A 55,247-nucleotide genomic window follows, 5' to 3' on the forward strand; every position below is an offset into this window, starting at 1 on the left:
CAGCAAGTACGGTACTGCCTTCCAGGTGGTTAACAGCGTGACGGTGGTCACAGCGGATGCGAAGCTGGTTGATTTGAAGACGGGCCAGCAGCTGTGGAAAGGATCTGCCTCTGCCTCCAGCGAAGAGGGGCAGAACAACCAGCAGCAGGGTGGTTTGGCGGGCTTGTTGATCGCGGCTATCGTCAAGCAGGTACTCGCAAGCACAACGGATCAGAGCCACAAGATTGCTGGAATGACAGCCAATCGCCTGATGTCGGCAGGGCAGAAGAATGGCCTGCTGTATGGTCCCCGCTCGCCGAACTACGGCAAGGACTGAGCGAGACCCGGCTCAACCGCCCGAGAAGTCACCCTTTAGCATCGCACTGCGCTGCGCAGGCGTGAACTTCTCGATCGCGTAGCGCAGGGTGGTGCGGGGCAGGGCGCTGTAGTGGGTTTGCAGGAATGCGAGCAGGCGCGCTTCGTCGCGCTTGCCGAGTTCGCGCAGCATCCAGCCGCAGGCCTTGTGCATGAGGTCGTGCGGGTCGTTCAGCAGCTGGGCGTAGAGCTTCAATGCGTCGTCCTGGTCGCCCGTGCGGATAAAGGCGAAGGTGGTCAGCACGGCGATGCGGCGGTCCCACAGTACGTCCGAGCGGGCCAGCTCCCATATCACGCTGCGGTCGCGTTGGAGCAGGTAGGGGCCGCTGATGTAGGGCGCGGAGCCGTCCACCAGGTTCCAGTTGTTGATGCGGTGGCGGTATGCCATGAAGCATTCGTACACGGCGGTCTGCACATCGGCCTTGCCCTTGGTGAAGCGCCGCACCAGGATGTCCAGCGCCAGCACCCGCACCTCGTTGTAGGGCGATTGCAGCAGGGCGGCGCAATCATCGAGGGTGAGGGTGTTGAACTGGCGCGCGGTCTCGCGGATGACCGGCACGCGGATGCCGAGAAACAGGTCACCCTCGCCGTACTGGCCGGGACCGCTCATGAAGTAGCGTGCTGCCGTCTTGGCTTTGCCGGCATCGGCCAGCGCGAACAAGGCATCTTCGGCCGCGCGGGCCTCGGGGCTTAGGCCTGGCGCGCGCTGCATCAGCGGCCGCGCAGGAAGAGCGCGTCCAGCTCTTTGAGCGTGAGCTGGCGCCAGGTGGGGCGGCCGTGGTTGCACTGGTCGCTGCGCTCGGTGGCTTCCATGTCGCGTAGCAGGGCGTTCATTTCTTCAATCGTGAGCTTGCGGTTGGCGCGCACGGCGCCGTGGCAGGCCATGGTGCCCAGAATTTCGTTTTGCGCGCGCTGGATGACGGTGCTGGCGTCGTGTTGCGCCAGTTCGGCCAGCACACTGCGCGCCAGTTCCACGGCGTCACCCTGTGCCAGCGTGGTGGGCACGGCGCGCACGGCCAGGGTTTTGGGCGAGAAGGGGCTGATTTCCAGGCCCAGGGTGTTGAGGGTGGCCACATGCGCCTCGGCCGTGGCCACTTCGTCGGGCGTGGCGGCGAAGGTGGCGGGGATGAGCAAGGGCTGGCTGGCCAGCGGGTGCACGCTGCCGTCGGGGGCGGTGAGGCTGATCTGCGTTTTGAGCCGTTCGTAGACGATGCGTTCGTGGGCGGCGTGCATGTCGACGATGACCAGGCCCTGGCTGTTTTCGGCCAGGATGTAAACGCCTTGCAGTTGGGCAATCGCTCGGCCCAGGGGCCACGCCTGCTCGTTGGCGTTCTGGGTGGCAAGGCGGGATGGCTGAGCGTTTTGCTCCGTGTCCTCCGCCCGCTGCGCGGGCTCCCCCTTTACCTGCGCAAAACGCTCAGCCATCCCGCCTTCTGGCGTGCTGGCATTGCGTTGCCACAGGAGGCTGATGTCGCTGACGCGGTGACCTACCACGCCTGTATCTGCTTCAAATTTGATAGCTGGTTGCGCACTATACATGGGGGCTACAGGTGCTTTGGGTGCATAAGCTCCCGGCGCAGGCAGAGCGTTGGTGTCGCCGCCAGTACCAAACAGGCTGGGCGCTTGCGCCTGGCCGGCCACTGCGCCGGTTGCCGTGGCGGCACGCGGTGCTGCCAGGGTGTCTTCTACCGCGTGGCGCACGGCCTGGTGGACTTCGCGGCTGTCGCGGAAGCGCACTTCGATCTTGGTGGGGTGCACGTTCACGTCCACGCGCGTGGGGTCCATCGCGACATACAGCGCGTAGACCGGCTGGCGGTTGCCGTGCAGAACGTCTTCATAGGCGCTGCGTGCGGCGTGGGTGACGACCTTGTCACGGACAAAACGGCCGTTGACGTAGCAGAACTGCTGGTCGGCGCGCGAGCGGGCGGCGTCAGGCACGCCAGCGCGGCCCCAGACGCGCAGGGCGGGCTGGCCGTATTCGTTGGCCTGGCTGCTGTGCCAGTCCACGCGCACGCTCTGCGCCAGAAACTCGGGGCCCAGCACGTCGCTCAGGCGCTGGTCCAGCGCGGCCAGCGGGTCGGCGTGCTCGCACCGGCGCCACTGTTCTACCAGCTTGCCTTCGTGCCAGATGGCAAAGCCCACATCAGGTCGGGCCAGCGCGTGGCGGCGCACGGCTTCTATGCAGTGGGCCAGCTCGGTGGCGTCGGTCTTGAGGAATTTGCGGCGTGCGGGGGTGCTGTAGAACAGCTCTTTTACCTCCACCGTGGTGCCCTGGCTGCGCGCCACGGGCTTGAGTTCACCCGTGCGGCCATCCAGCAGGTAGGCATCATTCAGGCCGCTAGCCCTCGACAAGATTGCGCAATCAGCTATGGAATTGATAGCGGCCAGCGCTTCACCGCGAAAGCCCATGGTGGCAACGCTCTCCAAGTCGTGCAGGTTGCCAATCTTGCTGGTGGCGTGGCGTTTGAAAGCGATGGGCAGTTCGTCGCGCAGGATGCCCTGGCCGTCGTCTTCCACACTGATGAGACGCACGCCGCCGGCCAGCAGCCGCACGGTGACCTGGCTGGCGCCCGCGTCCATGGCGTTGTCCACCAGCTCGCGCACCACGCTGGCCGGGCGTTCCACCACCTCACCGGCCGCAATCTGGCTGATGAGTTCGTCCGGGAGTTCGCGGATGGGGCGGCGAGGTGCTGCGGCGAGGGAGGGGGGCAGGGGGGCGTTCACCGGGCCATTTTATGGGGGTGGTGTTTCCCACGCCCAAGGGACGGAAAAACGGCGCTTTTCGGGCTTTATTTTGCGGCTGGCTGGTTTGCGCCCTTGCCACACTATGGCAACGCCCATCCTTTACGGGGCCCGTCATGCAAGTCAACCGCCTCAACCTCGTTTTCCCTCCCGGCAGTGCCAATCCCGCAGGCACGGCTGCAGCATCGTCCGATGCCTTGCAGGCCGATCCCGGAAAGGCGCAGGCTGCGGCAACCAGGGTTGCGGCCGCCAGCACCCCCGCACCGCTGGAGCCTGCGGCACCCGCCGCGCCTGTGGCCAGCGGCGTCAAGCTGGAACTGGGCAGCGCGCAAAAGGCGGCCGCCAGCGGCGTTTACACCCGCGATGGCACCTTAGCCGGACGCAGCGCTGCGACAGCAGACCAGACCCCGGCCGAGCATTTCGTGGCGTCGGCGGTCAACATCCTGCGGGATTTCGACGCCAGCACGATGGCGATAGGCGCCACGCCCGCCGCCGACAAGGCTTCACCCGCATTGCCCACCAGCCGCTTTGGCAGCCTGCGCCAGGCCATGGGCAAGCTCAACGTCTTCGCCTGATTTCCCCCTGAGTCTCTTCTGGCCCCCGCTGCCGGGCGGCCTGTGCATGGTTTTTTCGCCGCGCTCGCGAGGCCAATGCGCGTTCATCTGGCTCTGACCCCAATTTGGGCTTCTTTCTCATGGCATAGTAGAAGTCGCGCTTGGAAGCGCTTCCTATTCCCACCCTCGATTGCGGGCGATGTGTCCGTAGCTGATATCCAGAAGCATTAAAAAAACGTATGGCTGGAAAAGTTGTTGGACCGTTGTTGGAGCGTTTCACCACCTGGGTATTTCCAGCCGTGCTGGTGGCGCTGGTCGGTCTCACCCTGCTGTGGCAGCTGGGGCACATGGATGCGACCCGCGGGCGCCCGGTGGCCCTGCATGTGTGGGAAGAGACCGAGCCAGTGGACACCACCGTGTTGGCCCCCGTGCTGGAACGTCTGCAGGCTGCGCCGCCGCAGCTTTCGATCGAGACCCGGTTATCCCGCAACCCTTTTTGGTTCTACTTGCATGTACCCGGTGCCGTGGCAGCACCGGCGATGGACCTGGACTTCCCTTCGCGCCATGCGGCCTCGCTGGCCTGCTGGAATGCGCAGACCGGCCAGTCCCTGGGCGAAATCAACCGCGAAGGCAGCACCGGTGTGCTGCGCCCCAGCCGGGCCGGTTTCTCCCTGCCATTGCCTGCCGGCCTGATCGATACCACCCTGGTCTGTCGCGCAACCTACCGGGGCCCGGCCAAGATTGCCGTGGAACTGTGGGAGCCCAAGGCGCTGGCCCAGGCGCAGCTGATTCACCAAAAGACTGGCGTGATGCTGGAGGCGGGCATCGGCGTGCTGGCCATCTTCATGCTGCTCACCGCCATGGTCAACCGCAGCGCGCTGTACTGGACGTTTGCCGGCTGGCTGCTGCTCAACATGCGCATGGCGGGCCTCTCAGCCGGCACCGACACACTGCTGCTGGGTTATCCGATTGCGCCGGAATGGGTGCTTTGGGCCCGGCAATGGACGCTTTGCACCTACTACGCGATGACGATAGGCCTGTTCAGCGCCTTGTTCAAGCACGAGCTCCAGGAAGTGCGTGCAGGATGGCCGTTGACGCTGCACCAGCTCAGCGCGGTGGCCATCATCCTGGCCTGTCCCTTCCTTGCGTACGAGCGGACGCTGCCCATGCTGTGGGTGGCCACTTTCTCGGTGGTGGCACTCATGCTGTTCTACCTCACCAACATCCTGCGTCATACCCATTCGCGCGTGGCGGCCTGGTACGCCGCGTCCATCGGGATCACCCTGGTGGCCAGCATGAACGAAGTGGTGGCAGCGGCCACCGGGCAGCGTTTGCTGCTGGGCGGGCTTAACAGTGTGACGGCGGCCATCGCCTCGGCGCTGCTGGCGTCTGCTGCCGTGGCAGAGCATATGCGCTCGCACCGATTGCAGACCCAGCGCGCCCAGAAGATGCTGGAAGCCGCCTATCTGGACTCGCCCGTGGGCCTGTTCACGCTGGACCGCAGCCACCGCATCATCAAGGCCAACCCGGCCTTCCACACCATGGTGCGGCGCCCGGCCTCTGCGGAAGTGCTGGGTTTGCAAGAGCTGTTTGGTGACGAGGTGGTGCAGCAGGTGCAGGGCTTGCACAACGTGCGGCGCAGTACCTCGATCGACCTGCAGACCCAGACGCTGTTGCCGCGCTCCGGCGGGCCGAGCTGGTTCTCCATCAAGGCCTCCACGGTGGATGGCAGCGTGGTGGAGTGTTCGCTGCAGGACATTACCGAGCGCGTGCAGGCCACCCAGCGCCTGGAGTACCTGGCCAGCCACGATCCGCTTACCGGTTGCCTGAACCTGCGCGGCCTGGCCCACGAGACTGACAAGGCCGGCGTCCAACCCACGGCCCTGGCCTACTTTGACCTGGACCGATTCAAGCTCATCAACGACCTGTATGGCCACAACGCCGGCGACACCGTGCTCAAGCAGGTGGCCGAGCGCATGGGCAGCGTGCTGCAGCGCCAGGACATGCTGGCCCGCGTGGGCGGTGACGAGTTCGTGATCGTGTTCTCGCGCGCCAGCATGTTGGAGAGCGAAGCCTGCTGCAACAGCATTGCCATGCTGATTGGCTCCGCCCCTTTCCAGATCGAGAACCAGAGCTTCTCGCTGGACGTGTCGGGCGGGCTGGTCAGCATGGAGCAGTTTGGCCAGTCGCCGCTCAAGGACATCGTCTCCGCGGCCGACACGCTGTGCCGCATGGCCAAGAAGCGCAGCAATCAGCGCCTCATGGTGATGGAGTCCAACGACCGTTTCTTCCAGCAGCACCAGGACGAGCTGGACCTGATCAACTGCTTCGAGCGCGGCGAGACGCCGCAAGGCCTGTTTCTGGTGATGCAGCCCGAGCTGTCGCTGAGCCGGCCCTTTGACTCGCTGAATTTCGAAATTTTGGTGCGCCTGCGCAAGCCCGATGGCAGCGTCGTCGGCGCGGTCACCATCATCGAAGCCGCCGAAGCCCACGGAAAGACCGCCATCATCGACCGCTGGGTGGTCACCACCGCCATTGACTGGCTGGAACGCAATGCCCAGAGCCTGCGCAACACGCACTTTGTCGGCATCAACCTCTCGGGCGGCTCGCTCAACGACGAGTCCTTCACGGCCGAGCTGTTTGCCCTGTTCGAGCAGCACCCGCAGGCGCTCTCCAAGATCTGCATCGAGATCACCGAAACCGTGGCCATTACCGACATGCGCAACATGCAGCGCTTCATCGACCGCCTGCGCACCATGGGTGCCAAGGTGGGGCTGGACGACTTTGGCGCAGGCTACTCGTCCTTTGGCTACCTCAAGGACCTGTCGGTGGATGCGCTCAAGCTTGATGGCTCGCTGGTGCGCGACGCCGCGCGCAGCCAGTCCGGCATGGCCATCATCGCCGCCATTGGCGGGCTGGTGAACAGCCTGGGCATGAAATCAGTGGGGGAGTTTGCAGAAGACCTGCTCACCATCCGTGCGCTGGTGGATGCCGGTATCGACTATGCCCAGGGGTATGGCATCAGCAAGCCGGTGGACCCCTCACGCATTCTGGCGGCCCGCAGCGGGGCTGATTTCATCGAGGACCTGGAAATCCTGGAGTTTGTGAAGCAGCTGCAGGCCAATGCGGACGCCACCATGCCGCTGTTCCCGGAAGTCCCGCAAGGTCCTCTGCATTAGAGGGAACCTGCTGCGGGAAGGGTCATAGTGCCATAGCGGCAGACGGAGCCCAATGCACCTCGGGTGCGGGCAGGGGCAGGCCGTCCTCCTGTGCGCTCAATGGTGCCTCGGGTTCCGGGCACAGCCAGGGCTTGGAAATCGGCTTGGCGCGGCTGAGGTCAATGTCCGGGTGCTGTGTGGCGAAGAAGAAATCGTGCAGGTTGTGCCGCGCGGCGTGCCACAGCGGTTGCACGGCCTGGGGCGCCAGGTACATCACGCGGTGCGGCACGCCACCGGTGAAAGCCATGGGGTAGAACACGCCGGGGTCGCCCACGTCGGAGAAATACAGGCTGTCGTAAATGCGGTCCACCGGGCGGCGACCTGTGGCCAGCATCCAGTCCACATTCTGTTGCAGGCAATAGCTGTGCAGGGCCTTGAACAGGGCGCTTCGCACCAGCGAGGAGTTGGGGTTGCCCTTGACGCACAGGCGGGTGGTTTCCACCATGCGGCTGCCATGGAAGCGCTGGGGCAGTTTGAGCGAATGCTGCAGCGGAATCGGCTTGACGAAGTTGGCGTGCGTACGCAGCGTGCCCAGTACGGTGCCGTCGAGTTTGGAGGTGGCGACGAAGACTTCGCAGCCTGGCTCGAAGTCGGTAGGTTCGGCTTCGCGCAGCTTGGCGCCCAGGTCGGGGAGGTGCTTGCCATAGGATGCAGCGCGCAGCTGGATGACTCCGTCCATTTGCTCCATGGACGCGATCTCGACGCGGAAAGGCAATTGCTCGACGCGAGACACCGAACCCGGAATGCTAGCTGCTGGAACCATGACAACCTCCCTTCAAGTTACGTTGTTGAAAGATTCAGTCTAGGGTTAGTCCTAGGCGCTAGTGGTGGAATTAAGCGGTGTTTTCCCCGCCTTTTCATGCACCTGCCATCCCGCATTTCGCTAGTGCATCTCCCGGCCGCTCCAGGGGCAAATGGCCATGGGGATAATTGGCGCCCATGGAACTCATTACCCAGCTCATCGATTTCATCCTGCATGTGGACCGCTACCTGGAGCTGTTCGTGCAGCACTACGGCACCTGGGTCTATGCCCTGCTGTTCCTTATCGTGTTTGTGGAAACCGGCGTGGTGGTGATGCCCTTCCTGCCGGGCGACTCGTTGCTATTCGTGGTGGGCGCCATGTGCGGCGTGGGGCTCATGAGCTTTCCGCTGGCAGTGGGGGTGCTGCTGGTGGCTGCGGTGCTGGGTGACCAGTGCAACTACTCGATAGGTCGCTACTTCGGCCCCAAGGTGTTCCAGTGGGAGCAGTCGCGTTTCTTCAACAAGGCGGCCTTTGACAAGGCCCACACCTTCTACGAGACCTACGGCGGCTTCACCATCATCGCTGCGCGTTTCATGCCCTTCCTGCGCACCTTTGTGCCTTTTGTGGGTGGCGTTGCGCAGATGAACCGTGCCAAATTCACGCTCTTCAATGTGGTGGGCGCCGCGCTATGGGTGGTGGGTATTTGTACGGCTGGCTATTTCCTCGGTAGCTTCCCTTGGGTCAAGACCCATCTGGACAAGATCATCTGGGGAATGATCCTGGTGCCGGGCATGTTTGTGCTCTTCGGCGCCTGGAAGGCGCGCCGCGCCGGTAGCGTGGCGACCTAAGACGCTGCCGGGCAGATGCCCAGCGATTGCAGCAGGTGCAAACGTGTCTGTGCCTGTTGCGCGCGCCAAAGCCGGCCCTGCGCCAGGCTGAATTGCTGGCAGCGCATGCTGGCCGGTGCGGTGGCCTTGGCCAACTGTTCCTCGATGCCCTTGTGGGCCTGCGCGAGCAAGGCCTGATCTTTCAAAGCCTGCGCTACCAGGGCCTGGTCGATTTCCAGCGCCAGTGAACGGCTGACAGCCGTGTTGGCGTGGGCCGCCTGGTAGCGCCGCCACTCGTCACCCAGGGTGTCCGTGTCCTGCGCCAGCAAGGCGCTCCAGACCAGAACCTCGCGCAGCTGTTGTTCCGGGTAGAGCCAGCTCACTGTGGCAGGCTGGGGCAGGGGTGCGAGTGCCTGTAGCGCCAGGGCGCGGGCTTCGCGCGGACGGCTGTGGCCCAGCAGGTACCAGGCGTAGTCGGTTTGGTACTGGGTGCGTGCGAGGCGCTGGTGTAGCGCTCCGCGCGATTTGTCGTGCGCAGCGGGCACCGGTGCACCGTCGATGCGTTGCTGCAGTTGGGCCTGTGCTGCGTCGGGCTGCTGGTGTTGGTCCAGCGCCTGGGCCAGCACCAGGCGGGTGTAGGCCAGGTGTTCCTGCGCAAAGCTGTCTGTGCGGTCTGCAGTTCTAAGCTCCAGCGCGCGCTGCAGCAAGGCTACGCGGCCTGCAGGGTGGGCCTCACGGTAGGACAGCTGCTCCAGCGCGCGCGCCACGTAGGCAATTTCCATCCCTTGGGGGTGGGGCAGGTCCTGCACGATGCGCTGCAATGCGTCGGCGCTCTCGCGCTCGGAGTCGCTGCTGTCGGCCAAACCTTCCAGCACGGCAATGCGCGTGAGGTCGCGCGCGGGCAGGGGCTGGGCCAGTGCCCACGCGGCCTGGAAGTGCTTTTGGGCCGCCTCCAGGTTGTCTTCTTCCAATGCCTGTTGCCCCGCACCCAGCAGGGTCTGCAGGCGTGCCTGGGGCGTGAGCTCGGCGCTGCGCGCGAGCTGGGCCTGCCAGTCCACGGGCGGGGTGAGGTTGGCGCGTTGCGGTTCGGCGTCCACCACATCGTCGGGCAGGGCCTGGCGGATGTTCGATGCCACTTGCAAGGCGTTGCGCGGCACCAGCACCACACCCACCACCAGCGGCGCCAGCAGGCAGGCCAGGTAGATGCCCAGGCCCAGCGCGCTCTGGCGCAGGCCGGCCTTGCGGCTCTGCAGCTCGGGCAGCAGGGCAGTGGCGGCGGCCGCGCGCTGGCTGAAGGGCCAGTGGTGAAAGCGGGGCGCCTGCAGGGCCGTAAAAATCTGCGTCAGTGCTGCGGACGGGGCCAGTGCTGCATCGCCCGGCCGGGCCAGCGCGCGGCTGAGCTGCATGGTGCGCCACTGCGTGGGCAGGCCGATGGCGATGAGCACGCAGACGATTTGCAGAACGGTGTCCTGCAGCCAGATGGCGGCGGCCAGCAGAGCGGCAAAGCACAGCAGCGCAAAGCCAAAACGGGCTCGCGGCAGCCGCGCAAACAGAAAAATGTCCAGCACGCGCCCGCCATCGAGCGGCGTGAGCGGCAACAGGTTGAGGTAGTTGATGAACAGGGACAGCCAGACCCAGGTCATGGCCCAGCCCGGCAGGCTGGTGCCAAAGTGCTGGGCAAGCCCGTAGGCCGCCATGGCCGCCAGCAGGCCCGGCATGGGGCCAGCCAGATAGACCAAGAGCTTCTCCATGGGCGAGGCATCGGCTTTCTCTCCGGTGGCCAGGCCGCCCAGGCCGGGCAGGAAGTAGATGGCCAGTTGGCGGTGGCCCGTGAGCCGCATGGCGAGGTAGTGGCCGCCCTCGTGCACAGCCACGACCACCAGCAGCGCCAGCACAAAGTCCCAGGAGCCCCAGAGCAGGCCCACGCCCAGGAAAGCCAGCGCGGTCAGCAGCGTCCAGCGCCAGCGCTGCCAGGGCGTGGCGGCGTTGGCTTGTTTGAGTTGCTGTTGCTGGCGGTAAGCGTCCATTTCTGCCAGTGCCGTGCCAGTGGCCGCTGGCTGTGGTGCGGATGGGGCGGGCGCCGGCAGCCTGCCGGCGCGCCAGTTGCCCCGCAGCAGTGCCCAGGCCTGTATCAGCGCCCGGCTCCAGGGCAGTTGCAGACCGGCCGCGGTGCGCTGCAGCTGCCCGGTGTCGCAGAGGTCGTCGATGAAGGTGGCGTGGCTTTCCCGGGCCCTGCGGATCGCGTACTCCGGCGCGGTGCAGGTGGTCCGGCCTGCGGCGGCCACGCGCTGGGCATGGCGCAGGCCGGCGTCCTTCCAGTCGGGCAGGTAGTCGTCAAAGTAGTGCCAGTGGCTGGCACGCACCGGGAGTTGCTGTAGCTCGGCGTTGAGCGTGATCCACTGGCTGCCATCTTCCCAGAAGCTCATCCATCGCACGGCAAAAGGCGTGCGCGGCGAGGGGGTGCTGGAGCGCGTGACCGAGGCATAGCAGCTGCCGCTGCTGTGGCGGTACAGGTCGGAGTAGATGGGCTGTGGCTGGGGCGTGACCAAGGGCGGCTCGCTGCGCATGCTGCACAGGTAGCTGTAGCCCATGGCCTGCAGGTCGGCGGTCGCCAGGTCCAGCAGGGCGCGCGCTTCGGGCGGCATGGTCTCGCGCGGGAGTTGCGCGTAGTCGCTGGTCTTCCAGCGCAGGCGGCGCAGTTGCCGCGCCACCCCGAGGAGCATGAGTGCCAACAGGAGCAGCAGCCCTGCCAGCACCACTCCCAGGATGTTGAGCAGCAGCACGGGCTAGAGGCTGCGGTTGCGCGCCAGCGGCGGGTTCTTGGCGAAGTAGGCCAGGATGCCGCGCATCAGCGCGTCGGCCAGCTGGTTCTGGTAGTCCTCGCTGTTGAGCTTGGACTCTTCCTTGGGGTTGCTGATGAAGGCCGCCTCCACCAGCACGCTGGGGATGTCGGGCGCTTTGAGCACGGCAAACGATGCCTGCTCCACCTTGGGCTTGTGCAACTTGCCCACGCGCTTGATCTCGCCCAGCAGGTTGCTGCCCAGCTTGAGGCTGTCGTTGATCTGGGCGGTGGTGCTCATGTCCAGCAGCGCGCGCTGCACGGTGGCGTCCTTGGCCTTGACGTTCAGGCCCCCAATCAAATCCGCCTTGTTTTCCTTGGCCGCCATCCAGCGCGCGGCGCTGCTGGAGGCACCACCCTGGCTCAGCGCGAACACGCTGGCACCCTGTGGGTCGGGGGTGAAGAAGGCGTCGGCATGCAGGCTCACAAACAGGTCGGCCTGCACCCGGCGCGCCTTCTGCACGCGCGTGCCCAGGGGCACAAAGAAATCGGCATCGCGCGTGAGGTAGGCGCGCATGGCGCTGCCGTTCACCGTCGTGTTGTTGATGCGCTCACGCAGCAGGTGGGCCAGCTTGAGCACCACGTCTTTTTCCTTGGTGCCGGCCGGGCCGATGGCGCCGGGGTCCTCGCCACCATGGCCAGGGTCCAGCGCAATGATGATGAGGCGCTCGGTGGTGGGGGTTGCATCGGATGCTGCCGCAGGTTTATTGCCATTTTGGCCTGTAACCCCCGTGGAATCTGCGCGAGTAGCTCCTGTTTTAGGAGCGGCTGCATTTGCCGCGGCCGCCGGGGCGGAAGCCGGGCGCTGGGTATGCTGGGCAATCAGCGCATCCAGCGGATCAGCCGGGGCCTTGCTGGCGGCGGCTGCGGGCTTGGGCGCGGCGTCTTTCAGGCGCTCTGCAATCAGGCCTTCCAGCGGGTCCACCTCGTCCACCGGGTAAAGGTCGAACACCAGCCGGTGCTGGTAGGCCGCCACGGGCGCGAGTGAGAAGACCTGGGGGCGGATGGGGTGCTTGAGGTCCACCACCAGCCGCACCACCGTGGGCGTGAACTGGCCCACGCGGATGCCGGCGATGTTGGGGTCGTCGGCCTTGACCTTGGCCACCAGTTCCTTGAGCGCGGGGTTGAGCGCAATGCCCTCGATGTCCACCGCCAGGCGCGGCGGGCTGGGTACGAAGATCTGCTTGGCGGACAGGGCCGCGTCGGATTCGATGGTGACGCGCGAGTACTCGGCCGCGGGCCACACGCGCACCGTCATGATGGTGGCGCCGCGCGCCAGGTGGGCGGCGCCCAGCGTCAGCACCACGCTGCCGGCTTGCAGCAGGGAACGGCGCTTCACGCAGCTGTCTCCGGCAGGCCCCGCAGCAGGGCCTGGCCTGTGGCGGTGTGCGCGTGCAGGGTGACCTGGCGGCGGTTGTCGTCCAAGGTGCGGATGTGCAGGTCTACATCGGCCACCGGCAGCATGCTGGCCGCCTTTTCGGGCCACTCTGCCAGTTTGAGGCCGGGGCTGGCGAAGATGTCACGGAATCCTGCTTCCTCCCACTCGCGCGGGTCGTTGAAGCGGTAGAAGTCAAAGTGCCAGATGTTGAGCGCGTCCAGCTCGTAGGGTTCCACCACGGCGTAGGTGGGGCTCTTGATGCGGCCCGTCACGCCCAGTGCCTGCAGCAGGTGGCGTACCAGCGTGGTCTTGCCGGCGCCCAGGTCACCATGCAGGGCCACAAAGGTGTTGGCCAGCGCGGGCTGGCTGGCCCAGTGCCGGGCAAAGGTTTGGGTGGCGGCTTCGTCGGGCCAGACCAGGGTGGCGCTTTCTACAATGGGGTGGTGACGATCAACAGCGTGCAAGACAAGGCTCAATTCAGTGGCGACCAACTGGTGGCACAGGTGCGGGCCTGGGCCCGGGAACTTGGATTCTCCCAAATTGGCGTGGCCGGTGTCGATTTGTCGTCCGCCGAGGCCGGTTTATTGGCCTGGTTGTCGCACGGTTTCCACGGTGAGATGGCTTACATGGCCCAGCACGGCCTCAAACGCGCCCGCCCGGCCGAGCTGGTGCCCGGCACAGTGAGCGTGATCACCGCACGCATGGACTACCTGCCCCAGGCCACCGAAGCCGGCTGGCAGGACGCCGAACTGGCGCGTTTGCAGCGCCCCGGCGAGGGCATTGTGTCGGTCTACGCGCGGGGGCGGGACTACCACAAGGTCTTGCGCAACCGCCTGCAAAAGCTGGCGGATCGGCTGTCGGCGCACATGGGCCCCATGGGCTACCGCGTGTTCACCGATTCGGCCCCGGTGCTGGAGGCCGAGTTGGCTTCGCGCAGCGGCCAGGGCTGGCGCGGCAAGCACACGCTGTTGCTCAACCGCGAGGCCGGCTCCATGTTCTTTCTGGGCGAGATTTATGTGGACGTGTCCTTGCCTGCCAGCGCGCCTGTGGAGGCGCGCTGCGGAAGCTGCAGCGCCTGCATCAGCGCCTGCCCCACGCAGGCCATCATCGCGCCGTACCGGCTGGATGCGCGGCGCTGCATCTCCTACCTGACCATCGAACATGCGGGCCCCATTCCGCTGGAGATGCGCCCGCTGCTGGGCAACCGCATCTACGGCTGCGACGATTGCCAGCTGGTGTGCCCCTGGAACAAATTTGCCCAGCGCAGCAGCCTGCCGGACTTCGACGCCCGTGAAGGTCTGGCTGGCGAGCAACTGGCCACGCTGCTGGATTGGACCGAAGACACCTTCCTGAAGCACACCGAAGGCAGCCCGATCCGCCGCATTGGCCACGCGCGCTGGCTGCGCAATGTGGCGGTGGCCTTGGGCAACGCCCTGCAAGGGACGGGCTTGACTGCAGCCCAGCGCGTTACTGTGGTTCAGTCGCTGCAACGCCGTGCGGGCCACCCAGACCCGCAGGTGCAGGAGCACGTGCAATGGGCCTTGCAGCAGGCCAGGCCCGCGTCACCTACCTGAGCGGCGGCAGACCCGCAAACACATCCATGGGTTGCCATTCCAGCGGCAGCCGGAGATCCACCTTGTCCGCAGCGGCCTGCTTTTGCAGAAAGGCCATGGACGCCTCAAAGTCGTCCAGCGGCTTGGGCATGGGCTGCATGGGCAGGGTGGAGGGAATCCAGAAGTCGTCCCAGTGGATGGGGATGACACGCCGCGCGCCCACGGTGGCCACGGTCTCCTGCCAGTAGGTGGTCTTGTGCTCCAGACTGCGCGGTCCCATGGCACCGATGCCCAGCAGGACCACGTCTGCTTTCACGCCCTGCAGCGCGCCGGGCACGAAGCCCGCCGTGCTGGTGATGAGCAGGCTGCGCCCGTCGTGGGTGATGTGGGCCACATAGCTCTGGCCTTCCTTGTACTCCGTGGCGCGTACGGGCGGCTTTAGCGGTGCCGTGATCTCGCCGCCAGTAAAGCCGGTAGGCGTGTGCAATGCAGGGTACAGCGTGACGGTGAAGCGCCCGAAGGTGTAGGGCTTGCGCAGCTCGGCCGTACGGATCTGCGCCTCGGGCAGGCCCCAGCCGCGGCCCACCATGGCGGTGGAGCTGGAGCCCAGCAGCAGCGCCCCCGTGCGCTTGGCCACTTCGGGCGCGTCCATGGCGTGGTCGTAATGGGAATGCAGGGGAATCACGGAGGCCAGTTTGCCGGTGCGGGCCGGAATGCCAGCGCGCTGGAGTCCGGCCGCGATACCGGGTACATCGGGCTCCACCTGGCGCAGGAATGTGGTAATGCGGTCGGGTCGGGAAAAGAAGCCGTCCGTCAGCAGCGCGGTTTCACCATCGTCCAGCAGCACGGTGGCCACGCCCAGAAAGCTCACGCACAAGGGCGTCTGCGGGGCCGGCGGCGTGGGCCAGCGCAGGGCATCCAGGCCCTGCAGGCCCGGAGGATGGTGCAGCAGCCAGGCCAGCACGGCGGCTGCCAGTGCCAGCAAAAAAACCACCGCCAGGGCAGCGCGCTTGAGAAATCGCATGCGCCCAGTGTAGGGTCAGCGGCGGCGTTTGGGCGTGTGGCTGCGTTGCAGGGCCAGCAGCTCACCCACACCCTGAACCAGGGCCAGGGTTACGGCGAGCCAGGGCAGAAAGGGGCGGCGCTTGGGCATGGCGGGAGGGCGGTGCATCAGAGTTCGATGAGGGCGACTGGCTCCAGCCAGTTCTCTTCAAAGAGTTCATCGAGCAAACGTTGCAGTCCGAGCAGCTTGAGGATCATGGTGGTCTCCAGGCGGGTTGCAGATGCAGGGACTCTAGGTGCCGAATGTGACGCTTTGATGGCACTGTGGCGCCCCGGCATCAGGGGGCACAAAGACGCTGCGCCAACGGTGTCAGACCACTATGCTGGCGCCTGTTCTGGAGCCTGACCACCTTGTCCCAACGCGCACTTGATGCCCTGACCGAACTGGAGCGGATCCTGCAGCTGGCCGGCGACCGGGTGCAGACCCGCGTGGTGTGCCAGGTGGACTGCCGGGGCACCATGCTGCCGGTGTATGCCATTGCCCTGGGTAACCCAGACCCGCAGGTACCTGCGATCGGCTTCTTCGGCGGCGTGCACGGCCTGGAACGCATTGGCGCCGAGGTGGTGCTGGCCTACCTCAACAGCATCGTCATGCGCCTGAACTGGGACCACACCTTGCAACGCCAGCTCGAATCCCTGCGCATGGTGTTCATGCCGCTGGTGAACCCGGGCGGTATGTTGCTGGGCACGCGCGCCAATCCGCGGGGGGTAGACCTGATGCGCAATGCGCCGTTGGACGCGCTGGAGCCGGTGCCCGCCCTGGTTGGAGGCCAGCGCCTGAGCGCACGCCTTCCCTGGTACCGTGGCCGTGCTGATGAACCCATGGAGGAGGAAAGTCGCGCCGTGTGTGAGGTGGTGGCACAGGAGCTGCTGCCGCGTGCCTTCAGCATGTCGGTGGACTGCCATTCGGGCTTTGGCGTGCAGGACCGGTTGTGGTTTCCGTTTGCCCACACGCGGCAGGCCTTGCACCATCTGGCTGAGATGTATGCCCTGCAGCGCATCTTCCGCCAGACCTACAACCACCATCCCTATGTGTTCGAGCCGCAAAGCCTGCAGTACCTCACGCATGGCGATCTCTGGGACCATCTTTACCTGGAGTCGCGCGCCGTGTCCGGGCGTACGTTTCTGCCGCTGACGCTGGAAATGGGGTCCTGGCTGTGGATCAAGAAGAACCCGCGCCAGCTCTTCAGCCGCCATGGCATCTTTAACCCCCTGATCGGCCACCGGCAGGAGCGTGTGTTGCGCCGCCATCTGTGGATGCTGGACTTCCTCACGCGGGCTGCTTGCAGCGCCGTATCCTGGGTGCCGCAGGACAGCGAGCGCCATGCGCTGCACGCCGAGGCACTGCAGCATTGGTACTGAAACGGTGTTGGTCTACAGGTAGCGCAGCACACCCAGTGCAAAGGGCAGGCTGACCACGCCCAGCAGGGTGGAGAGGGTCACCAGTGCTGCGACGTAGGTTCCGTCATAGCCCATGCGGGCGGCCAGCACATAGCAGCTCGACGCCGTAGGCAAGGCCGAGAAGGCCAACAGCATCGTGGTCTGCGTGGGGTTGAGCCCGATGAGTAGCGCCACCCCCATTGCCGCCACGGGCGTCAACAGGTGGCGGATGGCCAGTACGGCCACTGCCAGCGTCTTGCCACGCGCCAGCGCGCCCAATTGCATGCCGGCGCCGGCCGACATCAGACCCAGTGCCAGAGACGCCGCGCCCAGGCGGGTGACCGTGGGCTCCGCCCAGACCGGGAGGCTGAAGCCCATGAGGTTTGCAACCAGCCCCGATGCGGTGGCGACGATCAGCGGGTTGCGGATCAGCTCACGCCCGAAGCCCCGTTGGGCGTGCCGGGCCATGGGCCAGACGGCAGCCACATTGAACAGGGGGACGCACACGCCGATCAGCACAGCGATGAGCTGCAGGCCCTGAGGGCCAGCCAGGCGGTCGGCAATGGCCAAGCCGATGAACGAGTTGAAGCGAAAGGCAATCTGGGCGCTGGAGGCATGGTCGCGCGCATCGATGTGGCGGCCCAGACAGGGCAGGCGGGGTAGGGCGTAGGCCATGGCAATAGCAATCAGGCCGGTGAGCCAGCCCGCGCCCATGAGGCTGGAGGCGGCGCCCAGATCCAGCGGGCTCTTCACAATGGAGTGGAACAGCAGTACCGGGAATAGAAAGTAGTACACCAGTGACTCGACCTGCTCCCAGACAGACCGGTTCAGCGCGGTGTAGCGGCAAACCAGGTAGCCAAGCAGAATCAGAGAAAAGTCGGGGAAAAGAAGTTGGGCGTAGTTCACCCAGGAAGGATAGCAGCCGCTCAGGCCAGCTCCGGGTTTCTACGGGGGAGGCTTGTAAGCCAGTGCGAGCCGTCGGGCGGGTACCATGCCGACAAACACACCACAGGAGATTGCTATGCACCGTCGCGTTTTGTTTGCATTGGGCTTGTTGGCTGCGTCCGGCGCAGCGCTGGCCCAGAGTTACCCCAACAAGCTCATCAAGCTGCAAGTGCCCTTCGCCCCCGGCGGCACGACGGACATCATTGCGCGCACGATTGCAGACCCCCTGGGCAAGGCCTTGGGACAGAGCGTGATTGTGGAAAACAAGGCAGGTGGCGGTGGCGTGGTGGGCGCCAATGAGACAGCCAAGGCCGTGCCCGATGGGTATTCGTTGGGTATCGCCACCGTTTCTACCGTGGCCGCCAATCCGGCCATCAATCCCAAGAACCCCTACAACCCGCTGACTGATTTCACACCCATCGTGAACATTGCAGCGACACCCAACGTGATTGCGGTGCATCCCAGTTTCCCGGCCAAGGACTACAAGGGCTTCATTGCTGAGCTCAAGAGCAAGCCCGGACGTTATTCCTACGCGTCCTCGGGCACGGGCGGCATTGGCCATATGCAGACCGAGCTTTTCAAGAACCTGGCGGGCGTGTTCATCACCCACATCCCCTACCGCGGTGCGGGCCCGGCCCTGAACGACACCGTGGGCGGCCAGGTTCCGCTGATTTTTGACAACCTGCCTTCCGCCCTGCCTTTCATCCAGAGCGGCAAGCTGGTGCCCATCGTGGTAGCGGCGCCCCAGCGTCTGGCGCAATTACCCAATGTGCCCACCTTCAAGGAAGTGGGGCTGGAGCCGGTGAATCGCATGGCCTTTTATGGCATCTACGGTCCCAAGGGCCTGCCCAAGGAAGTTGTGGACAAGGTGAATGTTGCGGTACGTAAGGTGCTGGAAGATCCGGCGGTGCGCAAGCGCATCGAGGAAACCGGTTCGCTGATTGAAGGCAATTCGCCTGAGCAGTTCACGGCCCAGATCAAGGCAGAGTACGAGGTTTACAAAAAAGTGGTGGATACCGCCAAACTCCGACTGGAATGAGCGCAGGCCTTACCGACACCCCATCCATTGATGCATTCATAGACGCCATCTGGTTGGAGGAAGGGCTGTCGCCCAACACCCTCCAGGCCTACCGGCGCGACCTGACCTTATTCGCCCAGTGGCTGGAATCCACGCCACTGGATTCCGCACAGGAAACGCATATCCAGGGCTACTTTGCAGCCCGCCACCACCAGACCAAGGCCACCACGGCCAACCGGCGCCTGACGGTGCTGCGCCGCTATTACCGTTGGGCTTTGCGCGAAGGCATGGTGCAGCAGGACCCGACACTGCGGCTGGATGCTGCCAAACAGGCTTTGCGGGTCCCCAAGACGCTAACCGAGGCTCAAGTGGAGGCCTTGCTGGCAGCGCCAGACACCAGTACGGCCCTGGGTGTGCGGGACCGCACCATGCTGGAGCTGATGTATGCCAGCGGCCTGCGCGTGAGCGAATTGGTCGATCTGCGTGTGTTGCACGTGGGCCTCAACGAAGGTGTGCTGCGCGTCATGGGCAAGGGCTCCAAGGAGCGGTTGGTGCCCTTTGGCGAGGTGGCGCGCGATTGGCTGCAACGCTATCTGGGGCAGGCTCGCCCGGAGTTGCTGGGCCCCAAGCAGACGCAGGACTTGTTTGTCACCGTGCGCGGCAGTACTGCTGGCAGTGCCATGACGCGGGTGATGTTCTGGTCACTGGTGAAGCGCTATGCGCAGCAGGCTGGCATTCGCGCTCCCTTGTCACCACACACCCTGCGGCATGCCTTCGCCACCCATTTGCTCAACCATGGTGCGGACTTGCGTTCGGTGCAGATGCTGTTGGGGCACGCCGATATTTCCACCACCACCATTTACACCCACGTAGCGCGTGAGAGGCTTGCGGCGCTGCATGCGCAGCACCACCCGCGCGGATAGGTGTCAGTCCAGCAGGGTTTCGGCCCAGGCCAGCGCCTGCAGGTGGGCCCAGTTGACCTGGTTGCTGCTCAGGCCGAGTGCCGCGGTGGTACGGGCAAAGCTTTCGTCGTCACCACTCTCACAGGCTTGTGCCAGCGCCAGATACGGGGCCAGTGGACCGGTACCGTAGAGCAGTGCGTTGGTGACGCTCTCTGGCAGGCTCAGTGTGGCCAGCGCGGCGGGAAGGGGCACACCCAGCAGGGTGTCCAGGAGCGAGAAGATGCCCACGACAAAGGCGTTGTCACGCTCGTCGGAATCCAGCGTGTCAGCAGCCAGCAGCTCCATGAGGCGGCCCCGCACCACGGCAGTGCTGCCCACGGCGGGCGGGACGCCACCAGCCTGCGAGGTGGTGAGCAACAGGGCGGCCCACTTGAACAACTTCTTCAGACCCAGCAGCATGACGGCGTGCTTGAAGGAGCTGACTTCCGAGCGCAGGCCGAAGCTGGCCGAGTTGATGAAGCGCAGCAGGTTGAAGGACAGCGTGGGGTCGCGCTTGAGCACTTCCTCGATCTCGTCGGTGCTGGCCTGCTGGCGCACCAGGTTGATGAGCTGCAGGATGGTGGCCTGGGCTGGGCGCACTGTCTGGCCTTCCATGAGCACGGGCTTGGCAAACCAGTAGCCCTGAAAGAGCGTCACACCCAGTTCCTGCAACTGCTTGTGCTGTACTTCGGTTTCCACTTTCTCGGCAATGAGCTGGGCCTTGCTCTGGGCTTGGGCCAGTTTCACAAACGAGGCCAGTGAAGCCGGCTTGAGCAGTGATGCGTCGAATTTGATGAAAGAGGCCAGCGGCAGCCACTTCTCATAGGAGCGCGTCAGCACCGAGTAGTCAAACGCCAGACGGAAGCCGCGCGCGTGCATGGCCTGCAACGTGGGCAGGCGGGTCTGAATCTGGTCCACCTCGGTCACCGGCAGGGGCGGGATTTCGAGCACGATGTGCTCGGGCGTGACCAGCTCCAGGTGACCACCGGCCAGACTGTCGTGGGTGCAATTGATGAACAGGGTCTTGCGCTCCATCAGCACCTGGCTATCGGCGGCTGAGAGCAGGTTGAACAGCAATTGGGCATCACTGGACGCCGTGTGCTGGGTGCCAGAGCGGTCAAACAGTTCGTAGCCGAACACGCTGCGGTCGCTGCCCAGAATGGCTTGGCGCGCGATGGCAAGTGTGGACTGCGGGTCGGCGGCTGGGGTGGGTGTGGCGGTGTCGGGCATGGTCCGGATTATTCTAGACCGATGCCTGCAAGTTGCTGTAACTCGGTGTCACTGAATCCGGCGCGCTTGCGTGCCTCCAGATTGAAGGGCGGTTTGGGCCGAGGGGCCGCATGCCGCATTGCCGCTTGTGCGTAGAAGGCGGCAGCGTCCAGCCCGTCACGTTGGCACAGCCAGTGGAACCAGTGGTTGCCCACGCTGACGTGGCCAACTTCCTCGCGCAGGATGGTGTCGAGCAGGCCGCAGACCTCCAGCGCCTCGGGCGTGCCGACCTTGCGCAGCTTGGCCTGAATGATGGGCGTGGCGTCCAGGCCGCGTGCCTCCAGTGTGCGTGGCACCAGGGCCATGCGCGCCACTACGTCGTGGCGCGTGTGCTCGCACATGGTCCACAGTCCGTCGTGCGCGGGAAAACTGCCATAAGGGTAGCCGCAACGGTGCAAATGGGCTTCGAGCATGGCGAAGTGCTGCGACTCTTCGAGCGCGACCTGCATCCAGTCGCGGTAGTAGCGCTCGGGCAGGCCGGGGAAGCGCCAGACCGCGTCCAGCGCGAGGTTGATCGCGTTGAACTCGATATGGGCGATGGAGTGCACCAAGGCTGCATGGCCTTCGGCCGTGAAGGGCGAGCGGCGCGGCACTTCCTTGGGTTGCACCAGCTGGGGCTGGGCCGGACGGCCGGGTTGTTCGGGCCAGTCAAAGTGGGCCTGCGGGTCCACGGGCAGCGTGGCGAGTTTGTCGGCCAGCGCCTGCATGGCCTCCGCCTTGGCCAGCGGAGCACAGATTTCAAAGGCTTGCAGCGCCAGGTGTCGGAGTTCCATCTCTACAATTCTAGTTTTTGGGCAGTCTGGAGCAGCACATGGCCATTTACGAACTTGACCAGATTGCGCCGCGTATCGCGGCCTCGGCCTGGGTGGCTGATAGCGCCCAGGTCATGGGCGACGTGACCCTGGCCGAAGACGCCAGCGTCTGGTTTGGCGCCGTGGTGCGGGGCGATACGGCCACCATCACCATCGGCAAGGGATCGAACATCCAGGACGCCAGCGTGCTGCACGCGGACGTGGGCAAGCCGCTGACGATTGGCGAGAACGTGACCGTGGGTCACCAGGTGATGCTGCACGGCTGCACCGTGGGCGATGGCTCGCTCATCGGCATAGGCGCCATCGTGCTCAACGGAGCGCGTATCGGCAAGGGCTGCATTGTGGGCGCTGGTTCGCTCGTAACCGAGGGCAAGGAATTTCCCGACGGCTCCATGATTCTGGGCAGTCCGGCCAAGGTGGTGCGCGAACTGACGCCCGAACAGCAGGCAGGCTTGCGCCTGAATGCGCTGCACTACATAGAGAACGCCCGCCGCTTCAAGGCGGGTTTGAAGAAGATTGCGTAAGCCAATGGATGAAGGAGTGGTGCATGTCTGAATTGCACAAGTTTTTGTTTGATGGCCTGCCGGTGCGCGGTGCCATCGTCCGCCTGACGGACGCTTGGGTGGAGGTGCTGCGCCGGCGTGCGTCCAATAACGTGACGGGCGCCTACCCCGAGCCGGTGCGTGCGCTGCTGGGCGAGATGACGGCGGCGGCGGTGCTGATGCAGTCCAATATCAAATTCGACGGTGCGCTGGTATTGCAGATATTTGGCGACGGTCCCGTGCAGGTGGCGGTGGCCGAGGTGCAGTCCGACTTCGCGCTGCGCGCCACGGCCAAGGTGACGGGTACTGTGGTGCAAGAGCAGAGCTTGAGCCAGATGGTCAATCAGCACAACCAGGGCCGTTGCGCCATCACGCTGGACCCCAGGACCAAGTTCCCGGGTCAGCAGCCCTACCAGGGTGTGGTGCCGCTGTTTGACGACCGTGGCCGCCCGCTGGAACGGTTCAGCTCTGTGCTGGAGCACTACATGCTGCAAAGCGAGCAGCTCGACACCACGCTGGTGCTGGCTGCCAACGATCAGGTGGCTGCGGGCTTGCTGATTCAGCGTTTGCCCATGCAGGGCGAGGGGAATCTCTCGGGCAGCCTGGTTTCCAAGGAGAACGAGGATGCCATCGGCCGCAACGAGGACTACAACCGCATCGCCACCTTGGCCGCCAGCCTCAAGCAGGAAGAGCTGCTGACGCTGGATGTGGACACCATTCTGCGGCGCCTGTTCTGGGAGGAGCAGCTCACGCGCTTTGCGCCCCAGGAGGGCGAGCGCGCACCGCGTTTTGCCTGCAGCTGCAGCCGCGAACGCGTGGCCAAGATGATTGTGAGTTTGGGCCGCGACGAAGTGGAAAGCATTCTCTCGGAACGCGACGACATCGAGGTCTCCTGCGAGTTCTGCGGCAACCAGGAACGCTTCGACCCGGTCGACGCGGCCCAGCTGTTTACCGATCCGCTGCAGCGGGTGCAGGGCGGTTCAGCCCCTCACTGAGTCCGCAGCCGGCTGAACAGCCGGTGCTCGCATTCTGCATCCGAACAGCTGTCGCAGGCCCAGACCCACGGCGGGCTGGCGTTGCGCTTGGCGCTACCCAGGCCCTCCAGTTGGTCCAGGGCCTGCAGTGCTGCTTGCAGGCGCTGTGCTCCTTGACCGTAGATGGTGACAAAGGGGACTTGTGCCTCCAGCAAGACTTCGCGCAAGCGCGTGTCGATGCGCTGCTGCACGGCTACGCCATCCCGCTGGATGCCATCTGCCACCCAAGGCAGATCCAGGCCGGCGAGCAGGGTGAGGCTGAGGCTGCGCTGGAAGTCCAGTGCGGCGGGGTAGAGGCTGGGGTCGTGGAACAGCACGTCGCTGTAGACGGCGGTGACCAAGGGTGTTGTGTCGGCCACCACGTGGGGTGCATCCCATATGCGTTGCTGCTGTACTTGGGCCACATGGGCCTGCTCTGGCGCGCGGGGAGGGCGGCCATGGGCTTCACTCCATTCACGCAGGTATTCGCTGACCAGTGCAATGCCTGGGTAGCGGGTGTGCAGTGCGCTGTGCAGCGCGGTGGACAGGGTGGACTTGCCGCAGCATTCCGCCCCCACGATGCCTATCTTCACGGCCGCCGGTGCTTAGCGGGCGATCTGCACGTAGATCTCGTTGGACTTGACCATGCCGAGCTCCGAGCGCGCTTTTTCTTCAACGATTTCCAAGCCTTCGCGCAGGTCGTTGATTTCGGCCACCAGCCGCTCATTGGCCTGGGCCGCCTGGGTGTTTTGCTGCTTCTGGGCCTCCAGCTGGCTTGCCAGCTTGGAGACATTGGGCACGCTGCCCCGACCAAACCACAGTTGGCCGTGCAAGATCAGCAGCAATGCGATCAGGGCAGCGGGGACCAGGCGGTTTGCCATGCTGTGGTTCAGTCGGGTTGCGCCGCCGGGCCGCCCCAAGGCGTAACGTGGCCCCCTTGGGGGGCAGCGAACGACACGCAGTGCGCGAGCGTGGGGGCCATACCTTCTTACTTGAGGTTGTAGAAAGCAGCGCGGCCGGGGTACACAGCCACATCACCCAGATCCTCTTCGATGCGCAGCAGCTGGTTGTACTTGGCCATGCGGTCGGAGCGGCTCAGGGAGCCGGTCTTGATCTGGCCCGCGTTGGTACCCACGGCGATGTCGGAAATGGTGGAGTCTTCGGTCTCCCCCGAGCGGTGGCTCACCACGGCAGTGTAGCCGGCGCGCTTGGCCATTTCGATGGCTGCGAAGGTTTCGGACAGCGTGCCGATCTGGTTGATCTTGATCAGGATGGAGTTGGCGATGCCCTTGTCAATGCCTTCTTTCAGGATCTTGGTGTTGGTCACAAAGAGGTCGTCGCCCACGATCTGCACCTTGGCACCCAAACGGTCGGTCAGGGTCTTCCAGCCGTCCCAGTCGCCTTCGGCCATGCCGTCTTCGATGCTGATGATGGGGTACTTGTCGACCCAGGTGGCCAGCATGTCGGTCCACTCTTGCGCGGTCAGGCTAAGGCCTTCGCCTTCGAGCTCGTACTTGCCGTTTTTGTAGAACTCGGAGGCGGCGCAGTCCAGGCCCAGGGCGATCTGCTCACCGGCCACGTAACCTGCCTTGTCGATGGCTTCCAGAATCATCTGGATGGCCGCTTCGTGGTTGGCCACGTTGGGGGCAAAGCCGCCTTCGTCGCCCACGGCGGTGCTGATGCCTTTGTCGTGCAGAATTTTCTTGAGGGCATGGAACACCTCGGCACCGTAGCGCAGTGCTTCGCGGAAGCTGGGCGCGCCCACGGGGATGATCATGAGCTCTTGCAGGTCGAGGTTGTTGTTGGCGTGCTCGCCGCCGTTCATGACGTTCATCATGGGCACGGGCATTTGCACGCTGCCCATGCCGCCGAAGTAGCGGTACAGGGGCAGGCCTGCTTCTTCGGCTGCGGCGCGGGCCACTGCCATAGAGACAGCCAGCATGGCGTTGGCGCCCAAGCGGCTCTTGTTCTCGGTGCCGTCCAGGTCGATCAGAGTCTTGTCCAGGAAGGCTTGCTCGGAAGCGTCCAGGCCCAGCACGGCTTCGGAGATTTCGGTGTTGATGTGCTCGACGGCTTTGAGCACGCCCTTGCCGAGGTAACGCTTCTTGTCGCCGTCGCGCAGCTCGATGGCTTCACGCGAACCGGTGGAGGCACCGGAGGGAACGGCCGCACGGCCCATGACGCCGGATTCCAGCAACACATCGCATTCGACCGTGGGGTTGCCACGGGAATCCAAGATTTCACGACCGACGATATCAACAATTGCGCTCATTGGGTTCTTTCAGGTTCAAAAACAGACAAAACGGCAGAGGGAATCATGCCCGCCCTCACTGGAAATCGTTCTCCAGCAAGGCGGTTTTTTTGGTTACGGAATCCAGCGCCACCAAGGTTTCCAGTAGCGCTTTCATGTGCTTGAGAGGCACGGCATTCGGGCCGTCTGACCATGCTTCGGCAGGACGGGGGTGGGTCTCCATGAAAAGCCCCGCCACTCCGGCAGCCACACCGGCACGCGCCAGCACGGGCACCATCTCGCGTGCGCCACCGCTGGTACCGCCCAGGCCGCCGGGCTTTTGCACCGAGTGGGTCACATCGAACACGACGGGTGCGCCTGATTTGCGCATCTCGGCCAGGCTGGTCATGTCAGCCACCAGATTGTTGTAGCCAAAACTCACACCGCGTTCGCAGGCCAGGAATCTGTCGGGCGAGAGCCCCACTTCTTCGGCAGCGGCGCGGGCCTTGTCCACCACGTTCTTCATGTCCCAAGGGGCAAGGAACTGGCCTTTCTTGATATTCACCGGCTTGCCGCTTTGGGCCACAGCGCGGATGAAGTCGGTCTGGCGGCAGAGGAATGCGGGTGTCTGCAGCACGTCTACGACGCTGGCAACTTCAGCTACATGGGATTCGTCGTGCACATCGGTGAGGATGGGCAACTGCAGCTGGCGACGCACTTCGTCCAGGATTTTCAGGCCAGCCTCCAGGCCGACACCGCGTTTGCTGGTGCCCGACGACCGGTTGGCCTTGTCAAAGGAGCCCTTGTAGATCAGGGGGATGCCCAAGGGGGCGCAGGCCTCCTTGAGCCGGCCAGCCACTTCGAGAGACATCTCCATGCCTTCGATGGAACAGGTGCCCGCGATCAGGAAAAAGCGATGCTCCAGGCCAACGTCAAATCCGCACAGCTGCATATTAGGCCACCGCCTTCAGGCCCTTGCCGCCGGACTGGTGGTCCACGGCCGCCTTGATGAAGGCGTTGAACAGGGGATGTCCATTCCAGGGTGTGGACTTGAACTCGGGGTGGAACTGCACACCGACAAACCAAGGGTGCACACTTTGCGGCAACTCCACGATTTCGGTGAGCTGCTCGCGCTGGGTCAGCGCCGAAATGACCAGTCCGGCCTGACGCAGTTGGTCCAGGTAGTTGACGTTGGCTTCGTAGCGGTGGCGGTGGCGTTCGGTCACCACATTGCCGTAAATCTTGTGGGCCAGCGTGCCCTTGGAGACATCAGAGCTTTGAGCACCCAGTCGCATGGTGCCGCCCAGATCGGAGTTGGCGTCGCGCGTCTTGATGGTGCCATCTGCGTCTTTCCACTCGGTGATCAGCGCAATCACCGGGTGCGGGCTGGCCGGTTCAAACTCGGTGCTGTTGGCGTCGGCGAGGCCGGCCACATGGCGTGCGAATTCGATGGTGGCAACCTGCATGCCCAGGCAGATGCCGAGGTAGGGCACTTTGTTTTCGCGGGCGAAACGGGCCGTGTTGATCTTGCCTTCGATGCCGCGTTTGCCGAAGCCGCCGGGGACCAGAATGGCGTCGTACTTGGCCAGTTGCTTGATGCTGCCGCTGTCGATGGTTTCAGAGTCCACGTGCTCGATCTTCACGCGCACATGGTTCTTCATGCCGGCGTGGCGCAGGGCTTCGTTGACGGACTTGTAGCTGTCGGTCAGGTCTACATACTTGCCCACCATGGCGATGGTGACTTCGCCTTTGGGGTGTTCGGTTTCAAAGACCAGATCATCCCAGCGCTTGAGGTTGGCGGGCGGCGTGTTCAGGCGCAACTTGTCGCAGATCAGGCCGTCCAGGCCCTGCTCGTGCAGCATGCGCGGCACCTTGTAGATGGTGTCCACGTCCCACATGGAGATGACACCCCACTCTGGCACGTTGGAGAACAGCGAGATCTTGGCGCGCTCTTCGTCAGGGATGGGGCGGTCGGCGCGGCACAGCAGCGCGTCGGCCTGGATTCCGATTTCGCGCAGCTGCTTGGCGGTGTGCTGGGTGGGCTTGGTCTTGAGCTCGCCGGCCGCTGCAATCCAGGGCAGGTAGCTCAGGTGGACAAAGGCACTGTTGTTGGGGCCGAGCTTGAGGCTCATCTGGCGCACGGCTTCCAGGAATGGCAGGGACTCGATGTCGCCCACAGTGCCGCCGATTTCGACGATGGCCACATCCACTGCATCGGGTTCTCCAAAACGCGCACCGCGCTTGACGAATTCCTGGATCTCATTGGTCACATGGGGGATGACCTGCACGGTTTTGCCCAGGTAGTCACCACGGCGTTCCTTGTCGAGCACGCTCTTGTAGATCTGGCCCGTGGTGAAGTTGTTGGACTTGCGCATGCGCGTTTCGATGAAACGCTCGTAGTGGCCGAGGTCCAGATCAGTTTCTGCACCGTCGTCGGTCACAAATACTTCGCCATGCTGCAGGGGCGACATGGTGCCGGGATCGACGTTGAGGTAGGGGTCTAGCTTGATGAGGGTGACTGTCAGGCCCCGCGATTCCAGAATCGCAGCAAGGGAGGCGGAGGCGATTCCCTTGCCCAGGGAAGACACCACACCACCGGTGACGAAGACGAATTTGGTCATGTCTGTGGCGAACGCATGCGCGTTCGTTGAGCTGGTAAAGCGAGATTATAGGCGTGCGCGTTCTGGGGGCCTGTGCAGCGCCATGGCCCCTTCGGATTGCAGCAGAGGTATCAATGCCAGGAGTCGGGCCTTGGGGCCTCTGCTACATTGCGGCCCACAGCTCAACAGGCGTCGTATGGATCTATCAGGCAAACATATTGTTCTCGGACTCACGGGCGGCATTGCCTGCTACAAGGCGGCCGAACTGTGCCGTGCGCTCATCAAGCAAGGTGCCACTGTTCAGGTTGTCATGACCGAGGCGGCGGCCCAGTTCATCACGCCCGTGACCATGCAGGCACTGAGCAATCGCACGGTGTACGACTCGCAGTGGGATGCGCGGGAGCGCAACAACATGCCCCACATCAATCTGAGCCGTGAGGCCGACGCCATCCTGGTCGCTCCCTGCAGCGCGGATTTCATGGCCAAGCTGCTCCATGGCCGGGCCGACGACTTGTTGAGCCTGATGTGCCTGGCGCGCCCCATCGAGTCCGTGCCCCTGCTGATTGCCCCCGCCATGAACCGCGAGATGTGGGCCCACCCCGCGACCCAGCGCAACCTGGCGCAGTTGCAGGCCGACGGCGTCACGCTGCTCGGCGTGGGCAGCGGTTTCCAGGCCTGCGGTGAAACGGGGGACGGCCGCATGTTGGAGCCGCAGGAACTACTTGAAGATGTGATTGCCTTTTTCCAGCCCAAGGTGCTGGCCGGGCAGCGCGTGGTGGTGACGGCCGGGCCTACGTTTGAGGCGATCGACCCGGTCCGTGGCATTACCAATCTGTCCAGCGGCAAGATGGGCTTTGCCATCGCCCGTGCGGCGCGCGAGGCGGGTGCGGAGGTGACACTGGTGGCCGGCCCTGTGGCTCTGCCCACGCCGCGCGGTGTACAGCGCGTAGATGTGAAATCTGCAAGAAATATGCATGTAGCCGCCGTGGAATCTGCGCAAGCAGCTACTATTTTTATAGCAACCGCGGCGGTGGCAGATTGGCGCCCGGCCCAAGCTTCAGACCAGAAAATCAAGAAGGACGGCTCGGGTAACACGCCCACGCTGGGCTTTGTGGAGAACCCCGACATCCTGGCCGAGATTGCGCATTCACCGCGCGCCACCAGTGGTACGCTGTTTTGTGTGGGTTTTGCAGCCGAGAGCCATGACCTGCTGGCCCACGCCACCGCCAAGCGTGCGCGCAAGGGTGTGCCGCTGCTGGTGGGTAATATCGGTCCCGCCACCTTTGGGCAGGACGACAACGCGCTGCTGCTGGTCGATGCCCAGGGCGCCCAAGAGATTCCCCGAAATTCCAAACTGGCGTTGGCCCGGCAACTGGTTGCCGAGATTGCCAAGCGCCAGCGTGCCACCCAGTAAACCCATCCCATGAAAATTGACGTCAAGATCCTCGATGCCCGTCTGAACGACAACCTGCCCACCTATGCCACGCCCGGTAGCGCGGGGCTGGACCTGCGCGCCTGCCTGGATGCGCCGCTGACGCTGGCCCCCAACGCGTGGCAACTGGTGCCCACGGGCATGGCCATCTATCTGGAAGACCCGGCTTATGCCGCGCTGATCCTGCCGCGTTCGGGCCTGGGCCACAAGCATGGCATCGTGCTGGGCAATCTGGTGGGCTTGATTGACAGCGATTACCAGGGGCAGCTCATGGTGAGCGCCTGGAATCGCAGCGCCACGGAGTTCACCATCCAGCCCATGGAGCGCATTGCGCAGCTGATGATCGTGCCGGTGGTGCAGGCGCAGTTCAATATCGTGAATGAATTCCCCGCATCGCAGCGCGGGGAGGGTGGCTACGGCTCTACCGGCAAGGCCTGAACCGTAGCGCTACGACGCTGCTTTAGTGCAGCGTGTCGTTGCCTGGCGCGCTTTCGTGGAAGGGCTGGATGCGGAAAAAGCCCGTACCGGCGGTGCCGCGGCCAATCTCTTCTTCGGTCGCCTCGCGTACCGACTCCACCTTCAGGCTGATGCGAATGGCAATGCCCGCCAGCGGGTGGTTGCCGTCCAGCACTACATGTTCGGGGTAAATATCGGTCACGGTGTAGAGCGCGTCCTTGGGGGCATCGGGGTTGCAACCCTCGGGCAGGGCGTGGCCTTCCAGCGTCAGGCCTTCCTGCAAATCCTTGGGGAACAACGCGCGCGGCTCCAGAAACAGCAACTGGTCATTGAAGTCGCCAAAGGCTTGTTCGGGTTCAATTTGCAGCTCCAGCTTGGCGCCCGCCGCATGGCCTTGCAGGGCCGCTTCAATGGGGGGGAGCAGGTCATTGCCGCCCAGCAAAAACTCGACCGGCTCGTCCAAAACGTCCAGTTCTTCGCCCAGTGTGTCTTTCAGCGTCCAGGTCAGGGCGACGACGCATTGCGGTGTGATTTCCATAGGAGAATTGTCCCATGAACATCCAAGAACCCCTGCAACTGCTGGGCGGACTTCCGCCAAAAACCTTTATGCAACGCCATTGGCAGAAGAAGCCGCTGGTGATCCGCCAGGCCATTCCGGGCTTTGCGCCCTTGCTGGATAGGGCGGAGTTGCTGGATCTGGCTGCGCAGGAAGAAGTGGAGTCGCGGTTGGTGGTGCAGGCCTCGGCCAAGTCGGGTTCAGGCTGGCGTTTCAAGCACGGGCCGTTTCCGCGCAAGGCGCTGCCGCCCTTCAAGCAGGCTGGCTGGACCCTGCTGGTGCAAGGGGTGGACCTGCACGAGGAGCGCGTGCACAGTCTCATGCAGCAGTTCCGCTTTGTGCCCGATGCACGGCTGGACGATGTGATGATCAGCTACGCCACGGATGGCGGCGGCGTGGGCCCGCATTTCGACAGTTATGACGTCTTTCTGCTGCAAGCTCATGGTCGGCGTCGCTGGCGCATTGGCCGCCAGATAGATCTGAGTCTGCAGCCCGACATGCCGCTGAAGATTCTTGCCAACTTTGAACCCGAGGAAGAGTTCGTGTTGGAGCCTGGGGACATGCTGTACTTGCCGCCCAAGTACGCCCACGATGGCATTGCTGAGGGGGAGTGCATGACTTATTCCATCGGCTTTCGCTCGCCAGATCGCGCTGAGCTTGCGCAGGAGATCCTGCAACGCCTCGCCGAGCAGGCTGTGGATGAGCTGGGCACGGGCCTGTACCGTGACCCCAAGCAAGCTGCAGTAGAGCAAAGTGCGGCCATGCCCGAAGCATTGCAGGCCTTTGCGCAAGAGGCCTTGCAGGCCGCCTTGCAAGACCCGCTAGCTGTGGCCCGTGCCGTGGGGGAGTACCTCAGTGAGCCCAAAGCGAATGTCTGGTTCGATGGTGGTGAGCCGGAAGTACGTGGCGCTGTGCGCTTGGATCGCAAGACGCGCATGCTGTTCGACGCCCACCATGTCTTCATCAATGGCGAGAGCTTTCGTGCTGGCGGCAAGGATGCCCAGCTGATGCAAACGCTGGCCCAGACGCGCAGTCTTGGCGCCAAAGACGTCAAACGCCTGAGCGCGGGTGCACGCGCTCTCATGGAAGACTGGTGCGGCGTGGGCTGGCTGCATCCCGATGACTGAACCCTATACCGCCTTGCCAGAGGGCGTGTTCTCAGGCCCAGCCGCCTTTGCGCAGCTGTTGCGCGATGCGTTGGATTGCGCGGCACGGGAGGGCTGGCGCGAGATGGTGTGGTGCGATACCGACTACCTGGATTGGCCACTGCGCGAACGCTCGGTGGTGGAGTCGCTCAATGCCTGGGCCGGCAGTGGTCGGCGCCTTCTCATGCTGGCGCGCCGATTCGATGAAGTGCAACGCCACCATGCGCGGTTTGTGCAATGGCGCGGCACCTGGGATCACTTGATCGAATGTCGTGTGTGCAGACATCTTGATGCCTCGGAATTGCCCAGTGCACTCTGGAGTCCGCATTGGGTGCTGCGCCGACTGGACCCGAAGCGCAGCACCGGGATTACCGGTATCGAAGCCCAGCGCCGCGTGCTCTTGCGCGAAGAGTTGGAGGAGTGCCGGCGACAGAGTTCACCGGGTTTTCCGAGCACCATCTTGGGTTTGTAATACCCGAAAGAGGGAAAACCCGTACGCACCGATTTGGGTCTTGTATAATTTTTAGTTCTGGGGAAAGAGATCGAATGCTTTTGCCAGGGCTGGGTGGCTTGCTGCCCGGACAATTTCCGGAAATTGTTTCGTTAACTCACTTAAGTTTTTAAAAATGAACAAATCTCTCGTTTTGGCAGCTGTGATTGCTGCTGCTGCCCTGGCTGCTTGCGGTAAGAAAGAAGAAGCTCCTGCTGCTGCTCCCGCTGCTGAAGCTCCTGCTGCTGCTCCCGCTCCCGCCGCTGCACCTGCTGCTGACGCTTCCGCGCCTGCTGCTCCCGCTGCTGCTGCTTCCGAGCCCGCAAAGCAATAATCTGCTCGCAGATGAAAAAAAACCACCGCAAGGTGGTTTTTTTTCATCCGTACTTCCTCCAGGCTTGGCCAGATTTTCGGAAGGGAGGCGGCGCAGCCGCCTCGGGGGGGTTACTTAATATCGTCAGCCAGCACCTTGACGATGCGCTGGGCCACGGCCGAACTCTCCGGCTGGCCGCTGGCGTCGAGCACCAGCACATTGGATTGCTCGCCCTGGCTGCGCACCGCGATCTGGTACTTGGTAGGTGGGGCGTTTTTGGCCGAGCCGCTGAAGATCTTGCTGAAGAAGCCCGGCTCGGTGTTTTCCGAGGTGGTGCTGACGTAGCGCACAAAGTAAATGCCTTGCTTGCGGTCGCGGTCTTCTACCGTAAAGCCGGTGCGGTCCAGCGCCAGTCCCACACGGCGCCAGGCGCGGTCGAAGCCTTCTTCCAGCTTGACCGCCGGCTGGCCGTTGACCGATGTCACGGCAGCTGTGGGCTTGGAGGTGCTGGCGGCGACAAGGGCCTTGGACTGCTCTTGCGAGACGCCCAGCTTGACCATGAGGCGGCGCAGAAATTCGGCTTCGAGTTCAGGGTCGGCTGCGCGCGGTTGCCACATGGTCTGCTTGTCGCCGGCGTTGGTGCCGGCGTTGGAGTTGGTATAGACCTCCTGCATGCCGCGGTGGCTGATAAAGATTTCTGTGCTGCCATCGGCGCCGCGTTCCAGGCGGGTGCGGAACTTGTCGCGCTCGCCGGTGGAATAGAGCGAGTCCAGCAGCTTGCCCAGCGTCGCGCGGATGATGTCCTGTGGAAGCTTGGCGCGGTTTTCGGCCCAGTCGGTTTCCATGATGCCCAGATTGCTCTGGTCCATGGCCAGCAGGAAGCCGTTTTCTTGCCAGAAATCCTTGACGGGCTCCCACAGCTTGTCGGCGGGGCGGTTCACCACCAGCCAGCGCTGGTTGCCGTCGCGCTCAATGCGCACATCGCCCACGTTCAATGCGGCTACGGGCACCTTGGTGTTGGCAGCCTGATTGGCCTGATAGCCGGAGGCAGAAATGGCACCATCCACCACGGTGTAACGCGTGTCCTTGGAGAGCTGGGTCAGGTCGGGCGGAATGTCCAGCGAAGGGGCCTTGCCGGTGGAGCGATAGTCCACCTTGTCGCTCTCGAGGGTGCCGCAGGCACCCAGCAATACGGTGATACCAATTACGACTGCTTTGGAGGTGAAATTCACAGGGAGTCCCAGAAACTTGGAGAGGAATATCAGATCAGCCCGCAGGTCTTGAGCGCGCGCTCAAGTACCGGCTGGCTGGCTGCAGTCAGGGGCGTGAGTGGAAGGCGCAGGGCCGGCTGGCTCAGACCCATGCGGGACACGGCCCACTTCACGGGAATAGGGTTGGATTCCACAAACAGCGCCTTGTGCACGGGCAACAGCTGAAGCTGGATTTCCATGGCGCGTGCCACGTTGCCCGCCATTGCGGCCACGCAGAGTTCGTGCATCAGGCGGGGCGCGACGTTGGCCGTCACGCTCACATTGCCGTGGCCACCACATAGCATTAGGGCTACGGCCGTGGGGTCATCGCCGCTGTAGGTGGAGAAGTGCTTGGGCGCTTCCTTGATGAGCCACTGGGCGCGTTCGATATTGCCGGTGGCTTCCTTGATACCGACGATGCCGGGCACTTCGGCCAGGCGCAGCACGGTGTCATGTGCCATATCGGCCACCGAGCGGCCGGGCACGTTGTAGAGCACGATGGGCAGGTCGCCTGTGGCTTCGGCAATTGCCTTGAAGTGCAGGTACTGGCCCTCTTGCGTGGGCTTGTTGTAGTAGGGCACGACCTGCAACTGGCAGTCGGCGCCCACCTGCTTGGCGAACTTGGCCAATGCGATGGCTTCGCGGGTGGAGTTTCCACCGCAGCCGGCCATGATGGGGACGCGCCCGGCGGATTGTTCGACCGAGACGCGGATGATCTCGCAATGTTCTTCCACGCTCACTGTGGGGGACTCACCGGTGGTGCCGACCACGCCGATGCAGTCGGTGCCCTCGGCAATGTGCCAGTCAATCAGCTTGCGCAGCGCCGGGTAATCCACGGAGCCATCGGCAAGCATCGGAGTAATGAGGGCTACGATGCTGCCCCGGATCGGACCTTTGGAAGCGTTCATGTCGAGTCGTTTGTTCGGTAAACGGGCATTTTAACTAGAGTGTGTGGCGTGCCGGCAGTGCCCCGGATGTCTCTGGGGTAAAGCTGGGTAAGGGGTGGTTTACGGCAGCGATACGCTGGACAAAGCGATCGGGCTGCTCCAGAAAGCCGTTTTCATAGGCCACGATGTGCAGACCCGCACAGACCTGCAGAAGTTCACCGGCCTGCAACAGAAAGTCCGGGCGACTGGGGCGGCCCACAGTTTCGTTGCCTGCGGCAAAGGTTTCATAAAGCAATACCCCGCCTAGTGCCAAGCTCGCCAGCAGCGTGGGAAAGAGCGGTCGCCAGAGGTAGTTGGTCACGATCACGGCGCCGAACTGGCGTGGCACGTTTCCGTCCATCAGCGGCCAGGGGCCGTTCTCTATGTCGGCCGTCACCAGTGTGGCTCCGGGGACTTGCTGGGCGGCCAGCGCCGTATCACGGTCTACGCCGGTCAACGCGTGGCCACGTGCGGCAAACCATTGCAGGTGTCGGCCACCGCCGCAGGCCACGTCCAGCACCGTGGCGCCGGGCGCCAAGAGGTGGCTCCATCGCTGCACCCAGGGGGAGGCGCTCATTGGGGCTTGACGTGGTCTTTGAGGGCGGCCAATGCCATCTTTTCCACCAGTCCCGGGGCGATCAGCTTGAGGAAACGCCCCAGTTTGCCCTTGGTGGTCATGACCACCTCGCGTTCGCGCCGCGCCATACCGTCCAGGATCAGGCGGGCACATTCCTCCACCGACATGGCGCCGTCTTCCTTGAGGCCGCTGGCACCGGCCGCCTTACCGGCAGCGTTGAGGCCGCGGCTGCGGATATTGGTCAGCACCACGCCCGGATATGCGGTGGTGACGCTGACGCCTGCGCCACGCAGCTCGGCGCGCAGCGCTTCAAAAAATCCCGCCATGGCGAACTTGGAGGCGCTGTAGGCCGTGCGCCCCGGCACACCGACCAGACCGGCCAGCGAGGAGACGGCGACGATGTGGCCCCGGCTGGCGCGCAGATGCGGCAGGGCAGCATGGGTGCACCAGACGCTGCCCCAGAGGTTGATGCGCATGAGGTTTTCGTACCAGCCCAAGTCCTCGGCCTTCACTTCGCTGAACAGGGCTTGGGCCGAGATGCCGGCGTTATTGATCAGTGCGTCCACGCGGCCAAAGCGTTGTACGGCCTGGGCCACCAAAGCGCGACATTGGGCCTCATCCGACACATCGGTGGGCACCACCAGCGTTTGGGCGCCCAAGGCCGCACATTGCTGGGCCACGGTCTCCAGTGCCGTTGCATTGCGCGCGGCCAGAACCAGTGCCGCTCGTGCGCCATGTTGGCGGGCGAGCTGACGGGCCATTTCGGCGCCGATTCCGTCCGATGCGCCGGTGATGATGGTGGTGTTCAGGGCTGGGCTCACGGTGTTTTCAGAAGCAGGCCCAGACCTGGTTGGCAAGCTGCACCAGAAAGTCGGGCTGGGTGTAGAGATAGAAGGCACCCGCCAGCGCCAGCAAAGCCATCGCTCCAATGACAAGTCGGGTGGACAGGCGCATGGCGGTGAACTCAGGTGGTGGCAGGGGCAAGTGCGCGTGCAATGGGGCCCTCGCGCACCGGCAGGTTCACCAGCGCGGCGAACACGCCCAGCGCGATGGCGATGTACCAGACGATGTCGTAGCTGCCGGTCTTGTCATACAGATAGCCACCCAGCCAGACGCCCATGAAGGAGCCGATCTGGTGGCTGAAGAAGACAAAACCGCCCAGCATGGAGAGGTGGGCCACACCAAAAATCTGCGCCACCGTGGCGTTGGTGGGCGGCACGGTGGACAGCCACAGAAAGCCCATGACGGAGGCAAACACGTATACAGAGAGCGGTGAGAGTGGCACCAACAGGAACACACTGATAGCAATGGCGCGAGCGAAATAGATGAAGGCCAGGATGTGGCGTTTGGCCATTTTCTGGCCCAAGACGCCGGCCACGTAGGTGCCAAACACATTGAACAGGCCGATCAGCGCCAGCGCGTAGCTGGCCACCTGGGGCGATAGGCCCTTGTCCTTGAGGTAGCTGGGCATGTGCACGCCAATGAACACGACCTGGAAGCCGCAGACAAAGTAGCCGGCCATCAGCAGCTGGAAGCTGGGGTATTTGAAGGCTTCGCGCAGCGCCTCAAGAATGGTCTGTTCACGCTTGACGGCGGTGGCTGCAGCGCCAAAACCGGGTTCACGCAGGCCAAAGGCCAGCGGAATCATGAGCAGCGAGGCCGCGCCCAAGGTCACCAGAGCCTCCTGCCAGCCGAAGTGACCGATCAGGTAGCCCTCGGTAGGCACCATCAGGAACTGGCCAAACGAACCGGCCGCAGCCGCCACGCCCATGGCCCAGGACCGTTTTTCGGCCGAGACATTGCGGCCAATCACGCCATAGATCACCGCATAGGTGGTGCCTGCCTGGGCCATGCCGATCAGCACCCCGGTGGACAGGGAAAACAGCAGCGGCGTGTTGGCATGGGCCATGCCCACCAGACCGGCGGCGTAAAGCACCGAGCCACCAATGATCACGCGGAAGGCGCCAAAACGGTCGGCCAGCATGCCGGCAAAGATGCCTGAAAAGCCCCAGACCAGGTTCTGGATGGCGATGGCAAAGGCAAAGGTCTCGCGCGTCCAGCCCTGGGCCTGGGTGATGGGCTGTAGCCACAGGCCAAAGCCATGGCGGATACCCATGGAGAGGGTGACGATGGTGGCGCCGCAGGCCAGAACCTGGGCGATAGAGAGGGAGGGGCGGGGCGCTGTCATCCTGCAAATGTAGCCCGTTTGCCAGGCTGGCGCTGGAGCCGGGGTGACAGAAGAAGGGATGGCGGAATGGTGAATTTCTGTATGTTCATACAGTTGTTTATTTTCTCCGCCACTACAATGCCCCGCTATGGCTTCGAAACCCACCCCCGAATATTCCGAATCATCGATCCGCGTGCTCAAGGGCCTGGAGCCCGTCAAACAGCGCCCGGGGATGTACACCCGCACCGACAACCCCCTGCACATCATCCAGGAAGTGCTGGACAACGCTGCCGACGAGGCGCTGGCCGGCCATGGCAAGAAGATCGCCGTGATCCTGCACGCTGACGGCTCCGTCAGCGTCGAGGACGATGGCCGTGGCATCCCCTTTGGCATGCACCCCGAAGAAAAGGCGCCGGTGATCGAGCTGGTCTACACCCGGCTGCACGCAGGCGGCAAGTTCGACAAGGGCCAGGGCGGCGCCTACAGCTTCTCCGGCGGTCTGCATGGCGTGGGTGTTTCCGTGACCAACGCGCTGGCCAAGCGCCTGCAGGTCAGCACCTACCGCGAAGGCAAGGTGGCCACGCTGGCTTTCTCTGGCGGCGACGTGATTGAGCCCCTGGAAGCGCGCGCCCAGGTGAGTGGCGACCGCAAGCAGGGCACTTCGGTGCGCGTCTGGCCAGACGCCAAATACTTTGAATCTGCCGCCCTGCCCATGGGCGAGCTCACTCATTTGCTGCGCAGCAAGGCCGTGCTCATGCCCGGCGTCAGCGTCACACTGGTCAATGAAAAGACCAAGGAAAGCCAGAACTGGCTCTACAAGGGGGGTCTCAAGGACTATCTGGGCCAGACCCTGACCGCAGACCCGGTGATCCCCATGTTTGACGGCGAGGGCTTTGCCGACGGCAACAACGACAACTTTGCCGAAGGCGAGGGCGCCAGCTGGTGCGTGGCCTTTACCGAAGAAGGTGCGCCGGTGCGCGAAAGCTATGTGAATCTGATCCCCACCAGCGCTGGCGGCACGCACGAAAGCGGCCTGCGCGACGGCCTGTTCACGGCGGTCAAAGGGTTTATCGAGCTGCACAGCCTGCTGCCCAAGGGCGTGAAGCTGATGCCTGAAGACGTGTTTGCCCGTGCCAGCTATGTGCTGTCCGCCAAGGTGCTGGACCCGCAGTTTCAGGGGCAGATCAAGGAGCGGCTCAATTCGCGTGACGCCGTGCGCCTGGTCAGCAGTTTTGTGCGCCCGGCGCTCGAACTGTGGCTGAACCAGCACGTGGACTACGGCAAGAAGCTGGCCGAACTGGCCATCAAGGCCGCCCAAACCCGGCAAAAGGCCGGCCAGAAGGTGGAAAAGCGCAAGAGCAGCGGCGTAGCCGTGCTGCCTGGCAAGCTGACCGACTGCGAAAGTCGCGACATTCTCTACAACGAGGTGTTCTTGGTGGAAGGTGACTCGGCCGGCGGCAGCGCCAAGATGGGCCGCGACAAGGAAAACCAGGCCATCCTGCCGCTGCGCGGCAAGGTGCTCAACACCTGGGAGGTGGACCGCGACCGCCTGTTCGCTAACACCGAAATCCACGACATTTCGGTCGCCATCGGCGTGGACCCGCATGGCCCCAACGACACGCCGGACCTGAGCGGCCTGCGCTACGGCAAGGTCTGCATCCTGAGTGATGCGGACGTGGACGGCTCGCACATCCAGGTACTGCTGCTGACCCTGTTCTTCCGCCACTTCCCCAAGCTCATAGAAGCCGGTCATGTTTTTGTGGCGCGCCCACCGCTGTTCCGCGTGGACGCGCCGGCCCGCGGCAAGAAGCCCGCCTCCAAGGCCTATGCACTGGACGAGGGCGAATTGACCGCGATCTTGGACAAGCTGCGCAAGGAAGGCGTGCGCGAAGGTGCTTGGTCCATAAGCCGCTTCAAGGGGCTGGGCGAGATGAACGCCGAACAGCTGTGGGATACCACGCTGAACCCTGACACACGCCGCCTGCTTCCGGTGGCCCTGGGCGCGGTGGACTTTGGCGCCACCGAGGCGCTGATCACCAAGCTCATGGGCAAGGGCGAGGCTGCGGCGCGCCGGGAGCTCATGGAACTGCACGGTGATTCGGTCGAGATCGACGTCTGATTGCTATGAAATTCGTAGCTGCTTGCGCACTGTTGATGGGGGCTATGGCCTCATTTCATGCCCAGGCGGACGTGTGGGTGTGGGTGGACGAGCAGGGCCACAGCCACTTTGCGGCCGAGCAGGTGGATGCGCGCTACAGCCTGTTCTACCGCGCGCCACTCCTGCTGGCGGCGCCGGACGCGCAAGCCGCGGCGCCAGCCGCCCCGGAGCTCAATCCCAAGCTGGCCGAGTTCTTTGAGTCTTCCCCGCGCTACCGCAAGATACAACCGCTGCTGAAGGACGCTGCCCAGCGCTACCGCGTGGACTACGCGCTGCTGCAGGCGCTGGTAGCGACGGAATCAGGCTTCAATGAACAGGCGGTGTCGCCCAAGGGCGCCATTGGCCTCATGCAGGTGATGCCTGACACGGCGCGCCGCTTCGGCGTGGACAGCGACCGCTGGAAGTCCGTGGAAGCCAAACTGGCTGACCCCAAGATCAATATTGCTTTGGGCACCCGCTACCTGCGCCTGCTCATGGACATATTCCCTGGCCAGCTGGAGCTGGCCCTGGCCTCGTACAACGCCGGCGAGCGCGCGGTGCAGCGCGCGGGCAACAAGGTGCCCAACTACAAAGAGACGCAGAACTACGTGGCCACCGTGGGCGAGCTGTATGCCGCCCTCAAGCCGCCGGTTCCTGCGGCCCAAGTGGCCAAGACCGCCAATGGCCGCGTCAAAGCCACCTATGGCGACGGCTATGTGCTGGCTGGCGCCCGTGATCCCTATTTACTGAAGCCCGCTGCGGCCACCGGCGCTGCCCTGGGCGGCGCCATCGGCCGCGGCAATATGGTGGCACCGCTGCAGCGTGCCCCGGCCGCTGACACCGTTATTGCTGTTGACTGAGTTATGACTGACGAAACCACGCTCGATCTTTTGCCCGAACCCGCAGCCCCCGGCACGGATGGTGACCTAAACCTGGCCAGCTACGCGCAGCGCGCCTATCTGGAATACGCCCTTTCCGTTGTCAAGGGCCGGGCCCTGCCCGATGTGGCCGATGGCCTCAAGCCCGTGCAGCGCCGCATTCTCTACAGCATGGGCCGCATGGGCCTGGGCTTTGGCGGCTCCAACGGCAATGCCGGCGCCAAGCCGGTCAAGAGCGCGCGCGTGGTCGGCGATGTGCTGGGCCGCTTCCACCCGCATGGCGACCAGTCGGCTTACGACGCGCTGGTGCGCATGGCGCAGGACTTTTCGCAGCGCTACCCACTGGTCGACGGCCAGGGTAATTTCGGCTCGCGCGACGGCGATGGCGCTGCTGCGATGCGCTACACCGAAGCGCGCCTGGCTAAGATCACTACGCTGCTGCTTGACGAGATCGACATGGGCACCGTGGACTTTGTGCCTAACTACGACGGTTCCACCGAAGAGCCCAAGCAGTTGCCAGCGCGCCTGCCCTTCAGCCTGCTTAACGGTGCCAGTGGCATTGCCGTGGGCCTGGCCACCGAAATCCCCAGCCACAACCTGCGCGAAATTGCCGATGCTTGCGTGGCGCTGGTGAAGAACGACAAGCTCAGCGACGATGACCTCTTCGCTTTGGTGCCCGGCCCGGACTTCCCCGGCGGCGGCCAGATCATCAGCAGCGCCACCGACATTGCCGACGCCTACCGCAGCGGTCGCGGCAGCCTCAAGGTGCGTGCGCGCTGGAAGATCGAAGACCTGGCGCGCGGCCAGTGGCAGTTGGTCGTGACCGAGCTGCCGCCCGGTGTGAGCAGCCAGCGCGTGCTGGAAGAGATTGAGGAATTGACCAACCCCAAGGTCAAGGCCGGCAAGAAAGCGCTGTCGCAAGAGCAGACGCAGCTCAAGGCCAGCATTCTCAGCGTGCTGGACGTGGTGCGTGACGAGTCCAACAAGGACGCGCTGGTGCGCCTGGTGTTCGAGCCCAAGAGCCGCACGGTGGAGCAGCAGGAGCTCGTCACTGCCTTGCTGGCCCACACCAGCCTGGAGACTTCCTCGCCCATCAACCTGACCATGGTGGGGCTGGACGGCAAGCCGGTGCAGAAGTCGCTGCGCCAGATGCTGGTGGAGTGGATCGCCTTCCGCGCCACCACCATCGAGCGACGCAGCCGCCATCGCCTGGGCAAGGTGCTGGACCGCATCCACATCCTTGAAGGCCGGCAGCTCGTTCTGCTGAATATCGACGAAGTGATCGCCATCATCCGCAACAGCGATGAGCCCAAGGCGGCACTGATTGCCCGTTTCAAGCTCAGCGACCGCCAAGCTGAAGACATCCTCGAAATCCGCTTGCGCCAGTTGGCGCGGCTGGAAGCCATCAAGATTGAGCAAGAGCTTTCCGAGCTGCGCACCGAACAGGGCAAGCTGGAAGAAATCCTGAACAGCCCCGCCGCGCTGCGTCGCCTCATGGTCAAGGAAATCGAGGCCGATGCCAAGACCTTTGCCGACACGCGCCGCACGCTGATCCAGGCCGAGAAAAAGGCCGTGGCCGAAGTCAAGGTGGTGGACGAACCCGTCACCGTGGTGGTCTCCGAAAAAGGCTGGGTGCGCGCGCGCACTGGCCATGGCCACGAGGCCGGCACCTTTGCCTTCAAGGCCGGTGACGGCCTCTACGGCACGTTCGAGTGCCGCACGGTGGACACGTTGCTGGTGTTCGGCTCCAACGGCCGCATCTACAGCGTGCCGGTCTCTGCCCTGCCGGGTGGGCGCGGCGACGGCCAACCCGTTACCACCCTGATTGAACTGGAGAGCGGCACCCAGCTGCTCTACTACTTCGCTGGCCCGGCCACGGCCACGCTGCTGCTCTCGGGCAGCGGTGGCTATGGCTTTATTGCCAGTGTGGAAAACATGACATCGCGTCAGAAGGCCGGCAAGGCCTTTGTGGGCGTCGGCGATGGTGAGACCCTGTGCGCCCCGTCCCTGGTGGCCGGCGCCCAAGGCAAGGTCACTGTGGCGGGAACGCCGGCTGCGCTGGTGGCATCTGCCACGCACGTGGCCTGCGCTTCCACGGGCGGTCGCATCCTCACCTTCGAGATCACCGAACTCAAGCAGATGGCCAATGGTGGCCGCGGCCTCATGCTGATCGACCTGGAAGCCAAGGACACGCTGGCGGGCGCAGCGGCCTACACGCGTTCCATCCGTATTGACGGCATCGGCCGTGGCGGCAAGGAGCGCGACGAAACGCTGGAAATCCGCAGCCTCAACAACGCCCGCGCCGCCCGCGGCCGCAAGGGCAAGGCAGCCGACCTGGGCTTTAAACCCAACCGCATCACGCGCGTGGAGTAAGCAGCATGGCCACGCCCCCCAACGACACCACCCTCAAGCTCAAGCTGCCCGACGGCGCCGTGTTTGAAGACCTGAAACTGCGCCGCTGCGCGGATGACGCCATCGATCTGGACATGGACCTGGTGGGGCGCATCTGCAAACTCAACGACTGGGACTTTGCCAAAGTGAAGGAAAACCCCGGTCCGGTGGTGAGCACGATATTGAGCGTCTGGTACAAGCAGCACCTGTCCGAAGGTGGCTCGCCCGACATGTTGATGGAAGCCCTCAAGCAAGGCCCTGTGCGGCATTGAAAGAAATCATGAGTACCTTGCCCCCATGCCCCCAGTGCCAATCGGCCTACACCTACGAGGACGGCGCCTTGCTGGTCTGCCCCGAGTGTGCCCATGAATGGAGCCCAAATGCCGCGTCCCACCAAGAGGCCGCTCGCGTCTGGAAAGATGCCAACGGCAATGTGCTGCAGGACGGCGATACCGTGGTGCTGGTCAAGGACCTGAAGGTCAAAGGCTCTTCCAGTGCCATCAAAGTCGGCACCAAGGTTAAGAACATCCGTCTGGTGGATGGTGACCACGACATCGACTGCAAGATCGACGGTTTCGGTGCAATGCAGCTCAAGTCGGAGTTTGTGAAAAAAGCCTGAAGCAGCCCTTGCTTTAGCCGCGTGGTACGGCTGATTGTTGTAACAGTGCAGTGGCAGCTTGCACTCGCAGGGCCAGTGGTGCGGCCGGGTCTTGCATCACCGCATGCAAAAAGGTGGCTGGCGTATCGGTGGGGTAGTGCGCGAGCTGGCTGGCAGGTGCTGGCGGCACGGTGGCCGTATCTGGTGCAGGTGAGGCTGTTGGCTGTGCTGGTGCCAGAGGCTGCAGCAACTGCAGGGCCTTGGCGTAGTCTTGCAATGGCATGCTGCTGAGCCGCCCCAGTAACTGCGCTTGGGCCTCCTGCCCGGGATGGCGGTCCAGCCAGGGCTCGTCGGCAAACACCCCCGCTAGGTCAGATGCCAGAAACGCGGACCACTGCGCCTCCGGACCATGCCCATCGTGGACCTGCTGCGCGGGTACTTGCGGCGGAAACACGGGGTCTACACCCGGATAGCAGCGCAAGCGCTGGGGATCGACGGCGGGCAGATAACGCTTGCACAGCAGCTGCATAAAGCGGGTGGCCTCCTCTGCGGGCAGGGTCTGCTGCCACGAGAACCAGAGCTGGTAGCCGTCGGCACCATTGACGGCAATGGCCGGTGCAGGCAGTGCCAAGTCCGCCTGCACCCCGTACCACACTGCCTCCAGCGCTTTCCAGTCGGCAGGGCGGGCTAGTTCCAGCACTGCGCAGCGTACTTGGCCATTGGCGTCCATCAGTGGCGCATCGTGGTGTCCCTGTGGTTGGGGAACCTGCGGGGTGACCTGGTAGAGGCGGGCGATTTCAGACAGAAAAGCGGTCATGACGTGGACTGTAGCCGTCCCGCGCGCAGGGCCGCTTTATTTGCGTGCCTTGCGCGTATTCATCCAGTGGTCCAGCGACACAGCCAACAGCAGAATCGCACCTTTGATGACGTCCTGCCAGTAGACAGAGACGTCGAGCAGGATCAGCGAGCTGGTGACCACGGAGAGCAGCGCCAGGCCCAGCACGGCACCGTAGATGGTGCCCGAGCCGCCCTTGAGGCTGGCCCCGCCGATGACGGCGGCGGCGATCACATTGAGCTCCATGCCGATGCCGAAGGTGGGCGTGGCAGCACCAAAGCGTGCCGTGTAAATGACGCCGGCAATGCCCGACATGGTGCCGCACAGCACGGTGACCCAGAGCTTGACGCTGTTGACGTTAATGCCCGCATAGAGGGCCGCACGCTCGTTGCTGCCGGTGTAGAACACCTTGCGGAACAGGGTGGACTTGCGCAGCACAAAGTCGCTGACGATGACGATGGCCGCAAAGATCAGGATCACGATGGGCACGCCACCCACGGTGCCCTGCCCGATGGCCTTGAACGCGGGCGGCAGGGCGAACAGAGACTGGGGTGTGCCCTGGGTGATGGCCAGGCTCAGGCCACGCGCGATGACCATGAAAGCCAGCGAGGCGATGAAGTGGCTCAGGCCGATCTTGGTGACGCACAGTCCCATGAGCAGGCCAATGGCTGCACTGGCCGCAATGGCTATGAGGCTGGCAGTCCACGGGTCCAGTCCCATGAGAAAGAGCGCGCCCACGATGACCATGGCCAGGCAGACCACCGAGCCCACGGCCAGGTCGATACCGCCCACGATGAGCAGCACCGTCATGCCGACCACGACGATGCCCTCGATGGCGAAGGACAGCAGCATGGCGCGTATGTTTTCCCAGGTCAGGAAGAACTCCGAGGCGAACGACATGGCGATGCACAGCGCCGCGATGATGACGATGAGGCCTGCTTCGCGCAGGTTATTGGTTTTGAGTTTCATGGTGCTGAAGCAAAGACTTAGGCCAGGCCCGAGGCCAGGCGCAATAGGGATTCTTCGGTGGTGTCCTGGGCGCGCAGTTCGCCGACCACGCTGCCGTGGCGGATGACGATGGTGCGGTCGCACAAGCCAATGATTTCTGGGAGTTCGGAGGAGATCACGGCCACGCCCACGCCGTCGTTGGCGAGCTGGCGCAGCACCTGGTGGATCTCGGCCTTGGCGCCCACGTCAACGCCGCGCGTGGGTTCGTCCATGAAGATGACCTTGGGGTTGGTGGCCAGCAATTTGGCAATCGCCACCTTCTGCTGGTTGCCGCCCGAGAGGCTGTCGGCGTTGGCGGCCACGCTGCTGGCCTTAAGCTTCAGTTTCTTCCCCAGCCGCTCGGCCTGTTCGGCCTCCTTGGCCGGGTCCACGGTGAAGAAGGCCGAGCGCACGCGCGCCAGCGCCATGGATGCGATGTTGGATTGGATGGAGAGCTCCAGAAACACGCCTTCCGACTTGCGGTCTTCGCTGAGATAGGCAATGCCCTGCGCCAGCGCCTTTTGGTAGGTGCTGGTGTCCACCGGCTGGCCGTGCAGCGTGACGCTGCCGCCGGTGGCGGGCGTGATGCCGCAGATCACCTTGGCGATCTCGGAGCGGCCTGCGCCCATGAGGCCGGCGATGCCCAGAATCTCGCCCGCGCGGATTTGCAGAGATACCGATTGCACCAAGTCTGCGTCGCAGATGCCGTGCACCTCCAGCAGCGGCGCGCCGGCGGGGGTGCTGGATTTCTCGGGGTAGTAGCTGCCCAGTTCGCGGCCCACCATCTTGCGGATGAGTTCGTCCGGCGTGGTGTCGGCAATCGGGCTGCTGAACACGCTGGCGCCGTCGCGCAGCACGGTGGCGTGGCTGCAGTGCGCAAAGATTTCGGCCATACGGTGGCTGATGTAGATGATGCCCATGCCGGCCGCGGCCAGCTCGTGCAGCACCTTGAACAGCGCTTGCGATTCGATCTCGGTGAGCGCCGCCGTGGGCTCGTCGAGGATGAGGATCTTGCAGTCCAGCGCCAGTGCCTTGGCAATCTCCACGAGCTGCTGCTGCGAGAGGCTGAGCTGCTCCACCAGCTGCGCGGTGTCCATGTCCTTGCCCAGGCGCTGCAGGATGGCGCGTGCGCGCGTCTGCAGGCCGGCATAGTCCATGAGCAGGCGCTTGGACTGGTTGAGCTCACCCATAAAGATGTTCTCGGCCACGCTGGCGCAGCCGCATAAGGAGATTTCCTGGTGCACCAGGGAGATCCCGAGCTGCGCCGCATGCCCAGGGTCCTTGATGCGTACCGGGCTGCCTTCGAGCAGCAGCTCACCGGTGTCGGGTTGAAGAATGCCGTCGATGACCTTCATCAGGGTGGATTTGCCGGCGCCGTTCTCGCCGCAGACGGCGTGGATCTGCCCCGGCTCCAGCGAGAAGTCGATCCCCGCCAGCGCCTGGGTGGCGCCAAATGATTTCCTGATTCCACGTAGCTCGAGCAGCATCCTCAGTCCTTACTCGTTGATACCCTTGGTGCCGCGACGGCTCAGGTATTTGTCCCAGTAGAAGTCGTCCGCATTGGCCTTGCTGACCACCGAAAGGCCGTTGTCCAGGAAAGGCACCGACATGGGGTTGTTGCCCGAGCGCTTGGCGTCGTTCATGGGGTCAATCAGCTGGGTGTTCTTTGCCATGAACAGCAGCATCATGCCCGCGAAACCCTGCATGCCCTGGTTGGGGTTGATGGAGCCGAACACGTCGCCCGACTTGATCATGTCCAGGATCTTGGCGTTCACGTCGCAGCACATCACCTTGATGTCCTTCTTGGATTCCACCTTGGCCTGGGCCGCACCCAGCGCGGTGTTGGCCTCTGGCATGAACAGGGCGCCCAGATTGGGGTTGGCCTGGATCAAACTCAGCGTGGCCTGGTAGGCCTTGTTGGCGTCCTGGTTGGTGGCGGCGCGGCCTACCAGCTTCATGTTGGGATACTTGGACTTCATGCGGTCCACAAACGCCGAGATGCGGCGGTCGTGGTTGTCCTGGCCGGGGTTTTCCAGCACCGCGTATTCGCCTTTGCCGCCCATGGCGGTGGCAATCGCATCGGCTGCGGCCGCACCTTCACGGAAGTTATCCGAGGTGACGAAGGACACGCGCTTGGAGTTGGGCGAGTCGGCGGCGAACGTGACCACCGGAATGCCCATGGCCGTCGCACGGGCGATGGGTTCGATGAACGGGTCCGGGTTCATGGGGTGCAGAAAGATGCCGGCCGGCTTGCGTGCGAGCTGCTGCTCGAACGAGGCGAGCTGCTTGTTCACGTCGTATTCGGGCGTGCCCGAGTAGCGTGTCTTGACGCCCAGCGACTTGCCCAGAGACTTGAACATCTCGTAGACGGGGAACCAGTACTCCACGCCGCTGACCATCACGTTCATGACATAGGTGTCATTCGGATTGCCACGCAAGCCCACCGCATTTGCCGTCTGTGCAAACGCGCCCAAAGATGCCATGCCAGCACCTGCAGCCGCAGCTGACTTCAGAAAATCACGCCTCATTTCGACTCCTTCATTTGCTTTTGGAAAAAATGCCTGTCCGGTCCGTTGGATGACATGCAGCATAGCTTTGCTGTCATGACAAGATGGACTTTATGTCACAAAAAATAGTCGGAATATAGGAGAAACCCGTACTGGTAAGTCATTTTTCATGGATAAGATGTTATGACATGTTGTTTTGACTTTGAAGGATTCTGAGAATGGCGATTCGTGGCGGTTTTGGCGGTGCATCCGGGGTGGGTGCGGAATGAGCAGTTTTGACTACATCGTGGTGGGTGGCGGCACGGCTGGCGCGCTCCTGGCCAACCGGCTCAGCGCCGACGGGCAGCATTCGGTGCTGCTGGTGGAGGCCGGCGGGCGCGACCGCTACCATTGGATCCACATCCCGGTCGGCTACCTGTATTGCATCAATAACCCCAAGACCGATTGGTGCCTGCGCACCGAGCCTGATCCCGGCCTCAATGGCCGCTCCCTCTTCTACCCGCGTGGCAAGACCCTGGGCGGCTGCTCCAGCATCAATGGCATGATCTATATGCGCGGCCAGGCGCGCGACTACGACGGCTGGGCCGCGCAGCTGCAGGACGCGCAATGGAGCTGGGATGCCTGCCTGCCCTTTTTCAAGCAGCACGAATGGCACCACCGGCTCGATACTGCGCAAGCGGCGGGCGACTTTGCCACTGCGGATTTCCATGGAGGGCGGGGCGAATGGCGCGTGGAGCGCCAGCGCCTGCGCTGGGACTTGCTGGACGCCTTTGCCCATGCCGCGCAGCAGGCCGGCATTCCGGCCAGCGAGGACTTCAATACCGGTAGCAACGAGGGTGTGGGCTACTTCGAGGTGAACCAGAAATCGGGCCTGCGCTGGAACACCTCCAAGGCCTTTCTGAATGCCGAAGTACGGCGCCGGTCCAACCTCACCATCTGGACCGAGACCCAGGCCAGCAAGCTTCTGATCGCGCGCAACGACCAGGGCGCCATGGCCTGCACCGGCTTGGAGGTTGTGCGGGAGGGAGAGCGTGTCACGCTGTCGGCACGCAAGGAAGTGGTGCTGTGCGCGGGTGCGATTGGAACGCCGCAACTACTGCAGCTTTCGGGTCTGGGGCCACCCGAGTTGCTGGCGCGTCTGGGCATTCCCGTGCTCAAGCCCATGGAGGGTGTGGGCAGCAATCTGCAGGACCATCTGCAGATACGCGCGGTCTACACCGTGCAGAACGCCCGTACGCTCAACACGCTGGCCAACTCGTGGTGGGGGCGGATGCAGATTGGCTTGCAGTACCTGCTCTCGCGCAGCGGGCCCATGAGCATGTCGCCATCGCAGCTGGGCGTGTTCACGCGCAGCGATGCAGGGCAGCCCCATCCGAACATCCAGTTCCATGTGCAGCCGCTGAGCCTGGAGGCGTTTGGCCAGCCGCTGCATGCCTTCCCGGCGCTGACGGCCAGCGTCTGCAACCTCAACCCCAGCAGCCGCGGCCAGGTGCGCATCCAGTCGCCCGACTTCATGGTGGCACCGGCGATTGCACCGCATTACCTCAGTACCGCCGAGGACCAGCAGGTCGCTGCTGACTCGCTGCGTGTGGCGCGCCGCATCATGGCCCAGCCGGCCCTGCAGCCCTATGCGCCGGCCGAGTACAAGCCCGGTGTGCAGTACCAGAGCGACAGCGAACTCATCGCGCTGGCTGGCGACATCGCCACCACCATCTTTCACCCGGTAGGCACGGCGCGCATGGGCCGGGCGGGTGACCCACTGGCGGTCACCGACAGCCGGCTGCGCGTGCAGGGCGTGCAGGGGCTGCGCATTGCCGATGCGAGCGTGATGCCCAGCATCGTGAGCGGTAACACCAACAGTCCGACCCTGATGCTGGCGGAAAAAGCCGCCGCCTGGATACGTGCCGGCGAGTGAACAGAAGAGAGACAGACATGCCCATCGTGAACCTGCAACTCATCCGCGGCCTCAGCCTGGAACAGAAACGCACCCTGGTCGCCGAGATCACGCAGACCCTGGTGCGCGTGACGGGCGCCAAGCCGGGGCGTACCCACGTCCTGATTCAGGAGGTGGACGATGCGGACTGGGGTGTGGAGGGGCAACTGGTGCGGGACCGCAGGGCGGCGGCCCCTCCGGCCTAGCGGGCCTGGGCTCAGGCCTGGGTGCGTACGTGCAGGCGTGTGTTCTGGCAGCGGTGTAGCGCCACGTAGTGCTCCACGGCGCGCCCGTCTTTGGTATAGGCCACGGATTCGATGCGCAGCAGCGGCTCCAGGGTCTCCAGTTGCAGTAGTTCCATGGTTTGCGCGTCGGGCAGTACCGCGTCGATCCAGCGTTCGGCCTTCGCCACGTGCAGGCCGTACTGGCGGCGCAGTACTTCGTAGAGAGACTTGTCTTCCAGGCGGATCTTGTGTAGCTCGGGCGCCACGTCGGTGGGGATGGCGGTGCTCACCAGCAGGCGGATATTGCCGTCCACACTGCGCAGGCGGCGCAGGGCGGTGACTTCTGCGTTGCTCTGCAGGCCCAGCGCGAGTGCCTCTTTTTCTTCGGGCGCACGCTGGCTCTGGTGCAGCACTTGGGTTTTGACGGCACGGCCCTTGAGCGCCATTTCGTCCGAGAAGCCCAGCACCATGGAGATGAAGTCTTCGTCGCGCTTGGGCGCGGAGATGAAGGCGCCCTTGCCCTTGATCTTGTAGATGAGACCGCTGCGCACCAGGTCGGATAGCGTCTCGCGCACCACGATGCGTGAGATGCCGTAGATCTCGCCAAGCTCGGCTTCCGAGGGCAGCTGCGCGTTGACGCTCAGCTCACCCGTGACGATGCGCTGGCGCAGGATGTCGCGCAGCTGGATCCACAAGGGGGTACCGCTGTCGCGTTGCAGCAGTTGCAGGGGTTGTGAGCTCACACACAGCCTTTCTAAGGGACTTCCGCCAGTCGCCGCACATGGTGTTGGTGGACAAGCAGCTCGCGGCAGCGGCGCAGCTCGAACGCGTGTCGCTCCGTGTCCCAGCCCAGTTCTTCGCTGGCCGCCTGGGCCATGGTCTGCAGGGCGGCCTCGTCGAGCTGGCCCAGCAAGGCCGCCAGGCTGCGGTGCAGCACCAGGTCGGACAGGCGGACCACCCCGGTCAGGCGGCACAGGCGACGCAGGGATTGTATGTCCGCGCTATCGAAGCCCAGCGCGGGGCTGGGAATGGGCAGGTCGGCGGTCGAGACGGCGCGCGGCTTGTGCAGCAACTGCAGCACGGCGTCCGTGGCCTCCTCAGCCAGCGCGCGGAAGGTGGTCCACTTGCCTCCGACCAGATTGACCACGGGCACGTTGCGTGCGCCCTGTGCGGCGTCGACGATGACATGGTGGTCACGCGAAATCTTGCCCGGTGTGCCGGGCGCGGCATCGCGCGATTGCAGCGTGGCCAGCGGGCGCACGCCCACAAAGGTGTAGACGATGTGGGTGCGCTGGAATTGCAGGCGCGGAAACACCTCGCCCAGCACACCCAGCAGGTAGTCGATCTCGCTGGCCTCGGTCTGCGCCTGGTCGGGGTCGCTCACCGGAATGTCGGTGGAGCCGGCCAGCACGCGGCCCTGGAAGGGGTAAACGATGCAGACGCGCCCGTCGCGGGCTTCGAAGTACACCATGCGCCCCTGCAGCGCGGCGAGCAGCGCGGGGTGGTCCAGCACCAGATGCGAGCCCTTGGTGCCGACGAGCCGTCCGCCGGGCACGCTGAACAGCGCGCTGAGCCGCTCCAGCCAGGCGCCCGTGGCATTGACCACCGTGTCGGCGGTCACCTGTACCTCGGTGCCCTGCACCGTGTCGCGCAGCGTCAGCGTGCGGCCATTCAGGGCCACCAGGGCGCAATGGGTGCTGACGCGGGCGGCGCTCTGTGCGCGGTGACCGTCGGCAATCAGCTCGTGCATGAGGCGCTCGGGGTGGGTGATCCAGGCGTCATAGAAGTGTGCGGTCCAGCGCACGTCGTCACGGAGCAGAGCACGGTCGGCCGCACTGGTGGCCTGCACATGGTGGGGCGGCAGCGAGCGGTTCTTGCGGCCCATCCAGGCATAGAGCTGCAGGCCCAGCGCCACGGCCAGCACTCCGCGCGAGCGGGCCGGCGGCTGCGCGCCGAAGAAGCGCAGCGCGCTGCCAAACAGGCCGCCCAGGCGCGAGGACAGCGGGATCACCGTGTGCAGCGGCTGTACCAAGTGCGGAGCCGCGCGCAGCAGGCGATTGCGCTCCTGCGCCGACTCCTTGACGAGCGAAAACTCCGCATTCTCCAGGTAGCGAAGACCGCCATGGATCATGCGCGATGGCGCACTGCTCGCACCGCTGCCCACATCGCCCTTGTCGATCAGCAGGCAGCGCACGCCCTGCAACGACAGGTCGCGGAATACGCCGATGCCATTGATGCCGGCGCCCACGATGACGACGTCAAAATGCTGCCCATGGAGCGTGGCCGGGCGCGTGTGGGCGCAGGTTTCCAACACGGGGGGCTGGCTCATGGCTGCGGCGGGTTCAGGCGCGCAAAGACGGGCGCCATGTCGGCGCGCAGTGCGGCAAAGTCGTTCAGATAGCGTGCATAGAAGCCGCGCTCTGTGGCCCGTGGCGGTACGGTCTGCAGTGCGGCCTGCAGCGGCGCGGTGGCCTGGCCCAACGAGGCGGCGGCAAACATGGCCGCGCCGCGTGCGCCGCTTTCGTCGGCACCGGTTGTGTGGACCGGCTGGTCCAGCAGCGTGGCGAGCAGGGCGCTGAGGCGCGCATCGGCAGCACCGCCACCCAGCGCGAACAGGCGCCGCCGCGGCAGGCCGCAGGCAGCTAGCGCGTTGAGGCTTTGCGCGTGCAGGGCCATCACGCCCTCGACCACGGCGCGCGCCATATCGGCCGGTGTGTGGAAGGCGCGCAGCCCCAGAAAGCCTGCGCTCGCATCGCCACCGCCATTGATGAAGGGCAGGTAGCGCAGGCCGTTGGCACCCGGTGGCGCCGTGAAGGCCGCCTCGAGCAGACCCGTCACCGAGTGCTGCAGCGCACCGGCCAGCCAGGTGGTGTTGGCCATGCCCGCGGCGCTGTTGTGCATGTACATGAGGGCGCTGCCCGCATCCAGCGTCACCACATTGCTGATGTGGGCTGCGCCGGTCTTCAGATAGCCCGCCATCGATCCATCGCTGGGGCCGATGGCCGCATTCACGCACCAGGTACCCAGCACGGCTGCCACATCGCCGGTCTGCGTGGCGCCCACGCCCGTCATCGCGCCATAGAGGTCAATCGCGCCCATGGCGACGGGTGTGCCGGCCGGCAGTCCGGTCTGCGCAGCCATGGCCGGGAGCAACTGGCCCAGTGCGCTGCCGCTGGTCTGCAAGGGGGCGAGCAGGCCGGCGTGCCAGGCGGGGCTGTGCGCCACGGCAAAGGCGCGCGGGGCGGGGCGGCGCGTGCTGCCATCGAGCAGCCCGGCGGTGCCGGCATCGCTGTAGTCGGTGGCGTGCACACCGCACAGCAGCATGGCCATGAAGTCCTTGGCAAAGAACAGCGTGCGGGCCTGCGCGAAGGCACCCGGCCGCTGCCGTGCAATGTCGGCAGCCACCATGGCAGGCTGCCCGGCCCAGGGGCCACAGCCCACGCAGGCAAACAGTGCGGCGCCATCCTGCTGCGCCAGCGCTTGGGCGATGGCCATGGCGCGCTGGTCCGTGGAGGAGACCGCAAAGCCGTCATGCAAGCGGCCTTCTGCGTCCACTACATAGAGTCCGCCGCCATGGCCCACGCAGGCCATGGCCGTGACCTGCGTCGCGCGCGCCCCTAGTTGCGCTGCGACCTGGCGCAGCCCGTCGACGAGGAGCTGCTGCAGCACCGTGCCCGCTACCTGGCAGCTGCCCGTGGCCGCACGCTGCCAGGGAATGGTGGCACCGGCATGCGCCAGCACGGCGCCCGAATTCCCTTCAAAGGCTGCAATTTTCAGACTGGTGGATCCCAGATCCAGGCCAATGTAGATAGGACTCGCCATGCGATTACGCCTTGTTGTTGTATTTGACTTGTTATTACAGCATATGAATCCTACTTTGCCAACACTAGGGTAAATCTCTACAAAAAAACTCAATATGGCCGATAAACTTTAAAACATGTCATGACAACTTTGTGTCTATGACGCATTGCAAGGACAAGCAGACATGAAGCAGAGTGCATTGAGGGCGTCCGGGATTCAGTGTTCCAGCGTGGGCCTGGGAACCTGGGCCATGGGCGGGTGGATGTGGGGCGGGCAGGACGATGGCGCCGCCGTGGATGCCATCCATGCAGCGCTGGACGCGGGCGTCAATTTCATCGACACCGCGCCGGCCTATGGTTTGGGCCATGCCGAGACGCTGGTAGGCAGGGCCCTGCAGGGCCGGCGTGACAAGGTGGTGCTGGCGACCAAGTGCGGCCTGGTCTGGCACACGCAGCGCGGCACGCTGTTTTTCAACGAAGAGGGCAAAGACGTCTACCGCTACCTTGGCAAGGACTCAATCGCGCATGAGGTGGAGCAAAGCCTTGCCCGCCTGCAGACCGATTACATCGACCTCTACTTCACCCACTGGCAGGACGCAACCACGCCGATCGCCGAAACCATGGAGGCGCTGCTGGCGCTGAAGAAGCAGGGAAAAATCCGCGCCATCGGCATCAGCAATGCCGACGCGGCCACCCTGGCTGAGTACCTGCGTCACGGCCCGGTGGACGCCATCCAGGAACGCTACAGCCTGCTGGACCGCGGCATCGAGCGGGACCTGCTGCCACTGTGCCGCGAACACCAGGTCTCGGTCCACGGCTACTCCTCGCTGGCCCTGGGCCTGCTGGCCGGCCCCATAGACCCCGCGCGCGTGTTTGCGGGTGACGACCAGCGCAAGGACAACCCGCGCTTCAGCGCTGTCAACCGCAAGCACCTGGTGGACTTCTTTGCCGCCGTGGAGCCCATACGTGCGCAGCACGGGTGCAGCTACGGACAACTCATGATCGCCTGGTCTCTCTCTCGCGTGGACGTGGCCCTGTGCGGCGCACGCCAGCCAGCCCAGGCGCGCGACAACGCCGGTGCCGGCGCCATCACGCTCAGCAGCGCCGAGCTGCAGGCCATTGCAGTGGCCGCCCAAACCCATTTGCACACAATTGTTTAAAGGAAAACCCATGAAAGAGATTCGCCTCCAACGGCTGTTTCAGAACGGCGGCTGCCTGGATATCGCCATCGACCACGGCGTCTGCAACGAGCCCAGCTTTCTGGACGGGCTGGAGGACATGCCCACCGTGGTGGACGCGCTGGTGCAGGCCCAGCCCGATGCCATCCAGATGAACTATGGCCAGGCCGACCTGCTGCAACGCCGCCCGGGGCGCAGCAAACCTGCGCTGGTGATGCGCGTGGACATGGGCAACCCCTACAACGCCACTACCCACCGCGTGATGTGGGCGCTGCTGCAGAACAAGCACGACCCGGTGCTGCCGGCGGTACAGATGGACGCGGCTTGCGTGGTCGTCAACCTCTTCATGTTGCCCAATGAGCCCGACCTGTTCCGCCAGTGCGTGGGGAACATCTCCATTGTGCGCGCTGACTGCGACAAGTACGGCATGCCGCTGATGATCGAGCCG

The 55,247-nt window shown here is 64.2% G+C and carries 54 protein-coding genes (2 of these 54 cut by a window edge); 23 read left to right on the plus strand and 31 right to left on the minus strand.

Annotated elements, in window-relative coordinates:
- Window positions 1–316 carry the final stretch of a DUF799 domain-containing protein gene (locus AC1RNN_RS14785; RefSeq protein ID WP_493089893.1) on the plus strand. Its footprint begins 350 nt before the window's first position, so only the last 316 of its 666 coding nucleotides appear in the window; its start codon lies off the left edge, out of view; it ends in the stop codon at window positions 314–316.
- 12 nt (window positions 317–328) lie between these two features.
- Here AC1RNN_RS14785 and AC1RNN_RS14790 read toward each other — a convergent pair whose 3' ends face one another.
- Window positions 329–1,066, minus strand: a complete 738-nt coding sequence (locus tag AC1RNN_RS14790; RefSeq protein ID WP_493089892.1) for a DNA alkylation repair protein — start codon at window positions 1,064–1,066, stop codon at window positions 329–331.
- Window positions 1,066–3,078, minus strand: a complete 2,013-nt coding sequence (gene mutL / locus AC1RNN_RS14795) for a DNA mismatch repair endonuclease MutL (RefSeq protein WP_493089891.1) — start codon at window positions 3,076–3,078, stop codon at window positions 1,066–1,068. The genes AC1RNN_RS14790 and mutL overlap by 1 nt, the downstream gene beginning before the upstream one ends.
- 134 nt (window positions 3,079–3,212) lie before the next feature.
- On the opposite strand from mutL, the gene AC1RNN_RS14800 reads away from it, so the two are divergent.
- Entirely contained in the window at window positions 3,213–3,671 is a 459-nt protein-coding gene (locus AC1RNN_RS14800; RefSeq protein WP_493089890.1) for a hypothetical protein, read from the plus strand.
- Window positions 3,672–3,889: 218 nt separating this feature from the next.
- Window positions 3,890–6,829: a putative bifunctional diguanylate cyclase/phosphodiesterase gene (locus tag AC1RNN_RS14805; RefSeq protein ID WP_493089889.1), complete on the plus strand. Its 2,940-nt coding sequence runs from the start codon at window positions 3,890–3,892 to the stop codon at window positions 6,827–6,829.
- A gap of 22 nt (window positions 6,830–6,851) precedes the next feature.
- Here the strand turns inward: AC1RNN_RS14805 and AC1RNN_RS14810 are convergent, their stop codons facing one another.
- Window positions 6,852–7,631 carry an N-acyl amino acid synthase FeeM domain-containing protein gene (locus AC1RNN_RS14810; protein ID WP_493089888.1) on the minus strand — a complete coding sequence of 260 codons (780 nt, stop codon included), beginning with the start codon at window positions 7,629–7,631 and terminating at the stop codon, window positions 6,852–6,854.
- A 176-nt stretch (window positions 7,632–7,807) separates the two neighbouring features.
- On the opposite strand from AC1RNN_RS14810, the gene AC1RNN_RS14815 reads away from it, so the two are divergent.
- Window positions 7,808–8,458 (plus strand): VTT domain-containing protein, encoded by a 651-nt coding sequence (locus AC1RNN_RS14815; protein WP_493089887.1) that lies wholly within the window; start codon window positions 7,808–7,810, stop codon window positions 8,456–8,458.
- Here the strand turns inward: AC1RNN_RS14815 and AC1RNN_RS14820 are convergent.
- Genes AC1RNN_RS14820 through tsaE form a run of 3 tightly spaced genes read right to left on the minus strand, consistent with a single transcriptional unit; the run spans window position 8,455 to window position 13,118 of the window.
- A complete protein-coding gene (locus AC1RNN_RS14820) occupies window positions 8,455–11,220 on the minus strand; it encodes a site-2 protease family protein (RefSeq protein WP_493089886.1) in 2,766 nt (921 codons plus the stop codon). The two genes, AC1RNN_RS14815 and AC1RNN_RS14820, sit on opposite strands and share 4 nt — an antisense overlap.
- A 3-nt stretch (window positions 11,221–11,223) precedes the next feature.
- Entirely contained in the window at window positions 11,224–12,615 is a 1,392-nt protein-coding gene (locus AC1RNN_RS14825) for an N-acetylmuramoyl-L-alanine amidase (RefSeq protein WP_493089885.1), read from the minus strand.
- Window positions 12,612–13,118, minus strand: coding sequence for a tRNA (adenosine(37)-N6)-threonylcarbamoyltransferase complex ATPase subunit type 1 TsaE (gene tsaE, locus AC1RNN_RS14830; RefSeq protein ID WP_493089884.1), 507 nt, complete (start codon window positions 13,116–13,118; stop codon window positions 12,612–12,614). The genes AC1RNN_RS14825 and tsaE overlap by 4 nt, the downstream gene beginning before the upstream one ends.
- Here tsaE and queG point away from each other — a divergent pair.
- Window positions 13,098–14,228 (plus strand): tRNA epoxyqueuosine(34) reductase QueG, encoded by a 1,131-nt coding sequence (queG, locus tag AC1RNN_RS14835; protein ID WP_493089883.1) that lies wholly within the window; start codon window positions 13,098–13,100, stop codon window positions 14,226–14,228. The two genes, tsaE and queG, sit on opposite strands and share 21 nt — an antisense overlap.
- Here queG and AC1RNN_RS14840 read toward each other — a convergent pair.
- A complete protein-coding gene (locus AC1RNN_RS14840) occupies window positions 14,221–15,231 on the minus strand; it encodes an MBL fold metallo-hydrolase (RefSeq protein ID WP_493089882.1) in 1,011 nt (336 codons plus the stop codon). The genes queG and AC1RNN_RS14840 overlap by 8 nt on opposite strands.
- 15 nt (window positions 15,232–15,246) lie before the next feature.
- Complete coding sequence (locus AC1RNN_RS14845; RefSeq protein WP_493089881.1) at window positions 15,247–15,378, minus strand: hypothetical protein; 132 nt, start codon at window positions 15,376–15,378, stop codon at window positions 15,247–15,249.
- 242 nt (window positions 15,379–15,620) lie between these two features.
- On the opposite strand from AC1RNN_RS14845, the gene AC1RNN_RS14850 reads away from it, so the two are divergent.
- On the plus strand, window positions 15,621–16,631 hold the full coding sequence (locus AC1RNN_RS14850) for a M14 family zinc carboxypeptidase (RefSeq protein WP_493089880.1): 1,011 nt from the start codon (window positions 15,621–15,623) through the stop codon (window positions 16,629–16,631).
- Window positions 16,632–16,643: 12 nt separating this feature from the next.
- Here AC1RNN_RS14850 and AC1RNN_RS14855 read toward each other — a convergent pair whose 3' ends face one another.
- Entirely contained in the window at window positions 16,644–17,555 is a 912-nt protein-coding gene (locus AC1RNN_RS14855; RefSeq protein ID WP_493089879.1) for an AEC family transporter, read from the minus strand.
- A 115-nt stretch (window positions 17,556–17,670) separates the two neighbouring features.
- Between AC1RNN_RS14855 and AC1RNN_RS14860 the strand changes: the two genes are divergently transcribed.
- Window positions 17,671–18,633 (plus strand): tripartite tricarboxylate transporter substrate binding protein BugE, encoded by a 963-nt coding sequence (locus AC1RNN_RS14860; protein WP_493089878.1) that lies wholly within the window; start codon window positions 17,671–17,673, stop codon window positions 18,631–18,633.
- The gene (gene xerD, locus AC1RNN_RS14865; RefSeq protein WP_493089877.1) at window positions 18,630–19,535 is read left to right on the plus strand and encodes a site-specific tyrosine recombinase XerD; all 906 of its coding nucleotides are present in this window, start codon (window positions 18,630–18,632) and stop codon (window positions 19,533–19,535) included. The genes AC1RNN_RS14860 and xerD overlap by 4 nt, the downstream gene beginning before the upstream one ends.
- A 3-nt stretch (window positions 19,536–19,538) precedes the next feature.
- On the opposite strand, the gene AC1RNN_RS14870 is transcribed toward xerD, so the two are convergent.
- On the minus strand, window positions 19,539–20,783 hold the full coding sequence (locus tag AC1RNN_RS14870; RefSeq protein WP_493089876.1) for an EAL and HDOD domain-containing protein: 1,245 nt from the start codon (window positions 20,781–20,783) through the stop codon (window positions 19,539–19,541).
- An 8-nt stretch (window positions 20,784–20,791) separates the two neighbouring features.
- Window positions 20,792–21,595, minus strand: coding sequence for a ferritin-like domain-containing protein (locus AC1RNN_RS14875; RefSeq protein WP_493089875.1), 804 nt, complete (start codon window positions 21,593–21,595; stop codon window positions 20,792–20,794).
- Between the two features lie 38 nt (window positions 21,596–21,633).
- Here AC1RNN_RS14875 and AC1RNN_RS14880 point away from each other — a divergent pair, with 38 nt between their 5' ends.
- Together AC1RNN_RS14880 and hslO are read left to right on the plus strand one after the other, a co-directional pair.
- Window positions 21,634–22,158 carry a gamma carbonic anhydrase family protein gene (locus AC1RNN_RS14880; protein ID WP_493089874.1) on the plus strand — a complete coding sequence of 175 codons (525 nt, stop codon included), beginning with the start codon at window positions 21,634–21,636 and terminating at the stop codon, window positions 22,156–22,158.
- Between the two features lie 23 nt (window positions 22,159–22,181).
- Entirely contained in the window at window positions 22,182–23,171 is a 990-nt protein-coding gene (hslO, locus tag AC1RNN_RS14885) for an Hsp33 family molecular chaperone HslO (RefSeq protein WP_493089873.1), read from the plus strand.
- Here the strand turns inward: hslO and AC1RNN_RS14890 are convergent.
- The 5 genes from AC1RNN_RS14890 to pyrG form a co-directional block, all read right to left on the minus strand.
- On the minus strand, window positions 23,165–23,782 hold the full coding sequence (locus tag AC1RNN_RS14890; protein ID WP_493089872.1) for an AAA family ATPase: 618 nt from the start codon (window positions 23,780–23,782) through the stop codon (window positions 23,165–23,167). The genes hslO and AC1RNN_RS14890 overlap by 7 nt on opposite strands.
- A 12-nt stretch (window positions 23,783–23,794) precedes the next feature.
- Window positions 23,795–24,070, minus strand: coding sequence for a septum formation initiator family protein (locus AC1RNN_RS14895; RefSeq protein ID WP_493089871.1), 276 nt, complete (start codon window positions 24,068–24,070; stop codon window positions 23,795–23,797).
- Between the two features lie 107 nt (window positions 24,071–24,177).
- Window positions 24,178–25,461 (minus strand): phosphopyruvate hydratase, encoded by a 1,284-nt coding sequence (gene eno / locus AC1RNN_RS14900; protein WP_493089870.1) that lies wholly within the window; start codon window positions 25,459–25,461, stop codon window positions 24,178–24,180.
- Between the two features lie 55 nt (window positions 25,462–25,516).
- Window positions 25,517–26,371 (minus strand): 3-deoxy-8-phosphooctulonate synthase, encoded by an 855-nt coding sequence (gene kdsA, locus AC1RNN_RS14905; protein WP_493089869.1) that lies wholly within the window; start codon window positions 26,369–26,371, stop codon window positions 25,517–25,519.
- A 1-nt stretch (window position 26,372) separates the two neighbouring features.
- Window positions 26,373–28,040: a CTP synthase gene (gene pyrG / locus AC1RNN_RS14910; protein WP_493089868.1), complete on the minus strand. Its 1,668-nt coding sequence runs from the start codon at window positions 28,038–28,040 to the stop codon at window positions 26,373–26,375.
- Between the two features lie 175 nt (window positions 28,041–28,215).
- Here pyrG and coaBC point away from each other — a divergent pair, with 175 nt between their 5' ends.
- Entirely contained in the window at window positions 28,216–29,433 is a 1,218-nt protein-coding gene (gene coaBC / locus AC1RNN_RS14915) for a bifunctional phosphopantothenoylcysteine decarboxylase/phosphopantothenate--cysteine ligase CoaBC (RefSeq protein ID WP_493089867.1), read from the plus strand.
- A 9-nt stretch (window positions 29,434–29,442) separates the two neighbouring features.
- Window positions 29,443–29,889: a dUTP diphosphatase gene (gene dut / locus AC1RNN_RS14920; protein ID WP_493089866.1), complete on the plus strand. Its 447-nt coding sequence runs from the start codon at window positions 29,443–29,445 to the stop codon at window positions 29,887–29,889.
- A 22-nt stretch (window positions 29,890–29,911) separates the two neighbouring features.
- On the opposite strand, the gene AC1RNN_RS14925 is transcribed toward dut, so the two are convergent.
- Window positions 29,912–30,445 (minus strand): FKBP-type peptidyl-prolyl cis-trans isomerase, encoded by a 534-nt coding sequence (locus AC1RNN_RS14925; RefSeq protein WP_493089865.1) that lies wholly within the window; start codon window positions 30,443–30,445, stop codon window positions 29,912–29,914.
- A gap of 14 nt (window positions 30,446–30,459) precedes the next feature.
- On the opposite strand from AC1RNN_RS14925, the gene AC1RNN_RS14930 reads away from it, so the two are divergent.
- The gene (locus AC1RNN_RS14930; protein WP_493089864.1) at window positions 30,460–31,590 is read left to right on the plus strand and encodes a JmjC domain-containing protein; all 1,131 of its coding nucleotides are present in this window, start codon (window positions 30,460–30,462) and stop codon (window positions 31,588–31,590) included.
- Complete coding sequence (locus tag AC1RNN_RS14935) at window positions 31,583–32,080, plus strand: hypothetical protein (protein WP_493089863.1); 498 nt, start codon at window positions 31,583–31,585, stop codon at window positions 32,078–32,080. Before AC1RNN_RS14930 ends, AC1RNN_RS14935 begins: the two co-directional genes overlap by 8 nt.
- A 51-nt stretch (window positions 32,081–32,131) precedes the next feature.
- Here the strand turns inward: AC1RNN_RS14935 and AC1RNN_RS14940 are convergent, their stop codons facing one another.
- The 7 genes from AC1RNN_RS14940 to AC1RNN_RS14970 all read right to left on the minus strand — a co-directional run bounded on the left by AC1RNN_RS14940 (window position 32,132) and on the right by AC1RNN_RS14970 (window position 37,352).
- Window positions 32,132–32,479: a hypothetical protein gene (locus AC1RNN_RS14940; RefSeq protein ID WP_493089862.1), complete on the minus strand. Its 348-nt coding sequence runs from the start codon at window positions 32,477–32,479 to the stop codon at window positions 32,132–32,134.
- A 63-nt stretch (window positions 32,480–32,542) separates the two neighbouring features.
- Entirely contained in the window at window positions 32,543–33,643 is a 1,101-nt protein-coding gene (gene bamC / locus AC1RNN_RS14945; protein WP_493089861.1) for an NlpB/DapX family lipoprotein, read from the minus strand.
- A 29-nt stretch (window positions 33,644–33,672) separates the two neighbouring features.
- The gene (gene dapA / locus AC1RNN_RS14950) at window positions 33,673–34,569 is read right to left on the minus strand and encodes a 4-hydroxy-tetrahydrodipicolinate synthase (protein WP_493089860.1); all 897 of its coding nucleotides are present in this window, start codon (window positions 34,567–34,569) and stop codon (window positions 33,673–33,675) included.
- A gap of 34 nt (window positions 34,570–34,603) precedes the next feature.
- Window positions 34,604–35,164 carry a class I SAM-dependent methyltransferase gene (locus AC1RNN_RS14955; protein ID WP_493089859.1) on the minus strand — a complete coding sequence of 187 codons (561 nt, stop codon included), beginning with the start codon at window positions 35,162–35,164 and terminating at the stop codon, window positions 34,604–34,606.
- Window positions 35,161–35,973: an SDR family oxidoreductase gene (locus AC1RNN_RS14960; protein WP_493090043.1), complete on the minus strand. Its 813-nt coding sequence runs from the start codon at window positions 35,971–35,973 to the stop codon at window positions 35,161–35,163. Before AC1RNN_RS14960 ends, AC1RNN_RS14955 begins: the two co-directional genes overlap by 4 nt.
- A gap of 19 nt (window positions 35,974–35,992) precedes the next feature.
- Window positions 35,993–36,118: a hypothetical protein gene (locus AC1RNN_RS14965; RefSeq protein WP_493089858.1), complete on the minus strand. Its 126-nt coding sequence runs from the start codon at window positions 36,116–36,118 to the stop codon at window positions 35,993–35,995.
- A 10-nt stretch (window positions 36,119–36,128) separates the two neighbouring features.
- Window positions 36,129–37,352, minus strand: coding sequence for an MFS transporter (locus AC1RNN_RS14970; RefSeq protein WP_493089857.1), 1,224 nt, complete (start codon window positions 37,350–37,352; stop codon window positions 36,129–36,131).
- Window positions 37,353–37,479: 127 nt separating this feature from the next.
- On the opposite strand from AC1RNN_RS14970, the gene AC1RNN_RS14975 reads away from it, so the two are divergent.
- From AC1RNN_RS14975 to AC1RNN_RS14995, 5 genes are read left to right on the plus strand one after another with little or no spacing between them, the layout of a single operon-like run.
- Window positions 37,480–39,450 carry a DNA topoisomerase IV subunit B gene (locus AC1RNN_RS14975; RefSeq protein ID WP_493089856.1) on the plus strand — a complete coding sequence of 657 codons (1,971 nt, stop codon included), beginning with the start codon at window positions 37,480–37,482 and terminating at the stop codon, window positions 39,448–39,450.
- Between the two features lie 44 nt (window positions 39,451–39,494).
- Complete coding sequence (locus AC1RNN_RS14980; protein ID WP_493137450.1) at window positions 39,495–40,328, plus strand: lytic transglycosylase domain-containing protein; 834 nt, start codon at window positions 39,495–39,497, stop codon at window positions 40,326–40,328.
- 3 nt (window positions 40,329–40,331) lie between these two features.
- Window positions 40,332–42,719 carry a DNA topoisomerase IV subunit A gene (parC, locus tag AC1RNN_RS14985; RefSeq protein ID WP_493089854.1) on the plus strand — a complete coding sequence of 796 codons (2,388 nt, stop codon included), beginning with the start codon at window positions 40,332–40,334 and terminating at the stop codon, window positions 42,717–42,719.
- Between the two features lie 5 nt (window positions 42,720–42,724).
- A complete protein-coding gene (locus tag AC1RNN_RS14990) occupies window positions 42,725–43,009 on the plus strand; it encodes a hypothetical protein (protein ID WP_493089853.1) in 285 nt (94 codons plus the stop codon).
- Window positions 43,010–43,017: 8 nt separating this feature from the next.
- Window positions 43,018–43,356 (plus strand): zinc ribbon domain-containing protein YjdM, encoded by a 339-nt coding sequence (locus AC1RNN_RS14995; protein WP_493089852.1) that lies wholly within the window; start codon window positions 43,018–43,020, stop codon window positions 43,354–43,356.
- A 13-nt stretch (window positions 43,357–43,369) separates the two neighbouring features.
- On the opposite strand, the gene AC1RNN_RS15000 is transcribed toward AC1RNN_RS14995, so the two are convergent.
- The 4 genes from AC1RNN_RS15000 to AC1RNN_RS15015 are packed head-to-tail and all read right to left on the minus strand — an operon-like array spanning window position 43,370 to window position 47,685.
- Window positions 43,370–44,152: a hypothetical protein gene (locus AC1RNN_RS15000; RefSeq protein WP_493089851.1), complete on the minus strand. Its 783-nt coding sequence runs from the start codon at window positions 44,150–44,152 to the stop codon at window positions 43,370–43,372.
- A gap of 36 nt (window positions 44,153–44,188) precedes the next feature.
- Window positions 44,189–45,139 (minus strand): ABC transporter permease, encoded by a 951-nt coding sequence (locus AC1RNN_RS15005; protein WP_493089850.1) that lies wholly within the window; start codon window positions 45,137–45,139, stop codon window positions 44,189–44,191.
- Between the two features lie 17 nt (window positions 45,140–45,156).
- Window positions 45,157–46,644 (minus strand): sugar ABC transporter ATP-binding protein, encoded by a 1,488-nt coding sequence (locus AC1RNN_RS15010; protein ID WP_493089849.1) that lies wholly within the window; start codon window positions 46,642–46,644, stop codon window positions 45,157–45,159.
- 9 nt (window positions 46,645–46,653) lie between these two features.
- Window positions 46,654–47,685: a substrate-binding domain-containing protein gene (locus tag AC1RNN_RS15015; protein ID WP_493089848.1), complete on the minus strand. Its 1,032-nt coding sequence runs from the start codon at window positions 47,683–47,685 to the stop codon at window positions 46,654–46,656.
- 244 nt (window positions 47,686–47,929) lie between these two features.
- Between AC1RNN_RS15015 and AC1RNN_RS15020 the strand changes: the two genes are divergently transcribed.
- Both AC1RNN_RS15020 and AC1RNN_RS15025 read left to right on the plus strand, forming a co-directional pair.
- On the plus strand, window positions 47,930–49,579 hold the full coding sequence (locus AC1RNN_RS15020; RefSeq protein ID WP_493089847.1) for a GMC family oxidoreductase: 1,650 nt from the start codon (window positions 47,930–47,932) through the stop codon (window positions 49,577–49,579).
- Window positions 49,580–49,596: 17 nt separating this feature from the next.
- A complete protein-coding gene (locus tag AC1RNN_RS15025) occupies window positions 49,597–49,803 on the plus strand; it encodes a tautomerase family protein (RefSeq protein ID WP_493089846.1) in 207 nt (68 codons plus the stop codon).
- 11 nt (window positions 49,804–49,814) lie between these two features.
- Here AC1RNN_RS15025 and AC1RNN_RS15030 read toward each other — a convergent pair whose 3' ends face one another.
- The 3 genes from AC1RNN_RS15030 to AC1RNN_RS15040 are packed head-to-tail and all read right to left on the minus strand — an operon-like array spanning window position 49,815 to window position 53,643.
- Entirely contained in the window at window positions 49,815–50,564 is a 750-nt protein-coding gene (locus tag AC1RNN_RS15030) for a GntR family transcriptional regulator (RefSeq protein ID WP_493089845.1), read from the minus strand.
- 11 nt (window positions 50,565–50,575) lie between these two features.
- Window positions 50,576–52,150 (minus strand): glycerol-3-phosphate dehydrogenase/oxidase, encoded by a 1,575-nt coding sequence (locus AC1RNN_RS15035; protein WP_493089844.1) that lies wholly within the window; start codon window positions 52,148–52,150, stop codon window positions 50,576–50,578.
- Complete coding sequence (locus AC1RNN_RS15040; RefSeq protein WP_493089843.1) at window positions 52,147–53,643, minus strand: xylulokinase; 1,497 nt, start codon at window positions 53,641–53,643, stop codon at window positions 52,147–52,149. The genes AC1RNN_RS15035 and AC1RNN_RS15040 overlap by 4 nt, the downstream gene beginning before the upstream one ends.
- Before the next feature lie 163 nt (window positions 53,644–53,806).
- Between AC1RNN_RS15040 and AC1RNN_RS15045 the strand changes: the two genes are divergently transcribed.
- Entirely contained in the window at window positions 53,807–54,781 is a 975-nt protein-coding gene (locus tag AC1RNN_RS15045; protein ID WP_493089842.1) for an aldo/keto reductase, read from the plus strand.
- A 10-nt stretch (window positions 54,782–54,791) separates the two neighbouring features.
- On the plus strand, window positions 54,792–55,247 hold the 5' portion of the coding sequence (locus tag AC1RNN_RS15050) for a class I fructose-bisphosphate aldolase (RefSeq protein ID WP_493089841.1). It continues 378 nt past the right edge of the window; only the first 456 of its 834 coding nucleotides appear in the window; it begins with the start codon at window positions 54,792–54,794; its stop codon lies off the right edge, out of view.

The sequence above is a fragment of the Rhodoferax sp. GW822-FHT02D07 genome, from assembly GCF_058802405.1.

Excerpts from the sequence above, each read along its gene's own strand:
- AC1RNN_RS14955 (WP_493089859.1), bottom strand. The coding sequence starts at position 35,164 with ATGAGCGCCTCCCCCTGGGTGCAGCGATGGAGCCACCTCTTGGCGCCC.
- AC1RNN_RS14995 (WP_493089852.1), top strand. The coding sequence starts at position 43,018 with ATGAGTACCTTGCCCCCATGCCCCCAGTGCCAATCGGCCTACACCTAC.
- eno (WP_493089870.1), bottom strand. The coding sequence starts at position 25,461 with ATGAGCGCAATTGTTGATATCGTCGGTCGTGAAATCTTGGATTCCCGT.
- AC1RNN_RS15025 (WP_493089846.1), top strand. The coding sequence starts at position 49,597 with ATGCCCATCGTGAACCTGCAACTCATCCGCGGCCTCAGCCTGGAACAG.
- parC (WP_493089854.1), top strand. The coding sequence starts at position 40,332 with ATGACTGACGAAACCACGCTCGATCTTTTGCCCGAACCCGCAGCCCCC.
- AC1RNN_RS15000 (WP_493089851.1), bottom strand. The coding sequence starts at position 44,152 with ATGACCGCTTTTCTGTCTGAAATCGCCCGCCTCTACCAGGTCACCCCG.
- AC1RNN_RS14880 (WP_493089874.1), top strand. The coding sequence starts at position 21,634 with ATGGCCATTTACGAACTTGACCAGATTGCGCCGCGTATCGCGGCCTCG.
- AC1RNN_RS14815 (WP_493089887.1), top strand. The coding sequence starts at position 7,808 with ATGGAACTCATTACCCAGCTCATCGATTTCATCCTGCATGTGGACCGC.
- AC1RNN_RS15040 (WP_493089843.1), bottom strand. The coding sequence starts at position 53,643 with ATGGCGAGTCCTATCTACATTGGCCTGGATCTGGGATCCACCAGTCTG.
- AC1RNN_RS15020 (WP_493089847.1), top strand. The coding sequence starts at position 47,930 with ATGAGCAGTTTTGACTACATCGTGGTGGGTGGCGGCACGGCTGGCGCG.
- AC1RNN_RS14810 (WP_493089888.1), bottom strand. The coding sequence starts at position 7,631 with ATGGTTCCAGCAGCTAGCATTCCGGGTTCGGTGTCTCGCGTCGAGCAA.
- AC1RNN_RS14875 (WP_493089875.1), bottom strand. The coding sequence starts at position 21,595 with ATGGAACTCCGACACCTGGCGCTGCAAGCCTTTGAAATCTGTGCTCCG.
- pyrG (WP_493089868.1), bottom strand. The coding sequence starts at position 28,040 with ATGACCAAATTCGTCTTCGTCACCGGTGGTGTGGTGTCTTCCCTGGGC.
- AC1RNN_RS14805 (WP_493089889.1), top strand. The coding sequence starts at position 3,890 with ATGGCTGGAAAAGTTGTTGGACCGTTGTTGGAGCGTTTCACCACCTGG.
- AC1RNN_RS14790 (WP_493089892.1), bottom strand. The coding sequence starts at position 1,066 with ATGCAGCGCGCGCCAGGCCTAAGCCCCGAGGCCCGCGCGGCCGAAGAT.
- AC1RNN_RS14930 (WP_493089864.1), top strand. The coding sequence starts at position 30,460 with ATGAACATCCAAGAACCCCTGCAACTGCTGGGCGGACTTCCGCCAAAA.
- AC1RNN_RS15015 (WP_493089848.1), bottom strand. The coding sequence starts at position 47,685 with ATGAGGCGTGATTTTCTGAAGTCAGCTGCGGCTGCAGGTGCTGGCATG.
- coaBC (WP_493089867.1), top strand. The coding sequence starts at position 28,216 with ATGGATCTATCAGGCAAACATATTGTTCTCGGACTCACGGGCGGCATT.
- AC1RNN_RS14965 (WP_493089858.1), bottom strand. The coding sequence starts at position 36,118 with ATGCGCCTGTCCACCCGACTTGTCATTGGAGCGATGGCTTTGCTGGCG.
- AC1RNN_RS14845 (WP_493089881.1), bottom strand. The coding sequence starts at position 15,378 with ATGCACCGCCCTCCCGCCATGCCCAAGCGCCGCCCCTTTCTGCCCTGG.
- AC1RNN_RS14975 (WP_493089856.1), top strand. The coding sequence starts at position 37,480 with ATGGCTTCGAAACCCACCCCCGAATATTCCGAATCATCGATCCGCGTG.
- AC1RNN_RS14925 (WP_493089865.1), bottom strand. The coding sequence starts at position 30,445 with ATGGAAATCACACCGCAATGCGTCGTCGCCCTGACCTGGACGCTGAAA.
- AC1RNN_RS14800 (WP_493089890.1), top strand. The coding sequence starts at position 3,213 with ATGCAAGTCAACCGCCTCAACCTCGTTTTCCCTCCCGGCAGTGCCAAT.
- dut (WP_493089866.1), top strand. The coding sequence starts at position 29,443 with ATGAAAATTGACGTCAAGATCCTCGATGCCCGTCTGAACGACAACCTG.
- AC1RNN_RS14935 (WP_493089863.1), top strand. The coding sequence starts at position 31,583 with ATGACTGAACCCTATACCGCCTTGCCAGAGGGCGTGTTCTCAGGCCCA.
- AC1RNN_RS15035 (WP_493089844.1), bottom strand. The coding sequence starts at position 52,150 with ATGAGCCAGCCCCCCGTGTTGGAAACCTGCGCCCACACGCGCCCGGCC.
- AC1RNN_RS14940 (WP_493089862.1), bottom strand. The coding sequence starts at position 32,479 with ATGAAAAAAAACCACCTTGCGGTGGTTTTTTTTCATCTGCGAGCAGAT.
- dapA (WP_493089860.1), bottom strand. The coding sequence starts at position 34,569 with ATGAACGCTTCCAAAGGTCCGATCCGGGGCAGCATCGTAGCCCTCATT.
- AC1RNN_RS14980 (WP_493137450.1), top strand. The coding sequence starts at position 39,495 with ATGGCCTCATTTCATGCCCAGGCGGACGTGTGGGTGTGGGTGGACGAG.
- hslO (WP_493089873.1), top strand. The coding sequence starts at position 22,182 with ATGTCTGAATTGCACAAGTTTTTGTTTGATGGCCTGCCGGTGCGCGGT.
- AC1RNN_RS14870 (WP_493089876.1), bottom strand. The coding sequence starts at position 20,783 with ATGCCCGACACCGCCACACCCACCCCAGCCGCCGACCCGCAGTCCACA.
- AC1RNN_RS15010 (WP_493089849.1), bottom strand. The coding sequence starts at position 46,644 with ATGCTGCTCGAGCTACGTGGAATCAGGAAATCATTTGGCGCCACCCAG.
- AC1RNN_RS14840 (WP_493089882.1), bottom strand. The coding sequence starts at position 15,231 with ATGCGATTTCTCAAGCGCGCTGCCCTGGCGGTGGTTTTTTTGCTGGCA.
- AC1RNN_RS14970 (WP_493089857.1), bottom strand. The coding sequence starts at position 37,352 with ATGACAGCGCCCCGCCCCTCCCTCTCTATCGCCCAGGTTCTGGCCTGC.
- AC1RNN_RS15045 (WP_493089842.1), top strand. The coding sequence starts at position 53,807 with ATGAAGCAGAGTGCATTGAGGGCGTCCGGGATTCAGTGTTCCAGCGTG.
- AC1RNN_RS14990 (WP_493089853.1), top strand. The coding sequence starts at position 42,725 with ATGGCCACGCCCCCCAACGACACCACCCTCAAGCTCAAGCTGCCCGAC.
- xerD (WP_493089877.1), top strand. The coding sequence starts at position 18,630 with ATGAGCGCAGGCCTTACCGACACCCCATCCATTGATGCATTCATAGAC.
- AC1RNN_RS15005 (WP_493089850.1), bottom strand. The coding sequence starts at position 45,139 with ATGAAACTCAAAACCAATAACCTGCGCGAAGCAGGCCTCATCGTCATC.
- AC1RNN_RS14895 (WP_493089871.1), bottom strand. The coding sequence starts at position 24,070 with ATGGCAAACCGCCTGGTCCCCGCTGCCCTGATCGCATTGCTGCTGATC.
- AC1RNN_RS14860 (WP_493089878.1), top strand. The coding sequence starts at position 17,671 with ATGCACCGTCGCGTTTTGTTTGCATTGGGCTTGTTGGCTGCGTCCGGC.
- kdsA (WP_493089869.1), bottom strand. The coding sequence starts at position 26,371 with ATGCAGCTGTGCGGATTTGACGTTGGCCTGGAGCATCGCTTTTTCCTG.